This is a genomic window from Paenibacillus sp. J22R3 (assembly GCF_056269305.1).
This window is the reverse complement of record NZ_JBWDNS010000003.1, coordinates 117,844-175,514: the sequence shown is the minus strand read 5'-3', so window position 1 is coordinate 175,514 and position 57,671 is coordinate 117,844. Positions and strand designations below refer to the sequence as shown.

Below are 57,671 nucleotides of genomic sequence, written 5' to 3'. Positions count from 1 at the left end.
GTGTTGGCGGTTTGCGGGCATCGACATACAATGCTGTACCGCTTGAGAGCTGCAAGGCACTTGCAGATTTCATGGGCGATTTCCAGAAGCGCAATGGCTAGTAGTCGAAATCATGATAAATAGGCAAAGCAACAAGACCGCCGATTCTTCCATTCGTGGAAGGTCGGCGGTCTTGTTGAGTGCATATAGGTGTGCATGCGTTACGCTAATGACGAATCAGCAGTAGATGTGCTGCTTCCCGGTCCGGAGAGTTTATAGCCAACGTTTCGGACCGTCATGATATATTCAGGCGTTCGCGCATTTTTTTCGATTTTATCACGTAGATGGCTGATATGCACATCAACGATGCGTGTGTCGCCGAGAAAATGATAGTCCCACACACCGTGCAACAGCTGCTGACGGCTAAGTACTTTCCCGCGGTGACGGCATAAGTAAAGTAAAAGTTCAAATTCTTTAGGGGTCAATTCCACAGACTTGCCTTCGAGCTGAACTTCACGTTGCTCGGACAGAACGGTTAGTGGACCAATCGTATGCGTTGTTGATTCGCCTGATCCCGGCAGCGCCTGTGTTCTGCGCAATATGGCTTGAATGCGGGACAGCAGCTCTTGCGGCGAGAATGGTTTGGTCATATAGTCGTCAGCGCCATGATCAAGTCCTGCAATCTTGTCGCTTACATCGTGGAGCGCAGTTAACATGATAATGGGAACGACGTTATTTTGTTTGCGAAGCTCGCGGCATACTTGCAGTCCGTCCATCTTGGGGAGCATAAGATCCAACACGATGAGATCAGGACGAAACGGTTTAAGGAAGTCGAACACAGCTTCTCCGTCTGAAGCGCAACGCACTTCATATCCGGCAAGTTTTAAGTTAAACTCAAGCAATGTGGAGATTGATGGCTCGTCATCGACGATTAATATTTTCTTTTTCAAGCGCTTATGTTCCCCTTTCGTGCAACATTATAGTGGTATTATGACATACAAGTTTTCTCAATAGATTAAGCAAGCGTAAAAGCTGTGTAAAATGTGAAGGAGATTTGATAACAAATGGCATTTCATATCGTTCTCGTTGAACCGGAAATACCGGCAAATACCGGCAATATTGCACGTACTTGTGCAGCAACAGGTACAATTCTTCATCTGGTTCGGCCTCTGGGTTTTAACACAGACGATAAGACATTGAAACGGGCGGGGTTGGATTATTGGCATGCAGTAGAGGTTCACTATCATGATTCGTTCCAGGAGCTAAAGGAATTGTATCCGGAGGGGCGCTTCTTCTGCGCAAGCACGAGAAGTTCGAAGGTGTATTCGGAGCATCAATATAAAGACGGAGATTTCTTCGTGTTTGGGAAAGAAACCAAGGGGCTTCCGCAAGATGTGCTTGATGCGCATCCTGATACCTGTATTCGAGTGCCGATGACCGACAAAGTAAGATCGCTAAATTTATCGAATTCTGCGGCAATTGTGGTGTTCGAGGCATTTCGACAAAACGGTTTTGTGGGGTTAAGTTAAGATTAATTTATATTTAGGCGTTTATTATTGCAGAATACTAAGAAAATCGAAATAATTGCAGGAAATCACCGGTCATTATCGAACCTAGTAGGGAGCAACTGTCATATGACGTTTACTTGCAAAATGCGACTACAGGAGATGTGAATTTGTGAAACCGGCTGGTGTTGTGCGTAAAGTGGATCAATTAGGGCGTATCGTATTGCCAAAATCGCTACGTAAAAGATACCAAATGAATGAAGGGGACCCCGTTGAGATTCTTGTTCAGGGTGATCATATCATTTTGGAACGTTATCGTCCCCGTTGTGTGTTCTGTGGCACACTTGAGGGTGTACGCGAGTTTAAAGAGCGTTACCTGTGCGGAGGATGTATGACAGAGATGGCAGGACTGCGCCGGAGTTAACTCAGTGTGGAACTCCATTTGCATCAAAAAAGAAGCTTCCGACGATTGTCAACAATCGTTGAAAGCTTCTTTTTGTTGAACCTCTTGGTCCTATTGCATTACAAACCTTTAGTCTTGTCGTCATTGTAAGACGCCGTACACATGGCGATCAGAAACAAGGCCGAGACAGTGAGGACGATAAGAAAATTAATGGTCATTCGTATTCCCTCCTAAGCTGCCAGTACATATCATACATACTCCACTTTATTATACCCAACGACATGCAAAAAGAAAACGAACAAAGTTGTGAACAAGATGTTGCAGTAATTCTGACTCAGACATAAAATACAACACATTGGTGAACGCTGTAACAAATTGAAGAAAACCGAATAAATCCGTATGTTGTAAAGCGTTCTTCTAGTTGCTCCCATCACCAATTGCGCGTAAAATGTGTGATAAAGGAAATGGGGAGGGAATGAACGTGGAATACCGGTTTTCGAATCATGTCGAACGGCTGCAATCATCTGCTGTTCGCGACATATTGAAGCTAACGCAAGGCAAAGAGATTATTTCGTTCGCAGGCGGTTTGCCTGCCGAAGAATTGTTTCCGATTGACGCGGTAAGAGAGGCGTCCGAGCGGGTATTCCGTTCCGGTAAGAATACGTTGCAGTACGCTCTTACGGAGGGATTCTTGCCGCTTCGTGAGCAGCTTTGTGTGCGGATGGCACAGAAGGGCATGCCCGTCCAGCCGGATGAAATGATCATGACCACCGGCTCGCAGCAAGCTATTGATCTGATTACTCGAGTCCTGATGGAGCCGGGCGATATTGTCTTGGTGGAGAACCCAACCTATTTGGCAAGCTTGCAGGTATTTAATCTAAGCGGTTTGGATGTTGTTCCCGTTGCCAGCGATAAAGACGGCATGATCATTGCGGAAGCGGAGCGTCTCATCAAGCAGCATAAACCTAGATTGATCTATGTGGTGCCGACATTCGGTAATCCAACGGGGCGTGTTTGGAGCATGGAGCGCCGCAAAGGACTGCTTGAACTAAGCCATCGTTATGGTGTTCCCATTCTGGAGGATGATCCATACGGGGATATTAAATTTGATGTCAATGCCGACTATCCGACCTTGTTCTCGCTTGATGGTAAAGCAGATGGCGGCAATGTCCTTTATACAAGTACCTTCTCCAAAACAGTAGCACCGGCGCTTCGTACAGGCTGGGCAATCGGCAATCGCAACGTGATCTCGATGATGGCGAAAGCGAAACAAGCGGCTGATCTGCACTCCAGTTCACTCGATCAGCAGACGCTGGATCAGCTGCTCCGGCATTTCTCGCTGGATGATCACATTCAAGTGATCAGACAGGCGTATGGCGACCGTATGCAGCAAATGCAGAAGCTGCTGACGCAGCAGGGCTGGAGCGATGTGAAGTGGATCGAGCCTAAAGGCGGTATGTTCCTTTGGCTGGAGCTGCCTGAAGGACTGGATGCCGAAGCACTGCTTCGCGCAGCTGTGAAGAAGAATGTGGCCTTCGTTCCCGGCTCATCCTTCTATGCGGCTGAGCCTGCACGTAATACGGCTCGTCTGAACTTTACGTATACACAAGGGGAGCGCATGGCGACCGGTATTTCACGCTTCGCAGAAGCGTTGAATGAGTTTCTGGCGCGTCGCTAATTCATGAACATAGATGTCTAAGGCTAAGAGAAGAAGCCCAGAGTCCTTATTATGAGGAGTCTGGGCTTCTTCTGTTTGGTTATGTTCGAATTAGGCCTGAAGCAGAAATTGTCCGTCCCGAACCTCCAGCGGCGAGCAATCCAGCTGCTCTCCCGGAATGTTGGTGGATTCACCTGTCGCTTTATCGAAGCACCAGTAGTGCAGCGGGCAGATAAGCTCATTGAGATGCGGTCTGACAATACCGCCTGCATGCGGACAGATCGCCGAGATGAGATTATAACGCTGTTCTTCATCGGCCTTGCGCGGTGCTTCAACAATGTAATACGGCTGGTTGTTCAATTTCACATGTGCAGGAAATTCCGGGAAATCCTCAACATTGCCAATGATCTTAAAGCTATTCGTTTCGCTCATCTGTATCCGGTCTCCTTTGATCAGTTGTTTCTAGGAATGATTGCGGTGTTTAACGCTTGTGCAGGCTGCTGCTGCAGCCAAGCTTCAATAATATGGTTGTACTGCTTCAGCGCTGCAGCTCCGTCCGGTTTCAAGCTATAATGCCCTCGCCGTATTCGTTCAAACCAGCCGTAGTAATCTTTCTGGAGAAAATGGTTGGCTCGCGGAATTCCTGTCAGCTCCGCTGCTGCGCGTGGGGAAAGCTCGCCGTGCCGGCTAAGCGCCCATGCCACACGAAGTGCCTTCTCCCGATACGCGGTGACGAGCTTGCGGTTGTTGCTGCCACCGGTATTATAGTCGCCGCTGCGTTCACGAAACTCGGTGAGCAGCCGTGCTTGACGGACGCGCCGCTGTCCTCTCACCGGCGGATCACCTGGTTGACAAAGCATCTCCAGCACAGGTGATTTGGTCTTGAAGAAGGTTACCGTCATCAAGCCGATACCAAGCATGCGGCACAGCTCGGTCAGGTCGCCAAAACGCTGATTGTGTGCACCGACCTTCTTGCGATTGCGTTCGACGGCGAGGATAACATGGCTGTTTAATCGCAGCCTCTCGATACCTTGGAGCAGCAGCGCGAGATTGAAGGTTTTCTTCATTTCCACCAATATGGTTTCATTCGTATCCGGATGGATCGCAACGAGATCGCAATGCATGACCTCGCTCTTTACCTCAAATCCCTGTTTCTCAAAATAAGACTTGATTGGCGGATACAGCTCGGTTTCGTGTTTGACAGCCAATTCATCGCCTCGATTCCGTTGGAGGGTAGTCTGTTCACGATTATAGCACATTATGGACATCCCCTTAAGCCATTAATTCGTGGTTACATCCGGTGTCACAACTTTATTCGTGTCGGCCACGCCAGAAATTTGTCGCAAACGCCGCCATTCGACATGGGATTATAGGAGCGCGAAGGAAGGAGTCAAGTCTTCATACATATAGCTTCGAGCGCAATAGAGACGGGCAGATGCTCGTTTTAACAGAATTAACATTTTGTAAAATTAGTGTCTGCAGAGTGCGAATTATGGCGGAATCTTGTTTAAAAAATAGGGCAACTTCCCTTGCGAAAGCGCATAGGAATGTAATACTTCAATAAAAAATGCCGGGCAGCTTTAGATGGCTGGATAAATATTACCCGCATGCATGAGGCGTTCTAGTAAGTGGCATCAGGCTGGTCGGAGTATAGGCTTACGAAGTGAGTTTTGCAATCGCAAAACTTATAGGAGGTTACGGCATGGATATTTTGAAACGGATATCGGCGTACAGAGCGGAAGGCGAAAAACTTGCTTGGAGCGGATCTTTCAAGGACTACATCGACCTGCTGAAGCGAGATCCTACTCCGGCCATGACCGCGCATTCTCGTGTTTATGAGATGATCGAGTCGTTCGGGGTTGTGGATGATGGTGGCACAGCGAAGAAATACAAGTTTTTCGAACAAGAAATATTCGGCTTGGATCGTGCCGTTGAGAAGCTTGTAGAGGAATACTTCCATTCATCAGCCCGGCGGCTTGATGTGAGGAAACGGATATTGCTGCTTATGGGACCTGTCAGCGGCGGCAAATCCACCATTGTTACGATGCTCAAGCGAGGCCTCGAACAGTTCTCCAGAACAGAACGAGGAGCTGTATACGCAATTAAAGGCTGCCCGATGCATGAGGATCCGCTGCATCTTATCCCGCATGAACTGCGGCCTGAAGCAGAGCGGGAGCTTGGTGTCCGAATCGAAGGCAATCTGTGCCCATCCTGTCAGATGCGAGTAAGAACGGAATACAGCGGCGATATTGAGAATGTCCAAGTCGAACGTGTATTGATTTCCGAGGAGAACCGTATCGGGATTGGAACGTTCAGCCCATCTGATCCGAAGTCTCAGGATATTGCCGATTTGACAGGAAGCATCGATTTCTCCACCATAACGGAGTTCGGTTCAGAATCCGATCCGCGTGCCTATCGATTCGATGGCGAGCTGAACAAAGCGAACCGCGGTCTGATGGAGTTCCAAGAGATGCTCAAATGCGATGAGAAGTTTCTCTGGAATTTGCTTTCTCTGACCCAAGAGGGCAATTTCAAAGCCGGCCGATTTGCCTTGATCTCAGCGGATGAGCTTATCATCGCGCATACGAATGAAACCGAGTATAAGTCCTTTATCGCCAATAAGAAGAACGAGGCGCTGCAATCCCGGATGATCGTTATGCCGATCCCTTACAACCTGAAGGTGTCGGAGGAAGAGAAGATTTACAACAAGCTAATCGGTCAAAGCGATATGAAACACATTCATATCGCGCCGCACTCGCTGCGCTCTGCGGCAATCTTCTCCATCTTGACTCGACTGAAAGAGACGAAGAAGCAAGGGATGGACCTCGTTAAGAAAATGCGCATGTATGACGGCGAGGAGATTGAAGGCTACAAGGAAGCGGATCTGAAGGAAATGCAGTCGGAATACATCGAAGAAGGCATGTCGGGTATTGACCCGCGCTATGTCATCAATCGGATTTCGAGCGCGCTCATAAAGCAGGACCTGCAATGTATCAATGCCCTTGATGTGCTGCGTGCATTGAAAGACGGACTTGATCAGCATCCTTCGATTACGAAGGAAGAGCGGGAGCGATACTTAAATTTTATTTCCACAGCCAGGAAAGAATATGACGGACTCGCCAAGAAAGAAATTCAGAAGGCGTTCGTCTACTCCTTCGAAGAGTCCGCAAGAACGCTATTCGAGAATTATCTCGATAACATTGAATCGTACTGCAACTGGGCGAAGATCAAAGACCCGCTTACGGGCGAAGAGATGGATCCGGATGAGCGGCTCATGCGTTCGATCGAGGAACAAATCGGAGTATCGGAGAATGCGAAGAAAGCGTTCCGAGAAGAGATATTGATTCGGATTTCCTCGTACTCTCGTAAAGGTAAGAAATTCGATTACTACAGCCATGAACGGCTGCGCGAAGCGATCGAGAAGAAGCTGTTTACGGATCTAAAGGATATCGTAAAAATCACGACTTCGACCAAAACGCCGGATGAGAAACAACTCAAGCGTATTAATGAAGTAACAAAGCGGCTGATTGATGAGCATGGATACTGCCCGGTCTGTTCCAACGAGCTGCTGCGTTACGTAGGAAGCTTGCTTAACCGATAGTAGAGTGAGAGTGCCGCAGTACGCGCAAGTTGCGTACTGCGGCCTTCATTCGATTAGAGAGGTACAAGCATGTAGGCGGTGTACAGGCAAACCAATCATCTGTTAGAATAAGAACATAAGTTCTTATTTTGTTGCAGAAGGGGTGTTGGACATGCAGTTGTTGCTGCTGAACAAGAACGGAGAAAGCGAGTGGGTTCCAATGGATAAGATATGCTTCGTGTCACATTCTTCGAATGGGCCCAAGTTTGTGACCAAGAGTGGAGCGAGCTATCAGTATCCTCAGACGATGGAGCAAGTGACGCTCGTATTTGGACCATTCGGCTATGAGCGACTTGATCGCAACGTTGTTGTTAATATGGCGGCAGCTGTATGCTACAATCCGGTTGAACGAAATGTGTACTTCGATGATTCAGCCGAAAGCGGAGGCGGCTTATATGCCACGGTATCGGGAGCGAACGTCGACAAAGTAAAGCACCTGATTATTCGAGAAAATGAAGGGGTAACCTACGCGACTTCCGCTGCGTAATGTGGTAGGAAGGCGTGTAAGCGTAACCTAACAATAATATTCCTTAAATTACTGTAAAGGCTGCCTATATCGGGCTTTTTATGTGTTATATAAGTTGACATAGGTGACCTCATTGAGTATGATCTTAGTAATATAATCCAAATTGAGTACGATGAAACAGACAAGATAGTGCAAAAACTGACATGATAGTGACACTGATGGCTTTGGAGGCGGTTGACATGTCGATGGCGATGAAATCACAATTCGATCCTTACGATTCACAATCTTTCTACGACGAAATGTTCGATAAAGATCTTAATGTACGACCACATTATGAAAGTGTTCATCGAACGTTCGCCCGTATGAAGCCGCCGGAGCTGACAGCGCGCCACACAACCATTCAACAGCGGATGCTGGAGGAAGGAATCACGTTTACACTCTACACCCAGAATCAGAACGAGCCGCTCGAGCGTACAATCCCGTTTGACTACATTCCGCGCATCATTCCAAAGCATGAATGGGAAAGCATTGAACGCGGTATGAAGCAGCGGGTTAAAGCGTTGAATGCCTTTATCCGTGACGTCTATCATGAACAGCGTATCGTCAATGACGGCATCATCCCAAGACAAATGATCATCGGTAATAAATATTTTCGACCGGAGATGGCAGGTCTGCAAGTCCCGCAGAACGTCTATATGACCGCATCCGGCATAGATTTAATTAAGGACGAGAAGGGCCGCTATTTTGTGCTGGAGGATAATCTTCGTACACCGTCAGGGTTTTCTTACTTATATAAAGGGAGAAGCTTGATGAGTGAGCTGTTCTCCGATTTGTACTTGAACAGTTCGGTTGCGGATATCGAGCGCAGCTTGAATGTGTTTCTCAGCTCGCTGCGCAGCTTGGCGCCATCGGGGAAGCCGAACCCGCTTATTGTACTGCTGACTCCGGGTGCTTACAATTCCGCCTACTTCGAGCATGCATTTCTGGCTCAGCAAATGGGAATCCATCTGGTGGAAGGCCGCGATCTGGTCTACAAGGATCACAAAATCTATTTGCGCGATCTTCGAGGCTTGCGTCAGGTAGATGTCATCTACAGAAGACTTGATGATGAATATTTGGATCCATTAGCATTCCAAGCGGATTCGCTGCTCGGAGTTCCGGGTCTCATGAATGCTTATCGGGCAGGCAACGTTGCCATCGCCAATGCCCCGGGCACAGGCGTGGCAGACGACAAAGCGATCTATGCGTATGTACCGGATATGGTCCGTTATTACTTAGGTGAGGAACCCATTCTGCATAATGTACCTACTTACATTTTGTCACGCAAGGAAGAACGGGAGTATGTACTGGATAATCTGGATCAGCTTGTAGTCAAGGAAACCTCTCTCTCCGGCGGTTACGGGATGCTTATTGGCCCTGCTGCTTCCTCCAAGGAGATACATGCATTCGCAGACGCCATCCGCCGTGATCCTGGGCGTTACATCGCTCAAACGACGATGAAGCTGTCACGGGCGCCGGTGATGCTCGGAGGGGCTATGCAGCCGCGCCATATTGATTTACGCGTATTTGTGCTCATGGGCGCTCAAACCCATGTTATTCCGGGCGGATTGACTCGTGTAGCGCTTCAGGAAGGCTCTTTAGTCGTGAACTCTTCGCAGGGCGGCGGCGTAAAAGATACGTGGGTGCTTAGTCGTTAACGATTATAGGAAGCGGAGGGATGGACGATGCTGAACCGGAATGCAGAGGCTTTGTTTTGGATCGGGCGGTACATGGAACGGGCGGAGAACCATGCTCGGCTAATCGATGTTCACTATCACCTTCAGTCAGATGACTCGCATACGATACCGAAAGGCGAACCAGGCGAGAAGGCCCAATCGCTGTGCAAATGGGGGCGGATCGTCGATGCACTCGGCAGCAGAGCCGCATACGAGTCGCAGTACGGCACTTACACGGAACAGGATGTTGTGCTGTATATCACCCTTGATCGCGACAATGCGAATTCCCTCGTTACATGCGTTAATCATGCTCGGGATAACGTAAGGACGCTTCGGGAGAAGCTGCCGAGTGAGCTGTGGGATGTGACGAACGGTTTCTATCTGTGGCTGCGTGAGAAGCAGGCAGGGGATTGGACCCGGGAGTCGCCTCATCAATTTTTTGGCAAAATTAAAGAATGGACGGCTCTCTTTCAAGGGATCACACAGTCGGTAATGCCGCGCGAGAACGAGTTCCATTTCATTGAATGCGGCCGTTATCTGGAACGAACAGAGAATACGCTTCGCATTATGCAATCTGCGATTACGTCCAGAACCTTGCTCCCTTCGGATATGGATAGCGGTAATGATGTGTATCCATTCCTGCAAGCGGTGCTGCGTTCCGTTAGTGGCTACCAAACTTTCCGACGTTATTACGCGGATGGTTTCTCGCAGGAAGCGATTATGGAGTTCCTTATTCTGAATGAAGTGTTCCCACGCTCCGTTCATTACTCTCTGCATGCTCTCGATGAGCATTTGCGCGGTATTCAGCTGCAGGAGAAGCAGCTTCGTACGGCACATGATCGGATCATCCGGCAAGTGGTGAAGCTGAAGGCGGAGCTGGCTTGTTTGGAGCGGGAGGATTTGCAGCGGGATGAGGAAGGGCGAGTTACAGGACATTTACTCCAAGCTGCGGGGCAGCTGGGGGTGTCGTTTGCTCATACCTTTTTTCGTATGGGGGAGGTCAGCGCATGAAGCTTTGCATCTCGCACACAACGCAATACTCGTACAAGGATCCGGTTATGGACAGTGTCAATGAAATCCGGCTGACGCCATTTACGAATGAGCAGCAATCGTGTTATCAGCATTCCATCTCGGTGGAGCCGAATGCACCGCTCTTTAGTTATGACGATTATTTCGGCAATCGCGTGCACGCGTTCTCTGTCAATGACCAGCATCGCAGGTTGATCATTCGCACGCAGATGACGGTCGTCACGAAGGAAGCCGTTAAACCGATTGAAGGTCAGGAAGGCATGACGCCTAAGCAAGCATGGGATTGGCTGGCGACGGACGGAGCGATGAACCGGTTTGCCGAATATTTGCTGCCTACGGAGTATACAGGCATTACGCCTGAGGTTGCGGCATTTGCGGAAACGCCTCTGCTAAGTGATCCCAATGAGAAAGAGCAGGGCGTATACAGCTGGCTGGCCTATGTTTCCAATCGGATACGCAACGAGTTCGTATACGATCCGGAAGCGACCAATGTGCACACCATCGCAGGAGACATGATGCGCAGACGTCGCGGTGTCTGTCAGGATTTTGCCCATCTGATGATCGCGGCATGTCGCTCGAAAGGTGTGCCGGCTCGTTATGTGAGCGGTTATCACTTTGTCGGTGACTTGCGCGGGGGCAACGCGGATTTCGAGCAGGCTTCACATGCTTGGGTGGAGGCCTATGCGCCGGGTCTTGGCTGGTGCGGGTTCGATCCTACGAATGATGCGCTGGTCGGCGAACGTTACGTGAAGCTGGGCCATGGCCGGGATTATAAAGATATCGTCCCTGTCAAAGGTGTCTACCGGGGAACGAGCGAAGCGAATTTGGAAGTGAAGGTTGATGTGAGAAGGGTCGAGGCCTAGCAGATCGTATCCCCGGAGTGTTTGGGGATGCGGTCTTTTTTCGTGCTGTGATGGAGATACGCATAGATCAACAAAAAGATCGCATGCCCGCAGTCACCTAGGTGGCTGCATGGGAATGCGATCTTTTCTCGTTAAATGAATTTCCGGCTCGTTTTCTTGCCGTCGCAGCTGAATACGATTCGTTTGTCCTCGACGACCGTCTCAAGGTGCACGGATTTGCCCCACAGCTGAACGACGTGAGGGAGCGTGCGCTCCACGTATTTCAAATCCAGCTCGACCCCTTCATATTGATGGAAGAGGAACAGCTCGCCGACGCGGTTAAAGTCGCCATCCGTTACGACTAAGCTTGGGAAGCCGCCGTTGACCCTTGAAGTCACGAGCTGGTCGCGGACGGACTCCCATGCTTTATCGGTGATTTTCCATTCCGCGCCTTTCTTCTCGAAGACGTAGAGATCTAGATCGCCCACAAGCTTCTTCGTCAAATAATTACGCAGGAATGAAATATCGGAGTCGAACTCACGCACTTCGAAGATTTTTTCCCGCCCAAGACCCGGTTTGCGTCCGAAGCGATCCTGCTCCTCCTTGGTCGGGTTATCCCAGCGGCGCTCAATATCTTCAAAGATCTTGAGCCCTAAGTAATAGGGATTCAGTGAATGTCTCGACGGCTGCACAACGGCAGAATTGAGCGAGGCAAATTCGATCGTTTCCGCGCTCGTTAAATCTAGCTCGCGTAGGATCCGCTGATGCCAGTAGGAAGCCCAGCCTTCGTTCATGATTTTCGTCTCGATTTGCGGCCAGAAATAGAGCATCTCATCCCGCAGCATGGACATGATGTCGCGCTGCCAATCCTGCAAATTCGGGGAGTATTCCTCAATGAACCAGATCAGATCCTTCTCCGGCTGAGGAGGGAATTTCTTCGGTTCATTATTGGCAGCTTTGAGGCTCGCTTGCTCCGCTTGTACTTCTGCATCAAGCGTCCATAGATCGTCATATTGTGATTGGCGCGCTACTTTGTCGACTTGATTGGCTTTATTGAGCAGCTCGATGTAATGGGCTTTATCCAGCTTATATGGCCGGATAATAGTGGAGTCGACATGCTCTTGAATAGCGAGGACAGCGTCGATGAATTTCTCAACGGCATCGGTTCCATACTCCATCTCGTATTGACTCACACGCTCGGCCGTGGCGGACATGCTTTCCACCATATTACGGTTCGTAGCGCTGAAGCGCGCATTGTTCTTGAAGAAGTCACAGTGTGCCAATACGTGCGCGACAATCAGCTTATTCTGTATGAGTGAGTTGCCATCCAGCAGAAAGGCATAGCAAGGGTTGGAGTTAATGACAAGCTCATAGATTTTACTGAGGCCAAAATCATACTGCATCTTCATTTTATTAAATGTTTTGCCAAAGCTCCAATGGCTGAACCGGGTAGGCATGCCGTAAGCGCCGAATGTATAAATGATATCGGCCGGGCATATTTCATACCGCATCGGGTAGAAATCGAGGCCAAATCCTTGTGCAATCTCAGTGATCTCGTCAATAGCTCGCTCTAATGCTTTGATCTCATCCTGGTGCAATTTCGCTTCCCCCTTGTAATGCGAGTGTGCTTCATAGCTATATGTATGGGAGGGCGGACAGTGATATGAGCTTTTTTTACGGCGATAGCCCGTTTCTTCATGGCCTTCTTGCGGCACGGTTGTAATCTGTGTTATTGTTAAATAAATATTAGGAAGGAGGTGTGGGTAGGATGAATTCAGAAATGGTGAACAACCGTATTAGCCAGCTGCCGATTGCTATGGCTGGCATCGTGCATACATTTGGACCTAACGGGAGCAGTCTGTCCAAATTTGCCAATACGGCACCATCACTCAAGCGAAGACGCCTACCTTAGACCTCGATCGGTAAAGACCGAAGAGTCGCAGGGCATTTTCCTGCGGCTCTTTTTTGTTGGTTTCAATAGAGGGGCGATCTTCCGAAACAACTGGGAGGATTCCATGATGATTATCGTTAATGGTCAACATATAAAGAAATATTACGGCGCGACGCTAGTGCTTGAAGACGTTACATTTGAAATTCACGAAGGGGAGCGGGTAGGGTTGGTTGGCCGCAATGGAAGCGGTAAATCCACCTTGATCTCGCTCATCGCAAGGCTATCTAAACCGGATGAAGGGCAGCTCACGATTCGCAAGGATACGAAAATCGGATATTTGGCACAAATCCCGGCGGCTTGGGACGATAGTACGGTATACGATGTGCTGGCATCCGGGTATGCGGAGCTCTTAGCATGCAAAGCGCAAATGACGAAGCTGGAGCTGGAAATGTCCGATCCGGGAACGAGCGAGAAGCGGCTGGAGCAGCTGCTTCGTGAATACTCCGTGCTGCAGGAGCGATTTCAGAATGAAGGCGGCTACGAGCTCGATGCGAAGATTGATACGGTTGCGACGGGGCTGCTAATTCCGCGTGAGATGTACGGAAGACGGTATGGCACCTTATCCGGCGGGGAGAAGACGAAGATTGGACTTGCGGCGCAGCTTATCAGCAAGCCTGAGCTGCTGCTGCTGGATGAACCGACCAATCATTTGGATTTGCAAGGCGTGCAGTGGCTAGAGTCGTATCTGAACGGATATGACGGTACTTGCTTGATTGTTTCGCATGACAGGATGTTTCTGGACCATGTCGTTAAGAAAATAATCGATATCGAAGACGGCGAAGCCGTTACTTACCATAGCAATTACAGCGGTTATGTGAAGGAGAAGGAATCGCAGCTGCTGCAGCAGTTTGCCGAGTACCAAGAGCAGCAGAAGGTTATCAAGAAGATGAAAGAGACAATTAAGCAGCTGCATGAGTGGGGCAGAATCGGCGGCAGCGAGAAGTTCTTCCGCAGGGCGGCTTCGATGCAGAAGGCACTGGATCGGATGGAGAGGCTGAAGCGTCCGGTGCTTGATCCGAAAGGAGCGGAGTTTCAGCTCCAGCTGGCAGATCGCTCCGGGAAACGGGTCGTTGAATTTCAGGGATTAACCAAGAGCTACGGTGAGCGCAAGCTGTTGCACGAGGTCAACGGGATGCTGCTATACGGCGAGAGGATTATGCTGCTTGGCCCTAACGGAACGGGCAAAACGACCCTGATCAAGCTGATTCTCGGAACGGAAGCGCCGGACAGTGGATCGGTCGATATCGGGGCACGCGTGGATATCGGTTATTTGGCTCAGCAGCAATATCCTGCGGATTATAAGAAGAATGTGCTCGCATATTTCCGTGAGGCTGCGGGGATGGTGGAGGGCGAAGCTCGCTCGCATTTGGCGCGGTATCTATTCACCCAAGGAGATGTGTTCAAGAGCGTAAGCCAGTTATCGGGAGGGGAGTGGACGCGGCTGCGGCTCGCGCTGCTCATCCTGAAGAAGCCGAATTTGCTGCTGCTGGATGAACCGACTAATCATATGGACATCGCCTCCAGAGAAGCGCTTGAGGATGCGCTGGAAGACTTCCCCGGTTCGATTCTTGCGATATCGCATGATCGTTATTTTATTAATCGACTGGCGAATAAAGTGTGGGAGCTCGATCGAGCTGCGCTCACGGTGTACCTCGGCGCTTACGATGAATATGCCGAGAAGCGCAAGCAGCTTCGTACGGATGAGAGTCTGCCGCCCGTCATGAAGAAGGATGTATCTCCGGTTAAGCGAAATCAAGCAGTGGACCTTCATGCCCAATCCTCCTCGAAGCAGCCCAACTTGGAGAAGCTGGAGCAGCAAATCAGCCAGTTCGAAGCCCGGTTGGCAGAGATGGATACGGAGCTGAACGAGAAGTCAGAGCTGCTCGGAGTGGATGAGCTCGCTCAGCGTTGGCGCGAAAGGGAGCAAGTACAAGAACAGTTGAATGAAATTTACACAAAATGGATGGAACCATAATTGAACATCTTTCCCAATAATGGAGATATAACATATAACTCTATGTTATAGTTAGATGAGAAAAATAGTTATTTTTTACTATTCTATTGTCGAACCTACTAGAGGGAGTCGTGTTCCACACCCATGTCCGCCATCCTAATTTATCAATTTCATGGTTTGCTCTATATATTAGCGTCTTGTACATTTGTATTTATAAGCCCAAGGATCATGCTGTCGGCTCGGCGAAGGAAGCAGGTAATCGCGATCATCATGGTAGCGTTATCTACCTGTTACCAAATCATCGAGCCCATTGATCCGCTTGTTTTCTCGCTGCATCTCATGCCGATCGGCATTATGATGGCGGCGGTGTTTGAAGGGGCGGTTCCCGGAATAATGATTTGTGCGGCGGTTACGCTTTGCGGATATTTCCTTGTGGGTACGGATATCGAGGCAAATCTGGCAAGCAATCTCGTATTATTGCTGCTGGGACTATGGTTTCATTACCGGATGTTATGGAAGAGTGAGCTTTCACGGACAATGGGATATGCATTGTTGTTCATGCTAATACATTTTGTTGTGTTCCTCGTGGTGTATCCTGACAGTGATGGACTGAGTGCGGCTCAAGTGCTGGCCTTATCTCTTGGAACGATGTTCTCCGCTGTTGTTGTCGTCATAACCTGCAATAAGGTTAGAAGTCAGGAGAATATGCAGGAAGAGCTTTATAAAGCCGAGAAGTTCCATATGATTGGCGAGCTGGCGGCCTCGATTTCCCATGAAATCCGCAATCCGCTTACAACGACACAGGGATTTCTCCAAATGATGGCGAAGCCCGGCGTCAACAGCGAATCCATGGAACGATATCGATTGCATGCCATAGAAGGAGTGGAGCATGCGAATGCGGTCATAACGGATTTCTTGAACTATGCCAAACCGACGATTGATGAAGCGAGACCGATCAATGTGATCGCGGAGATCGAAGGGCTCATTCCGTGGATAGCGCCGCTGTCTGTTATGTCCAGCATCGAAATCCAAATTATGCATCAGCAGAAGAACGCCGTCTACATTATGGGGGAACCGAAGAAGTTTCAGCAATGTCTGTTGAACCTAATGAAGAATGCTGTTGAAGCGATGCCGGCAGGCGGTTTGTTAACGGTTTCGACTCGGATTGAGAAGGGGCAGGTATGCATTCAGATTTCCGATACCGGAGTGGGCATGAGCAAGTTGCAGCTAAGACGAATCGGAATGCCGTTCTTCACAACGAAGGAGAAGGGCACGGGACTTGGGTTGATGGTCGTCGTCAGTCTCGTCAAGGTCATGGGCGGGGAAATCTTATTCACAAGCGAGTCGGGGCAAGGCACAGTTTGTGAAATCAAATACGGGTTGTACGGATAAAATGTATCCACATGCACCCAAATAAAGCACTCTCCTCATTAGCGGCATCATGACCGGCTAGCGAGAAGAGTGCTTTTATTAATGGCATAGGATGTTGTAGTTAAGGCTTCAACGGCGGCAGTTGACTCACGTAGCTGTCTGATAGATGAAGCAGCTTTAGTGCGCGATTGTATTGATCCTCGGATACCGTTGATCCATTCTGAACAGTGCCACGCAGCGGGTAATGGGTGCCGTCACTATAGGCAGTACCCGGAATAAACAATTCTTGATCGTTAATCATCGATCCGGTAGGCAGGTAGTAACGTTCCGGCAGAATGTTCGACGTTTGATTGAGCAGATCTTGCCCGAAGTGAATGTGATCCGCTAAAGAAATGCCAAGCAAATTCGCGATCGTTGGCATAATATCCGATTGACCGCCAATTTGCGGAAGCTTCGCCGGTGCCGTAATACCGGGAGCCGAGATAATTAACGGAATGTTGATCATGTCGGTAAACCCGTATTCATGACCGTAGATTTCACGCATCAGCTTCTTGTCGTCGTTGTCTAACGAGTAGACCGGCAGACCAAGGTGGTCGCCATACGTTACGAATACGCTGTTATCCCAAATTCCGCGAGCCTTCAGATCGTCAATGAACAAGCCAAGCGCATAGTCGGCGTAATTCTGAGCGCGAATATAATCACCTACAAAAGTACCTTCATAACGCTCAGGCAGTTTCATTTTGTATTTCGCCTCGGGAATTGTGAAGGGGTGATGGGACGACATGGATATAATTTGCGCATAGAACGGTTTGCCGGATTGCTGCATGTTATCTAGCTGTTCGGCTGTTTTCTTGTACAACACCTCGTCGGAAGGGCCGAAGAATACCATATCTTCTTTGCCGAAGAAGGATTGATCATAGTATTTGTCAAATCCAAGCGCTTTATAAAGCCCGATTCGGTTCCAGAATTCCACGACATTCGTATGGAACGTAGCGCTCTGGTAGCCGTTTTGATCCATAATTCGAGGGAGGCTCGGCAGTTCTCTGTCACTGTAAGCCATCGTTGCTGCGCCTCGCGGCGGAATATAGAACGACGTATTCACGACGAATTCAGCATCGGAGGTGTTGCCTTGGCCGACCTGCTGATAGAAATTAGGGAAATACATATGCTCGCGAGCTAATTTGTTCATATTCGGCGTAATTTCTTGTCCGTCGATTTGGAGTCCGATCAAGAAATTCTGCAGCGATTCCATTTGCAAAATAATAAGGTTCTTGCCTGCTGCCACGCTCGCGTAATTAGGTGCTGCGGGCTCCGTGATTCCTTTTGTTTCATCGATGAGCTCACGGGTAATCTCCTTCATCGGTGTTTTCGGTGTATTGTCATCCGCGAAGATCGTATAGATTTCGTAATTGAGTATACCCATCTCTTCTGCTTTGACAATTTCATTCATGCTGGCACGATTGGGCAATATATTGAAGAGGCACAGTGCAAGCGAAATGATGAAAACAAGCGAGATCACGGTTCGGCTAAGCGGGATCTGACTGAAGGTTTTCCAGCCTTGAAATTTCGATCGTCTGACGAGCAGGAAAGTAAACACGATAATATCGAGAAAAATAAACAAATAATAAGGATCCAGGAGTGAGAACACGCTGCTCTTCACGGCCGTTACTTGATTGACCTGCTCCAGTGCATGATAGGTCACGATGATTCCAAAATATTTGTAATACATAATGACGGCGAACAAGATCGCGGTGACAAGTAAATTAACCGTCACATACAGCGCCAGCTTACGTTTGGTGGCGAACCATTCAATTAAGCAGAATAGGATCCAAAAGAATGGAAGCTCCGTGACGAGCAGCGTCCAAGATGGACCTCCGTCAAAGATAACGAGCCACGCTAATGTCGATTTAATGACTAATATAAGGGTGAAAAAAATAAACGGCCTCATCTGAAACAGCCGTTTAAGGCGCCAAAGCGGCATGGTGAAATCCTCCTATACACAAGCTTGATCTGGTAATCTCTTAACGAACTCTTTACGTTCTCTTAACGTTCATTATGCCCCCATGCAAGACGGTTTGTCAAAATGGAAAATAGACGCCAAAAGACGTAAGGAGTGTTATACTATACTCTGAAAAATGATCTAATATGAAGGGTAACGATAGAATATGAATGCCATAAAATCGCTAGTCTCGACGCTGCGGCTGCAGCTCGGTCCAAGAGCCTGGCATAATTTCTGCTTTGATGCCACGGCCTCGGTATTATTCAGCTTCTTTAATGTTGTGTTCAACCAGTTTTACATCCCGATGGCGATTCAGCAGGGAGCTTCCAATATCCAGGTCGGACTGCTGTCAGCGGCTCCGGCAATTGGTTTGCTGCTTTCTCCGTTATGGGCAAGCTGGATTGAACGCTCAGGCGACCCGAAACCGTTTATCGTGATTCCCAACTTGATCGCAAGGGCACTTATCATACTGCCTGCATTTTTTGGCGTTCCCTTGATGTATGTCGTTGCAGCGTTAGCATTCCATACGTTGATGGGGGTGCAGGCGCCGGCCTATGCTTCGATGGTCGTCCGAATGTATCCGCCTGAGCATCGCGGGAAGCTTATGGGCAATACAAGAGTAGCCATGGGAATCATTATGATTCCGACCGCATTCATGATTGGCAAGTGGATCGATGTCAGCGGGCCCTCCGGGCCGCTGCTGTTTGCTTCCATCACCGGGGTGATCTCCATTCTCGTTTTCGCAAAGGTGAAAGCGCGTAAGGAAGCGCCGTCCAAGCTGCAGACTGCGAAGCGAGCTTCACTTAAAGAGCAGCTGCAGCTCATCAAGCAGAATCGCGAGCTGGCGATCTTCTTCCTGGCTTGCACATTTACGGGTTTCGGCAACATTATCGCTCAGCCGCTGTATCAAATTATTCAAGTAAATTGGCTGGAGCTTACGAATACGGAAATTGGCTATGCGCGAGCGACTTATTTTACCTGTCTGCTTGTTTCTTATTTTGTTGTCGGCAGTGTAATTGATAAGTTGTCGGCCAAACAAACCGTAGCTTATGGTTTAGCTGCGTTCGCGATCGTCCCCATATTGTATGCCATCTTCAGCAATTTGCCGGCTGTTATGATTGGCAGCGGCATTCAAGGCTTAGGGGACGCGATCTGGGATATCGGCTTCCTAGCTTACGTATTCCGACTCGCTCCGGGGCGTGAAGCGGTTGTGTTCGGGCTTCATCTAATGCTGTTCGGCATCCGCGGCAGTATCGGGCCCCTGCTCAGCACATCTTTGTCGGAGACGATGCCGATTTCTTGGCTGCTCTACGCTGCTGGATTGTTCGGTCTGATTGGTTTGATGGCATTCGTTCTCTACCATCGAAGTACAGGTGGACTGCAGAAGCTGGAGCTGGACAGGTAGTATGCGATTGGGGGGAAGCCTCTGTGGCCACTTATGAAGTGGAAACAGAGGTTTTTTTGTGCGTAACGAAGGCTGCAGAGCGCAGACTGCTGCCCGCTAACCGCCAACTGCTAATTAATAAACTCTAACGGCACAATTAGAAGAAATAAAGAGAGGTAGCAGGTGCCGCACATGGTGTGTAGTAGCCTGGTTATTAGCTGCCGTATTCAGTAATCGACCCAGATTGATAATTTACAAGACCTCTTTATCGATGTATACTTTGAAATGACATAATTCCACCTACAGTATACTTATCATTCATAATAATGAATTGGAGTGAGCCAGGATGAGAATTACGAATATCGAGACGTTTACAGTTCGATTAGCTCCGCCCCCGACTCAGCCGGATGATCTTCGCGTAACGAGCGTAGGTCTAACCCGGATTCAAACCGACCAAGGCGTTACCGGCTACGGCTTTCGGTTAACCGATGCGAGTAAGCTGGAGCAGCAGGTGAAGCCGCGCCTGCTTGGCAAGAGCCCGCTCGACATTGAAGCGCATCTGCAAAGCGGCGCACTTGCAGGCTGTCCGTCGGTCGAGCATGCCTTGTGGGATATTGCCGGCAAGGCGGCAGGGCTGCCGGTACGCTCCTTGCTTGGCAGCGCCAGAGAATCGATGCCTTATTATTTGACGTGCGTATGGCCGGGAGAGTCGGATCAATCGCATATTGCCATCGAGGATCAAGCGGAGCAGCTCGTCCGATATTATGAAATGGGTCATAAACGGTTCAAAATCCGCGCATGGCGTCCGGATCCAATGGATGATGTGCGCGTGCTGGAGCTTGTTCGCAAACGGATCGGGGGCCGCGATAAAGTAGAGCTAATGCTGGATCGTACCGCGCATCTGCCGGGCTGGATCTGGACCTACGAGCAAGCGCTTCAGGTTGCGCGCGGCTTGGAGGCAGTCGATGCGAATTGGCTTGAGGAGCCGTTCGCCCGTGATGATCTGGCATCCTATCGACGTCTCGCCGAGGAAGTCGATCTTCCGATTACCGGCGGGGAATTCGCGCAGGAGCTGCCTATATTCAGAGACTACTTGGTCCAACAAGCCGTCGATATCCTGCAGCCGGATGCGGCGATCAGCGGTGGGATCTGGCCATGTCGCAAGGCTGGTACGCTCGCCGAAGCTTTCGGCGTTCCATGCATACTACATGGAACCAGCGGTCCGGACTGGACGACGACGATGCAGGTCGGAGCCTCCATCGCTTCTTGCTCGATGCTGGAGTATGCACTGATTTTCCCGCCGCTTACACCGGAAGAGTCGGTTAAGAATATAGATCGAATCCTGAAGAAACCGGGCTTGTTTACGTTCAAGGACGGCGAAGTGCTGCTGCCTAAGGCGCCGGGACTCGGCATTGAGCTTGATGAAGAAGCCATCGAGGCGCTGCGCGAACGATAAGGTATCCTATTTCATATCATGAAATGCGAAAAAGCCGTACTTAATCATCAATAGATGATTAGTAGGGCTCTTTTTTATACATTAAAAAATATAATGTATACGTATTGATAATAATACAATTGCATAATATACTTAACTCATCTAAGGTTGTCAGATTAAGCAAATTGGACATAGAGGAGATCGGCTATGAGATGGGATGCGAACTGGATATGGCTGGAGCAGCGCGGTGATTGCAAAAACCAATATGTTGATTTCCGTAAAGTAATTCATCTTGAGCCATCGGAGCTTGCGCAACAACCGGTACTTCATCTGTCGGCAAGGCTGGAGTACAATCTCTGGATTAACGGACAATGGGTCGGCCGCGGGCCTTCGCCATGTACGCCGGATTATCAGTACTATGATTCGTATGAAGTAGGTCGTTACTTGCAAGCAGGCGATAATGTCATTTCAGTGCTGGGCTACCAATTCGGCGAGTCCAACATCATTACGAACCAAATGCAAGGCGAAGCGGGCATCATCGCCCAACTCGTGGTCGAGGAAGCTAACGTTGCAACCGTCATCTCAGCAACTGACCACACATGGAAATCAAGGCTGTCCCCTCGCTTCCGCACGACCAATGAACGGCTTAGTTTATGGGGCGGCTTTAAAGAGATCTATCTGGCGCAGCAAGATGACGAATGGCGGCAGCTTCACTATAAAGAATCAAACTCAGCATGGGCGGATTCGCAGGAGCTTGCACAAGCGTGCGATCCGAACAGCCCGTGGCCGCGCCTCATTGCACGTGAAATTCCCTTTCTTGCAACCGAGGAGTGCCAAGCCTCCGCCATTATACGTACAGAATTGAACCTAGGCAGCGTAACGGGGCCGGAATCTCTACTGGCAGCTTCAGCAGACACTCAAGAGACAACAGACCCACACTTAGCTACCGTCCTAAAGGCAGATGCTTCCAGACCAGGCTCTATGCCTGCAGTCGTATATGACTTCGGCCGAATTGTTGTCGGCAGGCCGATTCTCGAGATTGACGCTGCGGAAGGCGGGGTCATCCGAATCGCTTATGGAGAATCGCTGGAGCTGCAGGAAGTAGACACCTTCGTGCTCAAACGGGGCTACCAACGTCTACAGCCATTCGGCCGGCGCGTGTTTCAATATTTGAAGCTCACGTTCATGGCGACTCCGGTTCCCGTCACAGTCACCTCGCTCAGCTGCGAGAAAGTCGGATATCCGTTTACCAGGCAGACGCAGTTCGGCAGCTCGGATGATCTGTTGAACCGCATCCATGAGGTGAGCTTGTATACGACGCGAATGAACTCTCATGATCATACGGAGGATTGCCCTTGGCGCGAGAAGGCGCTGTGGGTGGTGGATTCCATGGTTATGGGCAAAATCATCTACGCCAACTTTGCGGACACGGCTCTGCTGCGCAAATGTCTGCTTCAAGGCGCTCGCATTCAGCTGGCAGATGGCTCGATTCCGGGAACCGGTCCGGAGCATAACGGTATGCTGTTGCCGGATTTCTGCGCCTATTGGCTAATCGGCTTACATGATTATTGGCGGTACTCCGGCGATTCGGCGCTGCTCGCGGAGCTCCAGCCGGTTACCGATCGCTTGATCGACTGGTTCAGACAGCAAAGCGATGATACGGGACTGTTCGCGCGGGCAGATCGGACAGGGTATTGGTGCTTTATCGATTGGACGGACGATATAGACCGCCGCGACAAGGTTGCCGCGATCTCCTTCCTGCGATACAAGGCGCTGAAGGTATACTCCGATATGCTGCGTGCGTTGGATCCTGCGGATAGCAAGGCAGAACAAGCCGATGCGGAAGCGCTGAGCCTTGCGGAAGCCATTCGTACACATCTGTGGGTAGAAGAGAAGGGACTGTTCGTAGATTGCTTGGACGGCGATTCGTTATCCAACAACTATTCGCTGCAAACAAATTTCATGGCAGCCTGGTGCGGCATAATGACGGAAAAAGAGACGAACCGTTTCTTGGACGACTACTATTTCGCCAAAAAACTCCCGCCGGTTAGAGGACCCTTCTTCCAACATATCGTGCTCGAAGTATTGCGCAATGTCGGACGCCGAGAACAAGCATTGTCGCTCATCCGCAGCTATTGGGGCGAGATGTTGAGTCGCGGAGCGACGACCTGGTGGGAAACCTTCGATGCGGAGATGCCTGCCTGCACCATTCCGAGCACCTATCAAGGCCATACACCGACTTATCTGCAAGAGGGCATTCCTGTCAGCGCTTGTCATGGCTGGGGGGCATCGCCGGCGTATCTGCTCAATGAGCTCGTGTTTGGTGCAGATCTATCCGATTTGGGGAGCGGGATCATTCATCTGAAGTCCCCTTATGATGGAGTCGAGTCGGCGGAAGCGGTTCTGCCTTTGCCCGGCGATCAAACGATGACCATCAAGTGGAAGACGGGTCCGGATGGGCTCACCGGTACCGCCGAAGTACCTTCAAACTATCGGATTGATGCAGATGCCAATTATCCGCTTCGCATTGTCCCGCAGGAGGAAACCGAGCACTCCATGGCATGAATATGGGTCAGGTAGGGAGGAATGTTCGTGCGTGGAAGAAGAAAACATGTCTATCAGCATATCATCGAGGATCTAAAGCGGCAGATTGCAGAGGGCAAAATACGCCACAATGAGCCGCTGCCGACCCAGATCGAGCTTGCCCGCATGTACAACACCTCGGAAATTACTTCGCGCAGAGCATTGGCAGAGCTGGCCAACGAAGGGATTATTAGCCGTACGCGCGGGAAAGGCAGTTTTCTGAAGACGGAGACGGAACGTACGGGCTATAACGGATTGCAGCAGCAGCAACGGGCGGAGCTTAGTCAAATTTATTTTGTCTATAACAATGAAATTGCCTCTGCCTATCATCACCGCTTCTTCGCGGATTTATTGACCGGAATCAAGGAAGAGTGCGAGCAGCACGGCATTCCCTTCTATATTTGGGGGATGGATGATGAATTTCAAATGCCCGAGGGCGATGATATCGGCATCATTCTGCATCCCCACTTGAAGAATGGAAACGAAATGCCGCTTGATCTGCTTAGACGCTGGAAGGATGAAGGCAAACGACTCGTCACCGTTCATTTCTACTACCCGCATCTTCAAATTCCTTACGTAATCGTAGACAATTTCATAGGCGGATATCTGGCTACGGAGCATCTGCTGTCGCTCGGTCATGAACGCATTGGCATTGTTTTGACGGGAAAATCACCGGTTGAGATGAATCAGGAGTTTGCGCTTCGTCTGCAGGGCTACAAATTGGCGCTAACCCAGCACCGCGTAGCCTTTGATTTGGACCTGGTTTGCGTGGTTGATGGGGAGCGCGAGTCGGAGCAGATGGGGGCGGAAGGGCTGAACAGGCTGATGTCGCTTGAGCAGCGGCCAACGGCCATATTTGCAACAAGCGACAGCAAGGCTATCGGAGCGATTAAAGCAGCTGGCAAAAGAGGCCTTCTAGTGCCGGACGATATTAGCATTATCGGCTACGATGACATTCTGGTTAGTCAATTTACAGTCCCCAGCTTGACGACGATCAATCAGAACACGCTGCTGCTTGGCAGGCGTGCGGCACAAATTTTGCTGTTCGAAAGGAAGAGCGAGCAGATGCGGGATGAAATTGTGCCGCAATTGATCGTTCGGAGCAGCACGGGAGAAGCAAAGACGGCTTCACCTGAATTTTCGACATAAAAGTATACTTTAATTGTTGAAATAACATATTGTATAATGGAAAAGTATGTTGTAGTATTGGGTATAAGATGATCTAACTTAAGTATACTTTTACAAGAGGTGATGTAGTAATAAGCTGACTTGAGCACGTGAAAAGTGAATAGCGCGGCTTCTCGAAAGATGAATGGCAGGGTAAGGTCATGATTTTATTTCGATCAAGGGGGAATTCCTTTGTTTAAACGAAGCGCATTTAAGCCCATTTCTTTTGTAATCGCTTTCACCTTAGTCATGCTTGTCGCAGCTTGTTCTTCCGGCAATAATAACAACGCTAAGAACGCCTCTGCCAATACGAAAGAAAACACCACGAACACGGCAACAACCTCGAATGACACCGCAGCAGCGAGCAATGAAGCAGACAACGGAGCCGCTGAGCCGGTCCAAGAAGTAGATAAGACACCGGTTGAGATTACGATCTCCACTTGGGTACCGGCAGACAGCCCGGAATGGCATAAAATCTCCGATGCTTTCACGAAGAAATATCCATGGATTACGGTTAAGTGGCTTTTTAACGATCCGGGTCCGAACACGATTAAAGCGGTAACGCAAAGCATCGCGGCCGGCGAGCCGATCGATATTTTCTGGAATCCAACGTTCGTCGATGTGGTACAACAAGGCTTGGCTGAAGATTTGACCCCTTACTTAGAAGATCCGGAGTACAAAGAGTATCAATTCAGCAAAGGCATCCTAGAGCCATTCCAATATCAAGGCAAGCAATACGGTCTATCCCGCGGTAACGACACCTTCATCTTCTTCTACAATAAAGACATCCTCGATAAATACGGCATTGACGCTCCTAAGAATGACTGGTCCTGGACGGATCTGGTCGACATGTCGAAGAAAGCAACTCACCCGGAAGACAAAGTATGGGGCATTGCGAATGATGCCATCCTCACCATCTTTGCTGGCGCTAACATAGCTGCCTCAAACGGACATTCCGATCACATCATGGATTTGAACGGCGACCTTCAGAACACGATTACTTATGTCGGCAACGATCAGAACGTCATGGATGATCATCAATTCATGATGGACTGGGTTTCCAAAGACGGCATCATGCTGAATGACAAACGCGTGAAGGAAGCAGGACTTGAAGGAGATATCTTCGCAACGGGTCATGCAGCGTTCTACTACCACGTATCGCCGACGATTCCGGGCTTTAAATCGTCATGGAAATTCAAATGGGACATTGCGCCAACGCCTAAAGGAACGGCGAAGCAAGTAGGTACCTCCTTCAACAACCCGATGTTCCTGACTAAAGCAGGCAAACACAAGGATCAAGCGTTCCAATTCATGAAGTTCTGGGCTGCAACGGTAGAAGGCCAGAAGATTCTGATGGATATCGGCGGCTCGCTCCCGAACTCCACAACGCCTGAAATCACCGATCACTTCAAGCAAATGGAAACGTACAAAGGGCTGAACGTGGATGCGCTTCTGTATGCGGCATCAATCGGTGAAGTCGATCCTACCATCTTTATTCCGGGTGGTGCTGAAATATCGGCGACCAACAGCACTTGGGGTACAGATGCCTTCCAGAAAGAAACGTCCGCGTACGACTACTTCCCGACAGTAGCAGATAAAGCCAACAAAGCGATTGCAGATGCGATGGCCAAAATGAAATAGGCAAGCGAGTACAAGTCGAAATCGATCGTCTAAGCCGAGGGCATTCGCCTGAGGCTTAGGCGATTATGGTTTGCAGGCTAACTGTTGTGATCAGAGGGGGCTAGTGCGCATGGCACAGGTGTTATTCAACCATATCTCCAAACGGTATCCGGGCGAGGGACGCAAATCGGTGGATGACTTCCATCTGGAGGTTGCCGATGGCGAGTTTCTGGTGCTCGTCGGGCCGTCCGGCTGCGGAAAGTCGACGCTGCTGCGTATGCTTGCGGGCCTTGAGGAAATTACCGAAGGCGAGATGTACATCGGCGACCGGATGATCAATTATGTGTCGTCCAAGGATCGCGATATCGCGATGGTATTCCAGAATTACGCGCTTTATCCCCATATGACGGTTTTCGAGAACATCGCCTTTGGTCTGCGTCTGCGTAAGCTTCCTCATCATGTCATTGAGGAGCGGGTAGCGAGAGCGGCCAAAGTATTGGAAATTGAAGCGCATCTCCATAAACAGCCCAGACAAATGTCGGGCGGTCAGAGACAACGCGTGGCGCTCGGCCGTGCCATGGTTCGGGAACCGGAAGTATTCTTGATGGATGAACCGTTGTCGAATTTGGATGCGAAGCTCCGTGTTCAGATGCGGGAAGAATTGACGAAGCTGCACAGGCAGCTGAAGAAAACGACGATTTATGTCACGCATGACCAGATCGAAGCGATGACGATGGGAACCAGGATCGTTGTCATGAAGCAAGGCCTCATTCAACAGGTTGCTACCCCTGAGGACATCTACAGTCATCCCGCCAATATGTTCGTTGCCAGTTTTATCGGGACGCCGCCTATGAATTTCATTCACGGGCATATCCGCAAGTGGGATTCGAAGACGTATTTCGATACGAAACGGTATTCGCTCGAAATTCAGGCAGAGAAGGCGGCGCAAATCCGCGCGGAGCAATACGTGGACAAAAAAATCATCATGGGCGTAAGAGCCGAAACGATGACCGTCCCGCGTGATGGAGCGGATATGGAGTCTTATAAAGGCAGATCCTTGAGCGCTGCCATTGAAATCCGAGAATTACTGGGCTCCGACGCCTATTTACATCTGAATAATGAAGATCACAAGCTTGTTGTGCGAGTGGAACCGCGCAGACGTTTTGCGGAAGGAGACGCGGTGACGGTCGCATTCGATATGGAGCAGATCCATTTCTTCGATCCACAGACGGAGGAAGCGTTATGCTGAGCCCAAATCCGAGTCCAAGCCTAAGCCCAAGTCAGAGCTCGAGCGTGCCGATTGTCTCTCGCAGTTTATTGTGGAAACGATTGGCCTGTCTGACGATCCTATCCTCCTTGCTGCTGTTTGGCGGCATTCCGCCATATACCATGGCAGATGGTCCTGCCGGTCCCGCGCCGGTCTTGACAGAGAAGGATTACATTAATGGCAAGCTGCCTACCTACTTGGAGTGGCAGGCGACCAGAGGGAAATCCTTCAACGATGCCGCGGCGCTGAAGGAGCGAATATCAGTCGATGCTTCAGCTTATGCGGAGGTGTCCGACGAGACGCATTTCTCGAAGACGGATAACGGACTGCTCTGGAAGGACGGCGAAAGCTGGGTTGATTATCAGCTAACGATTCCGGAGGACGGGCTGTACAATCTAGGCGTTGTCTATGAATCGGCTGATGACGCGGTGACGGACATTATCCGCGGCGTGTATATCGACGGCGAGCTGCCCTTCCTGGAAGCGGACAATATCCGCTTGAAGCATAAGTTCGTGTATCAAGGCTATCCGCTCAAGCGAGATGAGTTTGGGAATGATATTTTGCCGCAATCGACGATCATAAAGGAGCAGCAGGATGTTCGGCTTGCTGACTATACAGCAGATATAACGCCGCTCAAATGGTATTTCACGAAAGGCGTGCATACGGTGCGCCTCGTGAACCAGCAGAGCGCGATGCTGCTGAAGTCGCTCTACGCGGATTCGCCTCTGAAGATTCCCGCGTACGCCGAGGTGGCAAGCGACTACCAGGCGTCGGCACAGAACGGGGAGTTCGTGCAGTTGGTCGAGGCGGAGCAGATTAGTGCCAAGTCCAACACGTCGATCCAGCTGCAATCGGTCAGCGATGCGCTCATCTCACCTGACCCGGAGGGGTTGATCCATTACAATACGATGGGCGGCGAGCAGTTCCGCATCTCCGGCCAATGGGCAGAGTGGGAAATTGAGGTGCCGGAGACAGGCTTGTATGAGCTTGGCTTCAAATTCAAACAGGCGTTTCTGAACAATTCCTATACGAATGAGTCGATCATGATTGACGGACAAACTCCGTTCAAGGAAATGCTGGATGTGCAATTTGCATACAGCAAGTCTTGGGGTTGGGCGGGGAAATCGCTGGCCGATAAACAAGGCAAGCCGTTCCTGTTCGAACTGAGCAAAGGCAAGCACACCGTGCGCATCAGTCCAACTGCTGCGCCGATGAAGCCCATCTACGAGGGACTTCTTCGCAACCTGAATCGCATCTCAGCGCTGGAGCAGCGGATTCGCAAGGTGACGGGCAATTACGAGCGTTCCTACACGAGCGGCGGTAACGTCGATCTAAACCGCGATTGGCAGCTGGAGAAATATATCCCGGATATCGATGAACGTCTGACGGAGATCGAATCGGATCTGACGGGACTGGCCGATCGCTTGTCGGGGCTGACAATTGGGGAATCTGATGTGGAATCCTCGTTCCGCGCTGCCGCCTATGAATTCAACAACATGAAGAGCCGCATCCGGCAAATCCCTAGCGAGCTGCAGCTGTTTGCGACGACGCAGCAGAAACTGAGCAGCTGGGCGTTTCGGATGCTGGATCAGCCGCTTATGCTGGATTACTTATGGGTGTCGCAGCCGGGGGCGGAGCTGCCTCAGGTCGCACCGAATATGTGGCAGAAGCTGGGCAACACGGCCGTCAATTTCTACCGTTCCTTCGTCATCGATTACAACTTTACGCGCGATGATCCGAAGGCCATCGATGTGTGGGTGAATAGAGGCCGGAACTATGTGCGGCTTATTCAGCAGTTGGCTGATGAAACGTTCACGCCGGTAACCGGCATTCATGTCAACGTAAATATCGTGCCTGACCCGAATATGCTCATTCTGGGCAATCTCGCCGGCGAACAGCCGGACGCCGCCCTTGGCGTTGACGGTGGCGTAGTCGGTGATTTCGCCATGCGCGGCGCGTTAGCTGACTTGACCAAGATGCCGGGCTACAACGATGCCATCCAAGCGTTCAATCCAGGCGCGATGCGCGTGTTCCACTATGATGGGGGCAATTACGCGCTGCCGGAAACGCAAAACTTCAAAATCATGATGTACCGAACCGACATCCTTGATGAGTTGGGGCTGAAGCCGCCGCAAACCTGGGAGGATGTCTATACGATGCTGCCGACCTTGCAGCAGAGCGGACATGAATTCTTCTATACCCCTGCGGACTACTTATCCTTCCTCTATCAGAACGGTGCAGAGCTCTATAGTAAGGACGGGTTAGTATCGGGGCTCGATACGGATGAGGCGTTTAAAGGGTTCAAGCAATGGACGCAGCTATTCACCTTATTCCAGCTCCCGAAGGAAGTACCGAGCTTCTTCAACCACTTCCGTCTAGGGGATATGCCAATCGGGATTACCGACTTTAATACGTATTTGCTTACGCAGGTGGCTGCACCGGAAATCGCGGGCAAATGGCAGATCGCGCCGATCCCGGGCAACCTGGACGAGAAGAGCGGCACCATTCTTCGCTGGGCAGGAGGGCCGCTGCAGGCCGGAATCATCTATGAGAAGTCAGAGAAACAGGAGCTGGCATGGAAGTTCCTCCAGTGGTGGACTTCGGAGAAGACGCAGGTTCGGTTCGGCAACGATATTGAAGCCATCTATGGACCGGAATATCGCTGGAATTCCGCGAACATGAACGCTTTTGCGAAGCTGCCTTGGCCGCGCTCCCAATTGTCAGCCATTCTGGAACAATGGAAATGGTACAAGGAAGCACCGAATGTGCCAGGCGGTTATTTTACGGCAAGGCAGCTCGTATTTGCTTGGCAGAATGTCGTGGCAGCGAACACGGTACCGAGGGAAGAGCTCGATAAAGCGATCATTGCCATTAACCAGGAAATGGCGCGCAAGCAGGTGGAGTTCAACATGCGGGATTCTGTAGGGAAGGTTCTTCATCCGATCGATATTCCGGATGTGCCGAGCCCGGGTAAAGGGGAGGAGCCATGAGTTACGAGGTGGAGTTATCCAAAGCAACGCCGCTTGTGGTTCCGGAGAAGAAGACAAGGCGATGGCTGCGCAGGGAGACGGTTGCCGGTTATATCTTCGTTGCACCGTTCATGATCACGTTCATCATCTTCATCGTCGTGCCGATCGTGGCCGCGATCGCGCTTTCCTTCTATACGTTTGATGCGTTCTCTAGGCCGGAGTTTGTGGGCTGGCATAATTTCTTAGCGATTCTGACGCAGGATCGGATCTTCTTCCAATATGCGATACCGAATACGATTCAGTTTGCGCTAATCGTGGGTCCCGGCGGCTATCTTCTGTGTTTCCTGCTCGCTTGGCTCATTAATCAGCTGCCGAAGACGGCTCGCGACTTGCTTGCACTTGCGATCTATACGCCCTCTATCTTCCAAGGCGTTGCGATGACCGTCGTCTGGACCGTCGTGTTCAGCGGGGATCGGGTCGGTTACTTGAACCAGCTGATGCTCAACTGGGGCTTGTCCGACGTTCCGATCCTTTGGCTGCAGAAGCCGGCGTACTTCATGCCGATCATGATTGCCATATCGTTATGGGCGAGCATGGGCGTTGGATTCTTGGCCATGCTGGCAGGTCTGCAGACGGTCAATCAAGAGATGTATGAAGCGGGCAAAATCGATGGGATCTCCAACAGGCTGCAGGAGATCATCTACATTACGATTCCGGCAATTCGGCCGCAAATGCTCTTCGGCGCTGTCATGGCTGTCGTCGGCACATTGAAGGCGGGAGCAATAGGCACGCTGCTCGCTACGGCAACCGGACAGTTAATTACACCAAGCTATTCGGGGCATCTCATGACGAATCATATTGACGATTTTGCTTTTGTCAGGTACGAGTTCGGTTATGCGTCGGCATTGTCCGTGATCTTGCTGCTGCTGATTTACGGCTCTTCGAAGTTTTCCTTCCTGCTCTTCGGAACGAAGGAGGATGAACGATGAACACGCATTCGATTCGCCGCTTCATTCGCCGTACCTTCAAGTGGGATCTGTTCCAGACGATTACAACGATCTTCCTTACGTTGCTCGGCTTGTTCATGCTGCTGCCTGTGGTGTTCGTATTCAGCCAAGCGTTCAAACCGATCGGGGAGCTGTTCGCCTACCCGCCGAAATTTTATGTCGTCAATCCGACCTTATTCAACTATCAGCAGTTGTTTCAGCAGTCTGTCACGGCTGTCGTTCCGTTCACCCGATACTTGTTCAACAGCATTCTGACTACCGGCGCAACGGTAGCGGGGATTGTGCTCATCAGTACGATGGCGGCCTACGCTTTCTCCAAAATCACCTTTCCGGGCAGCAAAGCGCTTAATGCACTAATCATCGTATCGCTCATGTTCGCACCTGAATCGGTCGGGATTCCGCGCTACTTGGTCATTACGCATATCGGCATTATGAACACGTACTTGGCTCATATTTTACCGCTGGTCGCTATGCCCGTAGGGGTATTCTTGCTGAAGCAGTTCGTTGACCAGGTTCCCAATGAGCTGATCGAAGCAACGAAGATTGACGGGGGCCGGGAATATACGATCTTCGTGCGCATTATTATGCCGATGTGTCTGCCTGCTACCGCAACAGTAGCGATCTTGGCGTTTCAGGCTTCGTGGGCACAGACGGAAACGTCGAATTTGTTCGTGACAATCGAATCGATGAAGACGCTCCCTTACTACGTTACGACGCTGACGAACGGCGCGGCGAACAACGTGGTCGGGCAGGGGATTGCGGCTGCGGCAAGCTTGATTATTTTCGTACCCAACATTGTATTCTTCATGCTCTCGCAGCGCCGTGTTATGGCGACGATGGCACATTCGGGCATCAAATAGAGAAAGGGGGACCAGAGTGTGAAAGCCGGGAAACGTTCCATGTACGCCTTACTTCTTGGATTCTGTCTCTTCCTTCTTGTGCTTCCATCGGTGGCAAATGCCGCGCTTCCTTACTGGACACTTTCGAGCGATGCTAACGGTCGGTGGATTTGGACGCCTGACGCCTTTGTTCCGGTTCAGGCTTGGACCGGCTTTAAAGACCCGGAGGATCTGTTTATTGCCGAGGATGATGCGATCTTCGTAGCAGACACAGGCAATGATCGCATTGTGGAGCTGTCGCCTACAGGTGAGCAGGTGCGGACATTTCCGGATGTATCGAAGTCTGAGGATGGGAAAGTAACGAATCCCAAGGAGCAGCTTCGCAAGCCGGAAGGTGTGTTTATCAGCAAGGAAGGCGAAGTGTATATTGCCGATACGGGAAGCCGGCGAATTGCGGTATTCGATCGCAATGCGAAGTTTCTGCGTGAATACGTCGAGCCGAAAGACCCTGCGATGTCCAAGTCGTATTCCTTCATACCGGCAAAGCTGGTGCTTGATCGGCGGGGGTATATCTATGTGGCCAATAAAGGCGGCTATCAAGGGCTGCTGCAATTAACGCCGACCGGTCAGTTTGCGGGCTTCTTCGGCTCGAACAAAGTACCGATGGACTGGATCCAAACGTTGAAGCGCAAGTTCTATACCGACGAACAGCTGAAGAGTGAACAGCTGCTGCTGCCGGGTGCGATTACCGATATGACGGTGGACAAGAATGGATTTATTTATACGGTTAACCGCGACATGAAGGAAGGTCAGCTGCGGCAGCTCAATTCCGGCGGCGTCGATTTGTTAGGCAACTTGAATTTTGCGCCTTGGCTCGTGCCTCCGAACAAACTGTCTTTTACAAGCGTGGCTGTGGATGCGAACGGAATTATTACGGTGCTTGAGGCGGCTCGCGGACGGATCTTCCAATATGATTCCAAGGGCAGGTTGATCTTCCGGTTCGGCAATGCGTCAACAGGCGAAGCAAGGCTTGGGTTGTTCAAGCGAGCGACTGCCGTCGGACTGCAGTCCAATGGCAACATTCTCGTCGCGGATGGAGAGCTTGGCGATATTCAGGTGTTCAAACGGACCGAATTCGGCACGAAGGTGCATGAGGCGGTTACGTTATTCGCGGATGGTCAGTATCAGAAGGGAGAGCCGCTTTGGCGGGAAATCCTGCTACGTAACGCCAATTACGAGCGGTCTTACCAGGGCATTGCGAAGGCCGACTTCTATGACAACGACTATAAAGGCGCGATGAACTATTTCTCCAAGGCATTTGATCAGAAGGGCTATTCGGAAGCGTTCTGGCAAGTGCGCATGAATTGGCTGATGAAGTATTTTGCACTCTGCATGAGTATTCTGGTGGGGCTGCTCATTGTCGTATTTGGCGGCAAACGATTGGCCGTGAAGCTTGGTTGGTATACACCTAAGCGGAAGAAAACAGCCCGTGTGGACCGGTCGACATTGTCAGGCTGGCGCGAGTCCGTCCTGCAAGCGTTCCGTATTCTTCGTCATCCCGTGAATGGCATGACGGAAATCGGTGAAGGGATGAAGATTAAGCTCACGGTAGCGTTTATTATCGTCATCTTAAGCTTCGGCTTCACGCTGATTGGGAAAGCGATCGCCAATTTTATTTTCGTCGAAACGCGGTTTCAGGAACTGAATCTATGGACGGAAGTGCAGAACTTTATCCTTCCTTGGTTCATCTGGGTCATTGGGAGTTACTTAACAGGCTCTGTCTTGAAGGGGCAGGGGACATTCCGGAACGTGTTTATCGTTAATAGCTTTGCCTTAATGCCGATCGTGGTCATCACGCTTCCGGCCCAGCTCATCTCCCGCGTGCTGACGCTTCAGGAATCGGTTATTTACAACTTAATCGTGAACGGCATGTATGCGTGGATGTTCATTCTGCTCTTTATCGGCACCATGTGCGTGCATAACTACAACCTGAAGGAAGCGTTAAAGATGGCGACGGTCTCGCTCTTCACGATGGCCTGTTTATGGATATTCGGCTTCGTGCTGTTCGGTCTTGTGTACCAGTCGGTTGACTTCTTCCTAACCCTGGGAGAGGAGCTGATGGAACGTGTGGCTTAAGAAACCTTGGGTTCGCAAGCTAAGAAATCGTCTTATCGTGCTGGCTGTCATCGCGCTTGCACTGCTCTGGATGTATCGGCATGAGGCGCCTGCGGTCACATCGATCTCCAACTATTCCGTGGCAGATGCAGCCGCTTATATGACGAAGCTATCGATGTCAGGTGAAGCACCGACAACGGAGCAGATGAGCTATGGCGGAGCGACATGGTACCGAATGAGCGAGCAGCAAGCAGGCAGCCTGTGGCTCGATCCGGTTTCGGGTCAAATTGCCGTGAAGACTGCTTCAGGCGATATATGGCTTAGCAATCCTTCTAAGGAAGAGCAAGAGCTGGATCCGACTAAAGGGCAATGGAAGAAGAATGCGGCTTCGCCGATTCTGGTCAATTACTATAATCTGGATACGAAAGCAGAGGAAACCGCCAATACGATTGATACCGAGGCTGCTATCACGTGGAAGCCGATTCAGAACGGAGTCGGCGTTCGTTATGAGATGAAGACGCTCGGAATCTCGGTCTATCTCGAATATGTCATGGAGCAGGATGGCTTGGTCGTTCATTTGCCGCAGGAAGGAATCACCGAAGGAGCGCAGTTTCAGGTGGTCAGCTTATCTGTACTTCCGTTCTTCGGTGCGGCGCTTGATGATGGGCAGGGCTATTTGTTCGTGCCGGATGGACCGGGCGGTCTCATCACGTTCGGCAAGAAGAGGGCGGCACTGACCTTACCGTATGATTACCCGGTCTATGGCCGCGATTGGTCGATTCCATCGGTGGACAATTCCTATTTCAGGGAGAGCATCAACTATCCGGTATTCGGAATGAAGCGCGGTGATCAAGGGTTTATCTCCGTCATCGAGCAAGGGGAAGCTGCTGCCAACATTGTCGCGATGCCGTCCCAGCTCAAAACAAGCTTCAACAACGTCTATGCCAAGTTCAAGTACCGCAACAATTATTTTCTGCAAAAAGGGCTCGATCCGAATAACGTTAACAGCGTATACGAGAAAGCGCTCAATGTGTCCTCGTTTACGATGCGTTATCTGTTCTTGGAGAAGGATGCATCCGATTACGTAGGGATGGCGAAGCGGTACCGTACTTACTTAGCAGATACGCATGAACTGACCGCCGGCAACGCCGCCGGCGCTCCACCGCTTACGTTGGATTTCATAATGGCGGCAAGCGAACAGCCGACGCCGCTTGGGGCAAGTGTCGTTGTCGTCAGTACGTTCGACGAGGTAAAGGAGATTGTCGATGACTTGTATGCGGAAGGCATTCACAGCCTACGGGTGAATCTGCGGGGATGGCAGAAAGGCGGCTTTGCCGGCTCCATTCCGGATCGGTTCCCGATCGGCGGCAAGCTGGGAGGCAAATCCGGCTTCCTCGCCTTGCAGCAACATCTGAAGGAGAAGGGGATTCCGCTCGTGCTAAATGACGATCTGAAGATCGGCATCGATTCCTTCGGCAGCGGCTTCTCGCCGAAGAAGGATGGCGTGCGGCAAATCACGGGCAAGGTCGTTAAATTTTATCAGAATGGCGATTTCTATAATCAAGCGCTTTATTATTACACGATTAATCCTTGGAAGGTGTTTGAGGACTATTTGCCCGGCATGATCAAGGATTGGCAAGCGCTATCAGTTGGCGGCGTCGCATTAATGGATGAATACGGAGACGGTTTGTTCAGCGACTACACGCCCGGACATACCTCGAACCGCTCGGAGACGGCGGCGCTTACGAATCAAACGCTGGATCTGCTGCGAAGCAAGCTGGGCTGGGCTGGTACCTCGAACCCGTATGCATTCTCGATTGGCCACGCGGATATGTTCTATAACTTGCCGCTCGATTACAACTACGATCTGGCGATCGATGAGCGTGTGCCCTTCTATCCGATGGCGCTGCACGGACTCGTAGCGTATACGTCAGGTTCAGGCACGCTGCGAACGGACCCTGGAACGGAGTTTCTGCGCGAGCTGGAATATGGGGCGCTGCCATATTACGTAGTTACCTCCGGCGATATTCGCGATCTCAGCCGCACGACTTATTCCGGTTATGTGAGCGGGCAATATCAGCTGGTGAAATCGCAGATTATCTCGGAATATAAAGCTTTTGCAGCAACCGGCGGAGGCGTTTGGAATTCTTATATGGACAGTCATGTCAAGCTGGCGGATGGCGTGTTCGAGACATCGTATGAGAATGGGACGCGGGTCATCGTGAACTACAACGATAAAGCCTATTCGTCGACGGATGGGGTAGCGGTCAAAGCGAACAATTATGCGGTTGTTAGAGGGGAGGTGGGCAAGTGAACGGTAACGTCTCAAGAGAAGCCGTATTACCGGTTGAATCGCTCCATCGCAAGGAGCATGCCCGCCATAACCGAATTCGGAAGCTGAAGCTGGCGCTGGAAGGGTATTTGTTTCTGCTGCCTTGGCTGATCGGCACCGCGGTCTTCATGCTTTATCCGCTGGGGAATTCTCTGTATATGAGCTTTACGAAAGTAAGCGTGGCAACGGACGGAAGCGGGCTGCAGTACGATTTTATCGGCTGGGATAACTTCAAATATGCTTTTATTTACGACAATGAGTTTCCCGTTGATATGTTTCTGTTCGTGCGAGAAATGTTTCTGACCGTTCCCATTACGGTTATCTTCGCGCTATTGATCGCGATTATGCTCAATCAGCGGTTTCGAGGACGCATGTTCTTTCGGACGTTGTTCTTCCTGCCGGTCATCTTCGCAACTGGTCAGGTGCTCACGGCGCTGTTCGATCAAGGACAGGCGAAGCTCCCATTCGCGGATCAATATCATATCGCGGATATGCTGTACGAGGTGCTGCCGGTTAATATTGCGGAGGTGCTGGTCGAGCTGATTGGGAAGTTCGTTATTATTTTATGGTTTTCGGGTATTCAAATTATTTTGTTTCTGGCGGCGTTTCAGACGATTCCGGCTTCGGTCTATGAAGCAGCCCGCATTGATGGTGTTACACCATGGGAATCGTTCTGGAAAATCACCTTTCCCTCCACGGTGCCGTTCGTGTTTCTCAATTTGGTCTATACGCTGGTGGATCAGACGGCGAGTCCATTTAATCCGATTCTGAAGTTTATCTCGACGAATATGGCGGACCCGGAAACCGGCTTCGGGTATGCCAGTGCGCTAGGCTGGTTGTATAGCGCCATTATCTTGATTCCGATTATCTTGGTGCTGCTCGCTGCGAAACTTCAGAATAAAGGAAGAAGGTGACGACGAAGATGCCGAATCCGAAGGGCACTACAGCCGGACTGGAGAAGCTGCAAGGCCGGCTCTCGGATCTGTTCGCGCCATTGGCGGGACGAGGGTTCCGTTACTTGAAGCGCGAGCACAAGCTGGAGAGGCTGCGCGTCTTTATCCTCGGGAGACAATTGACCGATGGGGTCATATTCAAGAGTTTGCTGTATATCATCTTAACGAGCGTCGCGGTCATTTATTTGCAGCCCGTGTTCTACATGATATCGACCTCGCTTAAGACGCAATCGGATCTGCTTGACCCTACGGTGAACTTCTTCCCGCGTGTGCTGGACTGGGATAATTATGAGGTTGCTATGCGAGGGCTCAAATATGTGCAGGCGCTGTGGCAAACTGCTCTTATTGCTATATTGGCGGCGCTGTTCCAGACCGTGTCCTGCGCGCTGACGGGGTATGCTTTTGCCAGATTGTACATTCCGTTCAAGAACTTCTGGTTTGGCATCGTCCTGCTCACATTCCTCATCCCGATCCAGACGATGTTTATCCCGATCTATGTTCTGTACGCGAAGCTCGGCTGGCTGAACACGCCTCTGCCATTCTTGATCCCGGCTTTGTTCGGGCAAGGACTGAAAGGCGCGCTGTTCATCATGATCTTCCGGCAGTTCTTCGCTACGTTTCCGAAGGAATTGGAAGAGAGTGCACGTATGGACGGTTCAGGTGCATTTCGGACCTTCTACCGAATCATGCTGCCGCTCTCGCGTCCTGCCATGCTCGTAGTCGGATTGTTCTCCTTCGTGTGGCATTGGAACGACACGTTTGAGCCATCGATGTACTTGAAGGATGTCAGCTTCATCATGATGGGCAATCAGATGGCGCAGATGCCGACGAACCTGCAGACGATTGCCGGGAATGCGTTGGTGCCGTTTGATCTCATTGAGACGCAGATGATGGCAGCGGCGTTTCTCGTCATCCTGCCGCCTCTGCTGCTGTACGCCTTAGCACAGCGCTATTTTGTCGAGGGGATTGAGCGAACGGGGATCGTGGAGTGAATTTGTGTTTTAAGGAAGCTGACCTTGCGGGGTCAGCTTTTTTTGTGTGCGGATGCTGCTAACGAATCGTAAGGTCTCTGCGATTCGTTAGCACGCAACTTTTCTCCATTGCACTCGTCATAGGAGGATAGAAATCATTGTGCGTTAGGAAGCGGGAGGCCGAATATGAAACAGTTCGAGCAAATCATACGAAATAAGACGCAGCAGAGGAGAACGGTTAGGCTGTTTGCCGGATGGCGTGCCGCTATGCTTGGCGCTGCGCTGTTTGCGTTGTTGGCGCTTCCTGTGCTAGTGGCCGGAGACGCCGTAGTTCAGGCAGAGGCAAGCGTGCAAGCGGAGAAACCGGACAGCAACAGCTTGACAGCGAAGGCTGCTGATTGTAAGCCGCAAACAGTAAAGCAAATTTATCCGAGCTTAGGAGATAACAGCTATATTCCATTGTTCGGAGCACGCAAAGAGGATCAGAAGTCCATATCCGTGGTTTGCAGCATTTTGCAGCAACTAGCGACTAAGGGGAAAGCCGAAGCGATTCCGGCACCTGAAGGCGGACGTAATTTCCGGAATCAGATGGATATCCAATTTACGGACGGCGGCTACATGACTGTTTATGAAGTTGGACATGGAAAATTGGCCGTCGATCAAGGGAAAGAGCGGCTGGTTCTGAATAATGCCAAGGCGTATGCTGATTTCATGCGCCTGGAAGTGTTACCGGATTATTCCGGTGGTGTACCCCAATCGGTGCACTTCGGAGAACCGCTGCATGTCACGGGCAACAACGTTGCGTTTGAATCGTTCGAGATCCAAATTTTCTGGACGACTACGCTTAATAACCGCAGCTCGGTTCTGTCTGCTAAAGGCATTCACTTTCCGTCCAAATCGTCTTTGTTGATCTATTCGGGAGCGCATAAGTTTGGTCGCTACGACGTTACGTTTACGATGCCGGCTTACGGTGAGGCTTTCGATGGCTCTTTGCAGCCGCTTCTCCCGGGAGCAGGTGAACTTACGGTTGAAGCTGCAGTTGGAATGGGCTCAATTACAGGAGGATCGAATTCCGGGATAAAGCTGCTTCCTGCGAATAACATCTTTATCTCCGTCAACGGTGTTCCTGCTGCCGATCCGTCGCTTACTCCGCTGCTAGCCGGTGGTCATGCACTAGTGCCTGTACGCGCAATTGCCTCATTGTCGAAAGAGAACGTCGTATGGGACGCGTCAACTAAAAGTGTTCTCATTCGTACGAAGCAGGCGGCGGTGAGCGAAATCTCAGGCGGCAATCCGCAGCTGTGGATCGACGGGAAGCAGCAGGCTGCTGGCGACATGCAACCAATCATCCATAATGGAAGAGCCTACGTGCCGATTCGCGCGGTAACGGCCGCTTTCGGCTTGCCAGTCGTGTGGGATGGCGGCACGCGGAGCGTTAATGTGACCGTGGCGGCTCTCATGTACGGAAAAAATATGGGAACTATCGCGGTTGGAGCTTCGAGAAACTCTTCTAACCTGTAACGGTTGCGAGAGTGGTTAAATGGCCTAAATAGCCACGCTGACAACCGTTATTTTTAGTTCTGCGGAGAGCATGAAGAAGATGGCCCTAGACAAAACGAAAATAAAGAAACCCAACGTTATAAACGTTGGGTTTCTTTCCAATCCGGGAAAGCTGCTCATGCTGCCCGAGACTTTCTCGGTCGAACTACTACATCCCATTGTTCTTCATGATCCAGATGGAGCCGATGACGATCGTAATGACGACGACTAAGCCGAGAAGGAGCGTCATCAGATTATATCGAGGTCCATTTTCATCACGCAGATGCATGAAGAAGAGAAGCTGGAGGACAAATTGCAATACCGCTGTGCCGATTAGGACGGCGACCAGCGCTTTTCCATGCATCCAGTGGTTCATTACAATTAACAGTGGAATGATCGTCAGAATAATGGAAAGAACGAAGCCTGTGACATATTCTTTCAGCGAGCCGTGGCCGCCTCCTGTATGGCCGCCATGTTCGCCATGCAACTCATTGCCGTGCTGCGCCATCTTACATCACCCCCATCAAGTAGACGATTGTGAATACGAAGATCCATACCACGTCGAGAAAATGCCAGTACAGGCTTGTAATCGTCACTTTACGCTTAGTGACCGGTGTAATACCGTGACGTGTAAGCTGAATAATGATGCCTGTAATCCAGAAGATACCTACCGTTACATGCAGCCCGTGCGTGCCGACGAGCGTGAAGAAAGCGGATAGAAACGCGCTGGTGCTAATGGTATGACCCTCATGAACAAGCTTCACAAACTCGCTCACTTCAAGCCCGATAAAGCAGGCGCCGAGCAGAACAGTAACAACCAGCCAGCCGATCAAGCCTTTACGGTTGCCTACATTCATAGCCAGAACCGCGAGACCGCTGGTGAAGCTGCTCGTTAACAGAATGAAGGTCTCGACGATAACGCCGGGCATCTCGAAAATCTCTTTCGCATCCGGGCCGCCCGCAGTGCTATGGTGCAGGACTAGATAGGTAGCGAATAAGACAGAGAACAGAATACAGTCGGTAATGAGGAAAATCCAGAAACCGAATTTGCGAAGCTCCTCCAGATCATGATGTCCATCATGACCTGCCTCGTGGGCAAGAGCCTGCGAATGCGGATGGTTAGCGTGATTCGACATTACACAGTCCCCCTTGCCGCAGCTTCCGTGCGTTTGATTTCATCCACAGGGATGTAGTAATCCGTCTTGTAATTAAACGAGTGCGCAAACATGGTTATCGCGACACCGGCGAAGCCTGGGATAGCGATCCAGAGCCAGTGGAAAACTAGACCGAACCCGATCATAAACCAGAAGATCGATTGAATGAATGGGATTGCCGAATTGCGCGGCATATGAATCGGCGCAAGCGGCGGTGTTTCCTTCGGTGCGTGACCAGCGGCGATGCGCTCTTTCTCTTCCCACCATTCGTCTCTATCCGAAACCGTAGGTGCAATTGCAAAGTTATACAGCGGTGCCGGTGAAGGAATCGACCACTCCAGCGTACGTGCGTTCCACGGATCACCGGTTGTATCCTTCTCCATGAACTTAATGCTGTGTGCGATTTGCCATACTTGGAACAGGAAGCCTAAGCCCATTAAGAAACCGCCGATTGTCGACGTGAAGTTGAGCGGCCACCAGCCGCTGTCCCAGGTGTAAGTGTTGACTCGGCGAGTCATACCGTCAAGTCCCAGGAAGTACTGCGGCATGAAGCAGACATAGAAACCGATGTTCCAAATCCAGAACGCCCATTTCCCGATTTTCTCATTCAGCTTGAAGCCGAACATCTTAGGCCACCAGTAGTACAGACCTGCGAAGTATCCGAATGCAACTCCGCCGATAAAGACTTGGTGGAAGTGAGCGATCAGGAAGTAGCTGTTATGAAATTGGAAATCTGCCGGAGCTACCGAAAGCATGACCCCCGTCATCCCGCCTGCAACGAAGCAAGGGATAAACGCGATCGTCCACAGCATTGGCGTACTGAATTTAATTCGGCCGCGGAACATCGTAAACAGCCAATTGAAGATTTTGACACCTGTTGGGATCGCGATGATCATGGTGGTTATGGCAAAGAAGATATTTACGTTCGCTCCCGAGCCCATCGTGAAGAAGTGATGGAGCCAGGTGAAGAACGACATGAGACTGATGCTCATCATGGCAAATACCATTGAAGCGTAACCGAATAACCGTTTCTTCGAGAACGTGGCTACAATTTCGGAGAAGATCCCGAATGCAGGCAGGATGACGATATACACCTCCGGATGGCCCCACATCCAGATTAAGTTAATGTACATCATGGCGTTTCCGCCGCCGTCCATCGTGAAGAAATGAGCGCCTAAATAGCGGTCCAAGAACAGAAGAGCAAGCGTTACAGTCAATACAGGGAATGCAAGAATAATCGTGATGCAGCTTGATAGCACGGACCAAGTGAAGATCGGTAGTTTCGACCAAGTCATGCCCGGAGCGCGCATTTTGACAATCGTGACGATGAAGTTGATCCCCGTCATCAATGAACCGATACCGGAAATCTGAATGCCCCAGATGTAGAAATCCTGACCTACGCCGGGACTGCCGGTCATCTCCGATAGAGGAGGATAGGACAGCCATCCTGCATTTGGAGAGCCGCCGATCACAAAAGACATATTGAACAGCATGGCGCCCATGAAGAACAACCAGAAGCTGAGTGAATTCAAGAATGGAAATGCGACGTCGCGAGCACCTAACTGTAAGGGGACTGCGATGTTGAATAAGCCGAACATGAGCGGCATCGCCATGAAGAGAACCATAATAACGCCGTGCGTCGTGAACACCTCGTTATAATGTTCCGGCGTTAGAAATTTCATCTCCGGAAAAGCAAGCTGGGTCCGCATCATTAAGGCATCGACGCCGCCGCGGAACAGCATGAGCAATGAAGCGATGATATACATAATACCTACTTTTTTATGATCGACAGTAGTCAGCCACTCGCGCCAGAGCCAGGTCCACTTCTTGAAATACGTTAATACGAATATAATCGAAAGCGCAGTTAATGTAATTGCGATATCCGCTCCATAAATCAGCGGGTCGCCGGTAACGAAGAACCATGAAACGAATGATTTGATTTTTTCAAACATGGTACTGCCTCCTTTCATTATTTGGTCATGTCCATGCCAGACATGTCGTGGCCGGAATGGTTATCTTGCGGAGTCTCGTTGGTAGAAGACTTCGTATCGTCCTTTGATGGCTGCTCCTCGGTTGACGGTTCCTCGTCAGTGCCCAGTGCATGCTCATCACTTAACGTTGTCGCTTTCTGACCTATGCCTGCCGGTGCGCCGCGATTCATCGAATAATCGTGTACGATCCGGTGGAAGAGGCCTTCGGGAATCGAGGCATACGTGACCTGACCGGATGTTCCGGGCTTCGCGAGCTTCTGATAACCTTCCTCTGTCAGCGCATCGCCGCTTGCTGCGGCTTGTTTTTCCCATTTATCGAATTCATCCTGCGATACGGATTTAACGGTAAAGGACATTTTGGCAAATTCACGTCCTGAGAAATTAGCGCCGCTTCCCATAAATTCACCTAGTTCGTCTGCCTGTAAGTGCAGCGTCGTCGACATACCGGACATGGTGTAAATCATCCCGCCGAGCTGAGGGACCCAGAAGGAGTTCATCGGACCGTCAGATGTGAGCTCGAACTTGATCGGTGTGTCTTCCGGAATGACCAAATAATTAACTGTCGCAATGCCTTGCTCCGGATATTGGAACAACCATTTCCAGTCCAGCGATGTTACTTGTATGGTAATCGGCTTTACCTCGGATTGGAGCGGCTTAGCCGGATCCAAGTCGTAGGTGTAGCGAGCCGTTACGATGCCGAGCACGATAATAACAACAATCGGAATGCCCCACCAAATGGTCTCCAGCTTGGTGCTGTGTTCCCACTTCGGATGATAAGCGGCTTTGTTATCCTTCTTGTCGCGGTAGCGCCATACGATCCATGCCGCCAGCAGCAGCACAGGCACCATTACGATCAGGCATATCAGCATGGTGAAGTAAATCAAGTCCCGCTGCTGGGCTCCGATCGGGCCTTTAGGATCAAAAACGGCGATCGATTGACAGCCCGAGGTCATAACAGCGATGCCCGCCATGGTAGCGAGCCCTGCAAACCTCCGTATGATCTTTGCAATTTTCATTTCTCTCATCTCCTAACTTACCTTTAAGCTCACCGAGATTCTCATTAGCGAATAAGTTTGTGATTTCATTCACTACCTTTGCAAAAAGATAGTATCACGTTCTGCGCGCCGTGTGTGTGCTGTTAACAAAGGCGTCAAGATAACGACTTATTTCTGTAATAATCTGTTCAACGGTTTGACTTAATTGGACAAAAAAGAAGAGGACTGCCCCCAGTTATCTGGAAACAGTCCTCTTATTTGGGGTTGCTGAACGATACTTCCATTCGGCAACTAGATGTTATTCTTCTTACGTTACTCCGATAGAGATTCGGAGCTGCGTTTGTGCACCAGGCTCATCGCCGTGCCGATCATATAGATAAATACGCTGCCTACCATGAAGCCCACACCGGACATTAATGTAGCATTGCTGTCGCTAAAGTCATTAATATTGAACAAACACAGAATCAGCCCAACACAAAGCGCTGTCCATGCAGCGATCTTCATTACGAAAAACAATGATTTCCCGTCCCGCTCTGTCTGCTGTTTAACTGCTACATTAGCCATCGTAATATTCACTTCCTCGTAGAGAATGATCTGCTCGAATTTAATTATGTCTAATTATAACACAATCTTCACCTTTTGTTCATACTTTGTTCAATTATTTTTCAAGAATCGGACACTTTTATTGAAAAATAGACAGACAAGGGAATGATCAACAATACCGCGAATACATAATGCAGGATACTTCTGCCAAAATGATGATGAGAGGATAGGATGAACGGTATGAAAATGAGCGGGAACACAATTCTGATTACAGGAGGCACCTCGGGTATAGGCTTCGAATTCGCAGCCCAGCTGCTTAAGTTAGGGAATACCGTCATCATAACGGGAAGGGATCAAGCGAGGTTGGATGAGGCGAAGAAGAAGCTTCCGACCGTACATACGATGCAAAGCGATGCGGGGGATTCACAAGCGATTGCAGCTTTGTTTGATAAAGTGGTGAAGCAATTCCCTAAACTCAACGTTCTTATCAATAATGCAGGATTGATGCGCAGAATTAATCTGCATGATCCGGAGGTTGATTTGGAAGATCTCAATCGCGAGATCGCAACGAATTTAAGCGGACCCATCCAGATGGTGAAACAATTCCTGTCCCATCTCAAATCGCAAGAGTCAGCCGCGATCATGAATGTCTCCTCCGGACTGGCCTTTGTGCCGCTGCCGATCTCACCCGTGTATTGTGCGGCGAAAGCTGGACTCCATTCCTATACCCAATCGCTGAGGGTGCAGCTCAAGAATACGGGAGTAAAGGTATTTGAACTGGCGCCTCCGCTAACCGAGACTCCGCTGTTAGATTCATTCGAGTCGGTAGATATGGCAGGTGCCAAAGCGATGAGCGTATCCCAATTGGTTGGGACTGCGATTCGTGGGATGGAGCAGAATAAACTCGAAATTCGGCCCGGGCAAAGTAATGCGTTGAAGCTCATGAGCCGGATCGCGCCGAATTTTATTTTCAGCCAGCTCAGCAAGTCTGTGGACAACATGCTTAGAGCTTCAAAGTGAAACAAAACTAAAAAAAACCCGCCGTGTTCAAAAACGGCGGGTTTCTCTATTTGATGGAGTCGTTATTCGTTGAGTTTGTAAGTCGAAAAAAGGCATGGTTGTATAATAGTATATATAAATTTTGGATATCAGTCTATTGTTTTATGGGGTTCCCCTGTATGTTTAATGAAGCGACCGCGGCGCTAATAAGGCTAAGGAGAATTGCGATGGAGCATTATTATTGGGATGAACAAATCGCGTATTTAAAGAGAGCGGCAAACTTGTTCTACAACGATGATTATATTCAGTTTCTTATCGAGCGAGTATGGAAGATTGACTCTCCCGTCAACATCATCGATTATGGCTGTGGATTCGGGCATCTTGGATTGCGACTAATGCCATTGTTACCCATTGGTTCAACGTACTCGGGCATTGATGCCGGCAGCAAGCTTATTCATCATGCCCGCGAGTTATTTAATGAAGCTCCATACGAAACAGAGTTTATAAACGGCGATTTCCTTACGTTCAAGGTGGAGAAGAAATATGACATCGCGTTATGTCACGCCGTATTGCTCCATATGACGGATCCGATGCAGCTGCTGCAGAAAATGATCGACTGCGTGAAGAAGGATGGGAAAATCATTACGTTTGAGCCTCATTGGAACGGGAATCATGCTGGATTTTATTTAGAAGGTGTTGATCAATCCCGTATCATGCCGCTTGGACTACTGCAAGAGTTATTCGAAAGAGATGTCAAACGTACGGGCAAGGACGGCAATATCGGCGTGAAGCTTCCCTTGTACTTCAATCGGTTGGGATTACGCCATGTAGAGTGCCGCGTCAGCGATAAAGTGATTGTACTGGATCCTGCGGTTGAAGATAAGAATAGGGCTGATCGGTATGAAGCCATGCGCTTCAGCGATCCCGGGGAACGTGATCCTTACATTCGTAGCCTGTTGGAGCGTGGAATGCAACTAGAAGAGGCAGCGCGGCAGTACGAGGCGGAGAAGGGAATTGCATCGGCGTTTACTTCAACGAGTGCAGCTACTTATGCAGCTGGGATGAGGATTACATTCGGAACGGTCGAATAATGGAGAAGGCTGCCACCAAAGCGACAAACGCGCTTTAGTGACAGCCTTTTAATTAAACGACTAATTCCCGCTTACGGAAGAACGACTTCAACGCGTTATACACTTCGCCTTTCTCGCGGATAACATAGTGCATGAAGTTCGGCAAATTGATATGCTTATACGCCGACATGAGCGTGCTGGAGCGATTATACTGATTAACCTCGCCATAGCCGAACAAATTTGCCCGCTTGAGCAGCTCGCCGATCAATTTCACGCAGCGCTCGTTGTCGCTTGTCAGATTGTCACCGTCGGAGAAGTGGAACGGATAAATATTATAGAGCGTCGGAGGGAAGCGGCTGTCGATGATATCGATAGCTTTGATATATGCGGAAGAGCAGATCGTACCGCCGCTCTCGCCGCGGGTGAAGAACTCTTCCTCCGTGACTTCCTTCGCTTCCGTGTGATGCGCGATAAACACGATCTCCACATTCTCATATTGATGCCGCAGGAAGCGGGTCATCCAGAAGAAGAAGCTGCGGGCAACGTACTTCTCGAAGGAACCCATCGATCCGCTCGTGTCCATCATGGCCAAGATGACCGCATTGGACTGCGGCTTAATGATTTCTTCCCACGTCTTGTAGCGCAGATCATCCGGCGAGATACCGTGAATACCCGGCACACCGCTCGTTGCATTCCGTTTCAGGTTCTCAAGGATCGTCCGTTTCTTGTCGATGTTGGACATGATCCCTTTCTTACGTATATCGTTGAAGCGGATTTCTTTGGTTTCCAGCTGATCGCGATCCTTCTGCTTCAGGAACGGCAGCTCCAGCTCCTCGAAGAGCATCGTTTCGAGTTCAGCGAGGCTGATCTCAGCCTCCACGATGTCATCTCCCGGCTGATCGCCGGCATTCTCGCCTTTGCCGCCTTTCTGGGCGGAAGCAGGGTCAACGCCGAGCACGTCGCCGACTTGGCTGTCGCCGTCGCCTTGGCCGACATGCTTGTTTTTGTTGAAGTTATAGACGAAGCGATATTCATCAAGGCTGCGGATCGGAACTTTGATGACATGCTTCCCGTCGGACATGACAATGTTTTCTTCCGAGACGAGGTCGGGTAAATTTTGCTTTATCGCTTCGCGCACTTTCTGCTGGTGACGTGCTTGATCCTGATGTCCTTTGCGATGCAGTGACCAGTCCTCACGAGACACGGTGTAAAGCGTACCTTCATTTTCTGCCATGCCTGGGCACCTCCCCATACCGATTGAGCTTGAAAAATTCTTATTGTTATTCATTCTATTCAAGTCTCGAACGGTTATGTGAGGCAAAATTGGCCCAATTCTAGCAATCTGGCAGTCTAAGGCTGAATTCTTTCAATTATAGCGCTGCCCCAAGGGGCTACTTTGACATGTACGATAAGCTTGTCGGCGCGCTGCTCCAGTTCTTTGCCTGTATTCTCTTCCACGTAGTATTGCTCCAGTCCGTAGGTGATTCGAAGCGTGTCATCCGTGGTATACTGCACGCGGCCTTTCAGTGCAACCTCGCCTGTGCCGCGAGCGGGTTTACTGTCATATACACCTTTAATTTCGTACGTAGACGTGTCCCCATCTTGTGCAAGCAACACATAAACGGTATCGCCTTGCTTAGCTTTGTCGCCATCTTTCCAATCCGACCAAGTGGCGTTATTAATCGCATAATTGAGCTGCACATAATCGCCATACAGCTGATCGCGAGGATCTACGGGAACGGTGCGAAGCGTGATTTCTTTGCCTACCCACAGCGCTGAATAATGAAAGCACGCGATGCCGCCAAGGAAGAGCAGTTGAACCGCAATGAGCAGGATCAGCCAGACATTGCGGCCTCGTTTGAACATCGTTTGTTCATTCATGCGGCTTCTCCTCCTCTTCATGGAGCTCGACCAGAAATTGTTTCTTACGGCGATTCAAGAACCAGCTCAGAGCAAGCAGGATGACACCGCCAAGGATGAAAAAGATGGATTTGTCCATAAAATCCCATGCGAGCTTCCCGTAAGCAGCCATCGTGCTCGTAAGAAACAGCAGCGTGCCCAGGTTGATTTTGACAGCCCATTCTTCCGCATAACCTCTCCACAGCAAGTATAGGGAGAAAGCGAACAATACGATCAAGTATGCAGCATCCGCACCGTGAGCCAGGTAGAAGAACGGGAGGGCCAGCAGCCAATCCGGGCTCGACATGAGGCGGTGATTCCGATATTTTCCCGCAATCGAAAGTGCAAACAAAGCTACAAGTGCGAGGCCGAACCATAAAGGCTGTGCAGACAGATCCTTTAAGAAGGATGAATCGTTGCTATCGTTCCAGAACAGGACGATAAACAGATTGTGGATAAACGCCGCCACGAGCGGGATCGCTTGAAACGGATAGACGGATTTACGTTCCCGGGCCCAATCCATCAAGCTGTACAGCAGCCAAATCGGGATGAAGAACCAAGAGAAGGCCCAGTCGTTGACGGTTACAAGCAGGATGCTCTGAATCGTAAAGCTGGCAGCCAGACACCAAGCAAGCAGTGTATTGGGACGTTTCAGCCAGTAATAACCCAGGCCAAGCATCATAATCGCAAGTGCGACGTAGCTAAAATGACTGAATTCCGTCGAATTGTACCATTGTAGTCCTGTGAAGATCAGTAAGGTTAACAGGAATAGGTAGCGGCTCTTAATGAGATAAGTGAGCAGTACGCCAATTGTTCCCCATACAATAAATGAAGTGACATCATAGGCTTGCAGATGAAACATTTGACCCGTCAGTACGATGCCGGCTCCGAAAGTGAGAAGTCCAAGCCCGATGAGAGCTGTACCCAGCTTCTCATGATCTCTACGGCGGAACAGTTCTCCTGCCCCATAGAATCCAACCATAATAACCGCGATAATGATGAGCCGCATCAGCTGCGGAATTTGTCCCCAGTTCGCCGCAACGAAGCTGAGGATGCCAAGGCCGACCAAGATGCTTCCCAATATAGGGATAATCCCGATGGCGCGCTTCTTCTCCGGATATTGGGCGAGAATGCGTTGTAATTGTTCGGGGGTGATGATCCCTTGCCGAGTCCAGGAAGGACCCTCTTGCTGCAGCCATTTTCTGCTCATCTGCCGCACCTCTTTCTCTCTTCTTACTTTCAGTATAGTCAACAATATTTCAAAACATAGTACTAACTTCACCTGGTACCGGCGATAAGCCTTGTTTACGACAGGAGCCCCAAGTCATGGATTGAAATCCTATTGCATAATATGTCATATTGGTTATAATACAACTATACAAGTTACGGGTTGTTTCATTCGATCAGATTGGAGGTTTTCATATGCAAGACGGAAGGATTCCGATCTATCAAGTCATTCAAGATTTTATAAAGAACCAGATTCAGACAGGCGTTTGGAGTCCGGGCGATAAAATCTTCACGGAGAAGGAGCTCATGGAGAAGTTCGAGGTGAGCCGAATTACGGTATCCAATGCGTTGACCGGATTGACCAAGGAAGGCTGGCTGAACCGGATTCAAGGGAAGGGCAGCTATGTCCACGATATGGCGCTATCGCTGCGCAGCGCGACGCAACCTGGGTCAAGCGTTGGCATGATCACACCTGCAGAACAAGAAGAGAGCCGAAACGTGATTGGATTGATTTTGCCCAATATAAGCGATTTCTTCTCCATGAGAATGAATAAAGGCATTTCCAAGGCGTTGAAACAATCCGGCTATAATTTCGTGCTCATGCTGTCGGAGAACTCCAAGGACCGTGAAGCCGCAGCTATCCGCGAACTGCTGTACATGGGCGCTTCCGGCTTGATTATCTTCCCGGTCGATGCGGAAACCTATAACGAGGAGATCTTAAGGCTGAAGCTCGAGCGGTTTCCGCTAGTCATTATCGATCGGTATTTGACCGGGATCGAGACACACTTCATCGGCTCTGACGGGGTAGAGGCATCGAGGCAGGCTGTCAATCATCTCTACGAGCTCGGCCACCGGGATATCGCTATTTGTTCAGATGTTCCATTGTCTACGACGACGATTGAGCAGCGGTTGTCCGGCTATATGAAGGCGCTCAAAGAGCTGGGGGAGATGATTAATCCGGCGATGATGCTGACCGATTTCTACGTCGATTACGAGCGGGAGGAGCTAGATGAGCAGCATCCGCTCTTCCGTTACGTTAAGAATGGTCTTGCGACAGCGTACATTACGCTGAACGGTACGATGGCACTGCATTTGTACCGGATCGTCCGCCATCTCGGATTCGAGGTGCCGAAGGATATTTCCATTGTGACCTTCGATAATTTATCGCCGAGCCGCGAGTTCGATTTCTTCACCTATATCGACCAGCACGAGGAAACCGTAGGAAGGTTGGCGGCAGAGCAGCTGCTTGAACTATTGGATGACTCGGGGAAAATGAACCAGCAGGAGAACAAATATCGGAAACTGCTTATTGAACCTCACCTCGTTTCGAGCGTTTCAACGGCAGCTTGCCCGGTTCGCACCAAACCATAAACGACCTCAGGGCTCTTCCTATCGAAGAGTTCTTTTTTATGGAAGTTTTCGACAAAAGAAGTCGTTGACAATAAAGTTTCTTTGGGAGTAATATATCGACATATCATATAATACATATGTAAGGAGGTGCAGCCGACAGTCCGCTGACATCATGATTTGATATTGATTTGGTTCACAAGCAATTTAAGAGGCGAGAGGAGCTTGGGTCAATGAAGGGGAGCAAATGGGTTTCTTCGATCTTGTCCATCTTCGTGGTGTTAACACTCGTTTTAACAGCTTGTTCCGACAATTCAGGCAATAAAAATGAAAGCGGTAACAAAAATAACGCAGCAGCAACAACGGACAACAAAGCAGCAACAACTACGGACAACACAACCAGTTCCGATACGAATTCGACGGCGACGGAAGCGACGGATGACGGCAGCGATGATGCTGCTGCAGCTCCGGCAGCCGAACCGTTTGAGTTGACGGTTTGGAGCCATAACGTGGCCAACGCGATGCCGGAAGCCAACGATCCGACAGCGACGAAGATTTATGATTATATTCAGAAGAAGATGGAAGAGAAATTCCCGGGTGTTACGATTAAATATATCGATAAAGGCTGGGCGGATACACTTCGTCAAGCCATCATGGTTGCAGTCATGGGTGGTAATCCGCCGGATGTAGCAGACGGTGAAGACTTCATTCCGGAGTTTGCGCGGATCGGTGCACTTCTGGAGGTTCCGCAGGATGTGGCCGCTCAGCTTGCTCCGGGGCCAATGAAAGCGGCTATGCATGACGGCAAGCCGTACGCGGTTGCACAGATGACAGGCGTATTCAGCCTTGTCTATAACAAGGATGTTATGGCGAAGGTCGGACTTGATCCGAATACACCGCCGAAAACATGGGATGAATGGCTTGATATGTCCAAGAAAGCAACTGCTGCAGGCAAAGGTAAATACTACGGCTCCATCGTTCAGAACATGGGTCTTGGCGGAGCGTTCCGTCTTGCGCCGTTCATGCGCCAAGCAGGCGGGGACTTCACGAATGAGGATTGGTCGCAAGTGACCTTCAATTCGCCGGAGAACGTCAAAGCACTCACATTCTTGCGTGAGCTTTCCAAAACAGCGCCTCCGGGCTCCACGTCCATGACGGATGAAGGCCAATTCTTCAACCTGCTGAACAGCGGGAAGGTCGCATTTGCCGTCAACGGTCCATGGCATATTGCATGGGGCAAGCAAATGGGCTGCACAAACTGCGGCTTTGCACCGCTGCCGGTACCTGAGGCAGGCCATACGGGCAACGTCATCGTAGGGAACACGCTGTTCTATGCGCTCAAGCAATCGAAACACCCTGAGGCCGCGATTGAGTTCTTGACGATTCTGGCGAGCAAAGAGTACCAAGAGCTTGAAGCGAATGCGACGGGCCGACTTCCGGCAAACATGGAAGCAGGCAAAAACACGGATCTGCTCAAAGCTTATCCGGAGCTTCAAGTGTTCAACGATATCGTAGCGAACGAGCAAAGCGCTCCGCTTCCGGTCTATCCGAAGAACGGTCCACAAATCTGGGAAGCGTGGTATAAAGCGCAGGATATTACGCTGACAACAGATAAACCGATCGAGGATGCACTGAAGGATGCACAGAAAACAGCTGAGGAACAGCTGAAGTGAGAACGGTCCAGATGAAGAATGAAGCTCCCCGGGCGGTGCCCGGGGAGAATTCCTCGTCCATCCTGCAGCGGCTGAGACCGTTCTATAATCGGCACCGTGACGGTGTAATCGGTTATTCCTTACTTGCGCCTATGTTTGTTTTTTTCGCTGTTTTTTCTTTATTTCCGGTTCTATTCGTTATCTATTTGTCCTTTACGGAATGGAATGGCGTGCTCGGACTGCCGAAGTGGGTCGCTTTAGATAACTTTCATCGCTTCTTTACGACGGGCGATTATTTAGTCACTTTACTGCATGCAGGCTTGTATGGGTTGCTTATCCTAGTTGGATGCATGTCGATCGGCTTCTTCATTGCGCTGCTGCTGAACCAGAAGGTGAAGGCCGTCGGCCTCTATCGAACACTGTGGTATTTGCCCGTTCTCGTATCCTTCGCGGTCGTTGCGCAGATCGCGAATGCGGTTCTTGATCCGGTTACCGGCTTAGCGCGCAAGGTGATGGAGCGTTTCGACATGGAGCCGATTATTTTTCAGCAAAGCGTCTTCTGGATGACCTTCTGGCTCATACTCATCTCCATTTGGAAGGGCATCGGAGGTACGGTCATTATCTATTTGGCCGGATTACAAGGGATTGATACAACGTTATATGAGGCGGCAAAGGTTGACGGGGCGTCGAGGTTCAAGATCATGCTCTACGTTACGCTGCCATCGCTCCGTCCGATCACGATGTACATTGCCATCATGGGTATCATCGCCAGCTTTCAGATCTTCGAGCCGGTGCAGCTCCTGACTCGCGGTGGCCCTCAGGGCCATACCAACATCATTCTGCATCGCATCTATCAGGATGCCTTCCAGTCCTTCAATATGGGGATGGCCAGCGCCTCCTCCGTCATGGTGCTGCTGTTCACGTTCACGCTTACGATGATTCAATACCGCATTTCGCAGCGAAACCAAACCTAAGGGGAGGAACGCTAAGACATGGTTAATGAACGAAGCAAGCTTGAAAGTTTCGCCATCTACTTGCTGCTCATTGTCGGAAGTGCCGTCATGTTCTATCCGTTCCTCTTTCAGGTGATGGCTTCCATCGGCTCGAACAAGGATTATTACGACTCGATTCTGCTCCCAATACCGACTGAAATTAATTTGGACCGTTACGTCAATCTGTTTCAAAACAATCTTATTTACCGCTATTTCATCAATACGGCGCTTAGAAGCATCTACTACATTGCGGTTACTTGTTTCGTGTCCCTCATCGCCTCGTATGTGTTTACCAAGCTTCGGTTCAAAGGTCGCGACACGGTGTTTGTCATCTTCCTCACTTCGATGATGATTCCGGGTCAGGTGACGCTCATCCCGACGTATTTGCTGTTCGCTCGTTTTCCTATGCTCGGCGGCAATGATTGGCTCGGGCAAGGCGGTCACGGCATGATCGATACGTGGGGAGCGCTGCTGCTCGGAAGCGGGATTGTGAACATCGCTGCCATCTTTCTGGTGAAGCAAACGATGGAGTCTATTCCGTTCGAATATGAGGAGGCCGCCCGAATTGACGGTGCCGGCGTATTCTGGACGATATTCGGCATTTATTTTCCAATGGTTCGCGCGGTGCTTGCGGTTATCGTCATTACGACGTTCATCACGATTTGGAACGATTATTTGTGGCCTCTTGTGGCCATCAACAATCCAAATATTCAGGTCATCAATACAGGCGTCACGAGCTTGCTTACGACGATGATGCAAAGCGGCCAAGTGCCGGAATATCCTGATTTCTTTGCTCTGACCGCCATCGTGGTGCTGCCTCCGATTCTGGTGTATTTGCTGCTCCAACGCAATTTCATTCAAGGCTATGCGATGGCAGGGATAAAAGGGTAGGAGCTCTCTGCGGAATAACGCCTATTTGGTCTGTTAGGAGGAACTCATGACGAAGCGATCTTCCATTAAAACGGTTTATGTCGTATCCCATACACACTGGGACCGGGAATGGTATCAGGATTATCAAGGGTTTCGCACAAGACTTGTTTATATGATCGATGAGCTGCTGGATACGATGGAGGCCAATCCGGATTATCGCTATTTTCTGATGGATGGTCAGACGATCGTCATTGATGATTATTTGGAAATCCGTCCGGAGCGGCGGGAGCAGCTAACGCGCTTTATTCGGGAGTCGCGAATCGGCGTTGGGCCATGGTATGTCATGCCGGATGAATTCCTGGTCAGCGGGGAATCGCTCATTCGTAATTTGCAGACAGGCTTCCGCGAATCGCGCAAGCTTGGCACGGAACCGGTCAAATCGGGGTACGTCACCGATATTTTCGGCCATAACAGTCAGTTTCCGCAGCTGCTGCGTGGATTTGGCATTGATAATGCGGTGCTGTTCCGCGGCTTCCACGGTGATGGAGACCCGGCAGAGATGGAATGGGAAGGAGCAGACGGCAGCCGTGTGCTTGGACTAAAGCTGGATGAAGATCGAGCCTACGGCGACTTCTACTTCTTCCTTCGGTGGCCGTTCGTTGACCGGGAGTTTCGCTATGAGGAACCGGAGCTGATCGATCGAGCCAAGTCGATGCTGGCTTATAAGAACAAACGGGCTACGACGGATATCATGATGGGCATGGACGGCGTGGATCATATCGAAATCGAGCCTCGTCTGCCATGGATGCTGCAAACGCTGAATGAAGCGGAGGAACTTGAGGGCGTGACATTTATGCATGCCACGTTGGAGCAATACTTGGAGGCGCTGCGCGGCAAAGTCAGCGACTTGAAATTGTACCAAGGGGAGCAGCGAACGAATGGCTTTAACGGGATCAACAACTGGGTGCTGGTGAACGTGCTGTCCTCTCGAATCCACTTGAAGCAGCGGAATCAGCAGTGTGAGCTTCTGCTTGAGAAATGGGCCGAGCCATGGGCTGTCTATGCCATGCTGGAGGGAAGAGCTTACCCGCGAGTCTTTCTGGAGAAGGCTTGGCAGTTTCTGCTGCAGAACCATCCGCATGATTCGATCTGCGGCTGTTCCATCGATCAGGTCCATCGGGACATGATCTATCGGTTCGATCAAAGCCGACTCATTGCGCAGCAGATGAACCACGAGCAGCTGCACTATTTTGCTAATCATATTGATCCAAGCGGACTTGTCGGTTCCGATATTCTCGTCGTGTACAATCCGCTTCAGGATGCCGGGGACGGCGTCATCATTGTGGACGCAGAGCTCCCTCATGACGGCTCGGGCGGACTGAAATCCATCGTGCTTGGGGGCAGCTTCCTCCAGCTGAGGAATGCGAACGGACAATTGCTGGATTGCCAAGTTGTGGAGATCGCACGTAATAAAGTAAGACGTGTTCGCAAATATCGTGATATACCAAGCGCGGAAACGGTGGATCGCCTGAAGCTGGCATTCGTAGGAAGCATTCCTCCCTGCGGCTATGCGGCATTTACGATTGAGAAAACGGTCATTCCGGTGCCGGCTTTCGGGGAGTACGGCATGTCTGCGCTCGTGCAGCCCCGTCGACTGCTCGGGACGATGAAGGTTAACGAGACAACGTGGAATAACGGCCTTCTCGAAATGCGTGTGAATGAGAACGGCACGATTCGAGTGACGAATCTGCAGACCGGCAAGGTTCATGACGGGCTGCTGTTGTTTGAAGATGCGGCTGATATCGGCGAAGGCTGGAATTATGTAGCGCCCGCTAATAATTCGATCTTTCATTCCGCAGGCTGCCGCGCAGTGATCTCAACGGTTACAGATGGACCGCTGGTCAGTATCGCATGTGTCGAAATCAACTTCATCGTGCCGGCCGGCATCACGCATGACGATACAAGCCGACGTGATGACAAGGTCGGATTAGGGATTCGCACTTATCTGGAGCTTCGCAAAGATGATCCGGTGCTGCGCTGCCAAACGATCGTGAACAACACGGCACGTAATCACCGGCTGAAGCTTCTGTTCCCTTCAGGGATTCAGACGGATCATCATTATGCGAGCACGGCGTTTGATCTTGTTAAGCGCCCTAATAAGCAGAGCGATGCTGCAGCTCACTTGGAGACAGCGCGAGGGGATGCGCCATATAACGGCATTGTTGCCTTGCGAGATGCTG

Annotated in this window: 46 protein-coding genes (2 of these 46 only partly in view); 33 read left to right on the top strand and 13 right to left on the bottom strand. The window is 50.4% G+C overall.

All coding sequences use genetic code 11. The features are described from left to right. Window positions 1-101, top strand: partial view of a 3-phosphoserine/phosphohydroxythreonine transaminase gene (serC, locus tag AC0YN4_RS15565; protein ID WP_475782030.1) — the final stretch only. It extends 988 nt beyond the left edge of the window; only the last 101 of its 1,089 coding nucleotides appear in the window; its start codon lies off the left edge, out of view; its stop codon occupies window positions 99-101. Window positions 102-200: 99 nt separating this feature from the next. On the opposite strand, the gene AC0YN4_RS15560 is transcribed toward serC, so the two are convergent. Beyond that, window positions 201-929: a response regulator transcription factor gene (locus AC0YN4_RS15560; RefSeq protein WP_090981930.1), complete on the bottom strand. Its 729-nt coding sequence runs from the start codon at window positions 927-929 to the stop codon at window positions 201-203. A 114-nt stretch (window positions 930-1,043) separates the two neighbouring features. Between AC0YN4_RS15560 and trmL the strand changes: the two genes are divergently transcribed. From trmL to AC0YN4_RS15545, 3 genes are all read left to right on the top strand, one after another. Next, window positions 1,044-1,508 (top strand): tRNA (uridine(34)/cytosine(34)/5-carboxymethylaminomethyluridine(34)-2'-O)-methyltransferase TrmL, encoded by a 465-nt coding sequence (trmL, locus tag AC0YN4_RS15555; RefSeq protein ID WP_475782029.1) that lies wholly within the window; start codon window positions 1,044-1,046, stop codon window positions 1,506-1,508. Window positions 1,509-1,656: 148 nt separating this feature from the next. Beyond that, a complete protein-coding gene (locus AC0YN4_RS15550) occupies window positions 1,657-1,908 on the top strand; it encodes an AbrB/MazE/SpoVT family DNA-binding domain-containing protein (protein ID WP_475836156.1) in 252 nt (83 codons plus the stop codon). Window positions 1,909-2,368: 460 nt separating this feature from the next. Further along, a complete protein-coding gene (locus tag AC0YN4_RS15545) occupies window positions 2,369-3,565 on the top strand; it encodes an aminotransferase-like domain-containing protein (protein WP_475782027.1) in 1,197 nt (398 codons plus the stop codon). A gap of 90 nt (window positions 3,566-3,655) precedes the next feature. On the opposite strand, the gene AC0YN4_RS15540 is transcribed toward AC0YN4_RS15545, so the two are convergent. Together AC0YN4_RS15540 and AC0YN4_RS15535 are read right to left on the bottom strand one after the other, a co-directional pair. Then, entirely contained in the window at window positions 3,656-3,976 is a 321-nt protein-coding gene (locus AC0YN4_RS15540) for a Rieske (2Fe-2S) protein (RefSeq protein ID WP_475782026.1), read from the bottom strand. A 20-nt stretch (window positions 3,977-3,996) separates the two neighbouring features. Further along, complete coding sequence (locus tag AC0YN4_RS15535; protein ID WP_475782025.1) at window positions 3,997-4,803, bottom strand: DUF2161 domain-containing phosphodiesterase; 807 nt, start codon at window positions 4,801-4,803, stop codon at window positions 3,997-3,999. A gap of 443 nt (window positions 4,804-5,246) precedes the next feature. On the opposite strand from AC0YN4_RS15535, the gene AC0YN4_RS15530 reads away from it, so the two are divergent. The 5 genes from AC0YN4_RS15530 (at window position 5,247) to AC0YN4_RS15510 (ending at window position 11,257) form a co-directional block, all read left to right on the top strand. After that, window positions 5,247-7,145 (top strand): PrkA family serine protein kinase, encoded by a 1,899-nt coding sequence (locus tag AC0YN4_RS15530; protein ID WP_475782024.1) that lies wholly within the window; start codon window positions 5,247-5,249, stop codon window positions 7,143-7,145. A 151-nt stretch (window positions 7,146-7,296) separates the two neighbouring features. Next, complete coding sequence (locus AC0YN4_RS15525; protein ID WP_475782023.1) at window positions 7,297-7,671, top strand: hypothetical protein; 375 nt, start codon at window positions 7,297-7,299, stop codon at window positions 7,669-7,671. A gap of 218 nt (window positions 7,672-7,889) precedes the next feature. Next, window positions 7,890-9,347 carry a circularly permuted type 2 ATP-grasp protein gene (locus AC0YN4_RS15520; RefSeq protein ID WP_475782022.1) on the top strand — a complete coding sequence of 486 codons (1,458 nt, stop codon included), beginning with the start codon at window positions 7,890-7,892 and terminating at the stop codon, window positions 9,345-9,347. Between the two features lie 27 nt (window positions 9,348-9,374). Then, on the top strand, window positions 9,375-10,376 hold the full coding sequence (locus AC0YN4_RS15515) for an alpha-E domain-containing protein (protein WP_475782021.1): 1,002 nt from the start codon (window positions 9,375-9,377) through the stop codon (window positions 10,374-10,376). Further along, window positions 10,373-11,257 (top strand): transglutaminase family protein, encoded by an 885-nt coding sequence (locus tag AC0YN4_RS15510; RefSeq protein WP_475782020.1) that lies wholly within the window; start codon window positions 10,373-10,375, stop codon window positions 11,255-11,257. Before AC0YN4_RS15515 ends, AC0YN4_RS15510 begins: the two co-directional genes overlap by 4 nt. Window positions 11,258-11,388: 131 nt before the next feature. On the opposite strand, the gene AC0YN4_RS15505 is transcribed toward AC0YN4_RS15510, so the two are convergent. After that, complete coding sequence (locus tag AC0YN4_RS15505; protein ID WP_475782019.1) at window positions 11,389-12,834, bottom strand: SpoVR family protein; 1,446 nt, start codon at window positions 12,832-12,834, stop codon at window positions 11,389-11,391. Window positions 12,835-13,004: 170 nt separating this feature from the next. On the opposite strand from AC0YN4_RS15505, the gene AC0YN4_RS15500 reads away from it, so the two are divergent. From AC0YN4_RS15500 to AC0YN4_RS15490, 3 genes are all read left to right on the top strand, one after another. Next, window positions 13,005-13,148 (top strand): RAxF-45 family protein, encoded by a 144-nt coding sequence (locus tag AC0YN4_RS15500; RefSeq protein WP_475782018.1) that lies wholly within the window; start codon window positions 13,005-13,007, stop codon window positions 13,146-13,148. A 106-nt stretch (window positions 13,149-13,254) separates the two neighbouring features. After that, the gene (abc-f, locus tag AC0YN4_RS15495) at window positions 13,255-15,162 is read left to right on the top strand and encodes a ribosomal protection-like ABC-F family protein (RefSeq protein ID WP_475836473.1); all 1,908 of its coding nucleotides are present in this window, start codon (window positions 13,255-13,257) and stop codon (window positions 15,160-15,162) included. Window positions 15,163-15,411: 249 nt separating this feature from the next. Next, window positions 15,412-16,533 (top strand): ATP-binding protein, encoded by a 1,122-nt coding sequence (locus tag AC0YN4_RS15490; protein ID WP_475836155.1) that lies wholly within the window; start codon window positions 15,412-15,414, stop codon window positions 16,531-16,533. 100 nt (window positions 16,534-16,633) lie between these two features. Here the strand turns inward: AC0YN4_RS15490 and AC0YN4_RS15485 are convergent, their stop codons facing one another. Further along, window positions 16,634-18,493, bottom strand: coding sequence for an LTA synthase family protein (locus AC0YN4_RS15485; RefSeq protein ID WP_475836154.1), 1,860 nt, complete (start codon window positions 18,491-18,493; stop codon window positions 16,634-16,636). Between the two features lie 184 nt (window positions 18,494-18,677). On the opposite strand from AC0YN4_RS15485, the gene AC0YN4_RS15480 reads away from it, so the two are divergent. The 14 genes from AC0YN4_RS15480 (at window position 18,678) to AC0YN4_RS15415 (ending at window position 40,674) form a co-directional block, all read left to right on the top strand. Then, a complete protein-coding gene (locus AC0YN4_RS15480; protein WP_475782015.1) occupies window positions 18,678-19,916 on the top strand; it encodes an MFS transporter in 1,239 nt (412 codons plus the stop codon). Window positions 19,917-20,241: 325 nt separating this feature from the next. Continuing rightward, window positions 20,242-21,351: a mandelate racemase/muconate lactonizing enzyme family protein gene (locus AC0YN4_RS15475; protein WP_475836153.1), complete on the top strand. Its 1,110-nt coding sequence runs from the start codon at window positions 20,242-20,244 to the stop codon at window positions 21,349-21,351. A gap of 186 nt (window positions 21,352-21,537) precedes the next feature. Next, window positions 21,538-23,895 carry a family 78 glycoside hydrolase catalytic domain gene (locus AC0YN4_RS15470; protein WP_475836152.1) on the top strand — a complete coding sequence of 786 codons (2,358 nt, stop codon included), beginning with the start codon at window positions 21,538-21,540 and terminating at the stop codon, window positions 23,893-23,895. A 27-nt stretch (window positions 23,896-23,922) separates the two neighbouring features. Then, window positions 23,923-25,062: a LacI family DNA-binding transcriptional regulator gene (locus AC0YN4_RS15465; RefSeq protein ID WP_475782012.1), complete on the top strand. Its 1,140-nt coding sequence runs from the start codon at window positions 23,923-23,925 to the stop codon at window positions 25,060-25,062. A 210-nt stretch (window positions 25,063-25,272) separates the two neighbouring features. Continuing rightward, window positions 25,273-26,721: an ABC transporter substrate-binding protein gene (locus AC0YN4_RS15460; RefSeq protein WP_475782011.1), complete on the top strand. Its 1,449-nt coding sequence runs from the start codon at window positions 25,273-25,275 to the stop codon at window positions 26,719-26,721. 109 nt (window positions 26,722-26,830) lie between these two features. Continuing rightward, on the top strand, window positions 26,831-27,949 hold the full coding sequence (locus tag AC0YN4_RS15455; RefSeq protein WP_475782010.1) for an ABC transporter ATP-binding protein: 1,119 nt from the start codon (window positions 26,831-26,833) through the stop codon (window positions 27,947-27,949). After that, complete coding sequence (locus AC0YN4_RS15450; protein WP_475836151.1) at window positions 27,943-30,957, top strand: extracellular solute-binding protein; 3,015 nt, start codon at window positions 27,943-27,945, stop codon at window positions 30,955-30,957. Before AC0YN4_RS15455 ends, AC0YN4_RS15450 begins: the two co-directional genes overlap by 7 nt. Beyond that, on the top strand, window positions 30,954-31,925 hold the full coding sequence (locus tag AC0YN4_RS15445; RefSeq protein WP_475782008.1) for a carbohydrate ABC transporter permease: 972 nt from the start codon (window positions 30,954-30,956) through the stop codon (window positions 31,923-31,925). Before AC0YN4_RS15450 ends, AC0YN4_RS15445 begins: the two co-directional genes overlap by 4 nt. Then, complete coding sequence (locus tag AC0YN4_RS15440) at window positions 31,922-32,803, top strand: carbohydrate ABC transporter permease (protein WP_475782007.1); 882 nt, start codon at window positions 31,922-31,924, stop codon at window positions 32,801-32,803. The genes AC0YN4_RS15445 and AC0YN4_RS15440 overlap by 4 nt, the downstream gene beginning before the upstream one ends. Window positions 32,804-32,821: 18 nt before the next feature. Further along, on the top strand, window positions 32,822-34,918 hold the full coding sequence (locus tag AC0YN4_RS15435) for a YIP1 family protein (protein ID WP_475836150.1): 2,097 nt from the start codon (window positions 32,822-32,824) through the stop codon (window positions 34,916-34,918). Further along, window positions 34,908-37,211 (top strand): DUF5696 domain-containing protein, encoded by a 2,304-nt coding sequence (locus tag AC0YN4_RS15430; protein WP_475836149.1) that lies wholly within the window; start codon window positions 34,908-34,910, stop codon window positions 37,209-37,211. Before AC0YN4_RS15435 ends, AC0YN4_RS15430 begins: the two co-directional genes overlap by 11 nt. Next, window positions 37,208-38,143 carry a carbohydrate ABC transporter permease gene (locus AC0YN4_RS15425; RefSeq protein ID WP_475782004.1) on the top strand — a complete coding sequence of 312 codons (936 nt, stop codon included), beginning with the start codon at window positions 37,208-37,210 and terminating at the stop codon, window positions 38,141-38,143. Before AC0YN4_RS15430 ends, AC0YN4_RS15425 begins: the two co-directional genes overlap by 4 nt. Window positions 38,144-38,151: 8 nt before the next feature. Beyond that, complete coding sequence (locus AC0YN4_RS15420; RefSeq protein WP_475836148.1) at window positions 38,152-39,174, top strand: carbohydrate ABC transporter permease; 1,023 nt, start codon at window positions 38,152-38,154, stop codon at window positions 39,172-39,174. A 165-nt stretch (window positions 39,175-39,339) separates the two neighbouring features. After that, complete coding sequence (locus AC0YN4_RS15415) at window positions 39,340-40,674, top strand: copper amine oxidase N-terminal domain-containing protein (RefSeq protein ID WP_475836147.1); 1,335 nt, start codon at window positions 39,340-39,342, stop codon at window positions 40,672-40,674. Window positions 40,675-40,861: 187 nt separating this feature from the next. On the opposite strand, the gene cyoD is transcribed toward AC0YN4_RS15415, so the two are convergent. The 5 genes from cyoD to AC0YN4_RS15390 all read right to left on the bottom strand — a co-directional run bounded on the left by cyoD (window position 40,862) and on the right by AC0YN4_RS15390 (window position 45,396). After that, window positions 40,862-41,200 carry a cytochrome o ubiquinol oxidase subunit IV gene (gene cyoD / locus AC0YN4_RS15410; protein ID WP_475836146.1) on the bottom strand — a complete coding sequence of 113 codons (339 nt, stop codon included), beginning with the start codon at window positions 41,198-41,200 and terminating at the stop codon, window positions 40,862-40,864. 1 nt (window position 41,201) lies between these two features. Then, complete coding sequence (cyoC, locus tag AC0YN4_RS15405) at window positions 41,202-41,828, bottom strand: cytochrome o ubiquinol oxidase subunit III (RefSeq protein ID WP_475782000.1); 627 nt, start codon at window positions 41,826-41,828, stop codon at window positions 41,202-41,204. Beyond that, window positions 41,828-43,798 carry a cbb3-type cytochrome c oxidase subunit I gene (locus tag AC0YN4_RS15400; protein ID WP_475781999.1) on the bottom strand — a complete coding sequence of 657 codons (1,971 nt, stop codon included), beginning with the start codon at window positions 43,796-43,798 and terminating at the stop codon, window positions 41,828-41,830. The genes cyoC and AC0YN4_RS15400 overlap by 1 nt, the downstream gene beginning before the upstream one ends. Before the next feature lie 17 nt (window positions 43,799-43,815). Continuing rightward, a complete protein-coding gene (gene cyoA, locus AC0YN4_RS15395) occupies window positions 43,816-44,853 on the bottom strand; it encodes a ubiquinol oxidase subunit II (RefSeq protein ID WP_475781998.1) in 1,038 nt (345 codons plus the stop codon). 291 nt (window positions 44,854-45,144) lie between these two features. Next, on the bottom strand, window positions 45,145-45,396 hold the full coding sequence (locus AC0YN4_RS15390) for a hypothetical protein (RefSeq protein ID WP_475781997.1): 252 nt from the start codon (window positions 45,394-45,396) through the stop codon (window positions 45,145-45,147). Between the two features lie 225 nt (window positions 45,397-45,621). On the opposite strand from AC0YN4_RS15390, the gene AC0YN4_RS15385 reads away from it, so the two are divergent. Beyond that, the gene (locus tag AC0YN4_RS15385) at window positions 45,622-46,395 is read left to right on the top strand and encodes an SDR family oxidoreductase (RefSeq protein ID WP_475836145.1); all 774 of its coding nucleotides are present in this window, start codon (window positions 45,622-45,624) and stop codon (window positions 46,393-46,395) included. Window positions 46,396-46,601: 206 nt separating this feature from the next. Continuing rightward, window positions 46,602-47,465, top strand: coding sequence for a class I SAM-dependent methyltransferase (locus AC0YN4_RS15380; RefSeq protein WP_475781995.1), 864 nt, complete (start codon window positions 46,602-46,604; stop codon window positions 47,463-47,465). Window positions 47,466-47,517: 52 nt separating this feature from the next. Here AC0YN4_RS15380 and yhbH read toward each other — a convergent pair whose 3' ends face one another. From yhbH to AC0YN4_RS15365, 3 genes are all read right to left on the bottom strand, one after another. Next, the gene (gene yhbH, locus AC0YN4_RS15375; protein ID WP_090981871.1) at window positions 47,518-48,678 is read right to left on the bottom strand and encodes a sporulation protein YhbH; all 1,161 of its coding nucleotides are present in this window, start codon (window positions 48,676-48,678) and stop codon (window positions 47,518-47,520) included. A gap of 116 nt (window positions 48,679-48,794) precedes the next feature. Beyond that, the gene (locus AC0YN4_RS15370) at window positions 48,795-49,325 is read right to left on the bottom strand and encodes a GDYXXLXY domain-containing protein (RefSeq protein ID WP_475836144.1); all 531 of its coding nucleotides are present in this window, start codon (window positions 49,323-49,325) and stop codon (window positions 48,795-48,797) included. Next, window positions 49,318-50,553: a DUF2157 domain-containing protein gene (locus AC0YN4_RS15365; protein WP_475836143.1), complete on the bottom strand. Its 1,236-nt coding sequence runs from the start codon at window positions 50,551-50,553 to the stop codon at window positions 49,318-49,320. Before AC0YN4_RS15365 ends, AC0YN4_RS15370 begins: the two co-directional genes overlap by 8 nt. A gap of 212 nt (window positions 50,554-50,765) precedes the next feature. Here AC0YN4_RS15365 and AC0YN4_RS15360 point away from each other — a divergent pair, with 212 nt between their 5' ends. The 5 genes from AC0YN4_RS15360 to AC0YN4_RS15340 all read left to right on the top strand — a co-directional run. Further along, on the top strand, window positions 50,766-51,941 hold the full coding sequence (locus AC0YN4_RS15360; RefSeq protein WP_475836142.1) for a GntR family transcriptional regulator: 1,176 nt from the start codon (window positions 50,766-50,768) through the stop codon (window positions 51,939-51,941). Window positions 51,942-52,150: 209 nt separating this feature from the next. Continuing rightward, the gene (locus AC0YN4_RS15355) at window positions 52,151-53,590 is read left to right on the top strand and encodes an ABC transporter substrate-binding protein (RefSeq protein ID WP_475781991.1); all 1,440 of its coding nucleotides are present in this window, start codon (window positions 52,151-52,153) and stop codon (window positions 53,588-53,590) included. Beyond that, the gene (locus AC0YN4_RS15350) at window positions 53,587-54,543 is read left to right on the top strand and encodes a carbohydrate ABC transporter permease (RefSeq protein ID WP_475781990.1); all 957 of its coding nucleotides are present in this window, start codon (window positions 53,587-53,589) and stop codon (window positions 54,541-54,543) included. The genes AC0YN4_RS15355 and AC0YN4_RS15350 overlap by 4 nt, the downstream gene beginning before the upstream one ends. A gap of 18 nt (window positions 54,544-54,561) precedes the next feature. Further along, on the top strand, window positions 54,562-55,452 hold the full coding sequence (locus AC0YN4_RS15345; RefSeq protein WP_475781989.1) for a carbohydrate ABC transporter permease: 891 nt from the start codon (window positions 54,562-54,564) through the stop codon (window positions 55,450-55,452). Window positions 55,453-55,498: 46 nt separating this feature from the next. Further along, a protein-coding gene (locus AC0YN4_RS15340) for an alpha-mannosidase (RefSeq protein ID WP_475836141.1) crosses the window boundary here: on the top strand, window positions 55,499-57,671 show its 5' portion. 593 nt of this gene lie beyond the right edge of the window; 2,173 of the gene's 2,766 nt are visible here — the first part of the coding sequence; the start codon lies at window positions 55,499-55,501; the stop codon falls past the right edge of the window.

What these genes read in the sequence shown, in the direction of transcription:
- trmL (WP_475782029.1), top strand. Translation starts at nt 1,044, where the DNA reads ATGGCATTTCATATCGTTCTCGTTGAACCGGAAATACCGGCAAATACC.
- AC0YN4_RS15540 (WP_475782026.1), bottom strand. Translation starts at nt 3,976, where the DNA reads ATGAGCGAAACGAATAGCTTTAAGATCATTGGCAATGTTGAGGATTTC.
- AC0YN4_RS15535 (WP_475782025.1), bottom strand. Translation starts at nt 4,803, where the DNA reads ATGTGCTATAATCGTGAACAGACTACCCTCCAACGGAATCGAGGCGAT.
- AC0YN4_RS15530 (WP_475782024.1), top strand. Translation starts at nt 5,247, where the DNA reads ATGGATATTTTGAAACGGATATCGGCGTACAGAGCGGAAGGCGAAAAA.
- AC0YN4_RS15525 (WP_475782023.1), top strand. Translation starts at nt 7,297, where the DNA reads ATGCAGTTGTTGCTGCTGAACAAGAACGGAGAAAGCGAGTGGGTTCCA.
- AC0YN4_RS15520 (WP_475782022.1), top strand. Translation starts at nt 7,890, where the DNA reads ATGTCGATGGCGATGAAATCACAATTCGATCCTTACGATTCACAATCT.
- AC0YN4_RS15515 (WP_475782021.1), top strand. Translation starts at nt 9,375, where the DNA reads ATGCTGAACCGGAATGCAGAGGCTTTGTTTTGGATCGGGCGGTACATG.
- AC0YN4_RS15510 (WP_475782020.1), top strand. Translation starts at nt 10,373, where the DNA reads ATGAAGCTTTGCATCTCGCACACAACGCAATACTCGTACAAGGATCCG.
- AC0YN4_RS15500 (WP_475782018.1), top strand. Translation starts at nt 13,005, where the DNA reads ATGAATTCAGAAATGGTGAACAACCGTATTAGCCAGCTGCCGATTGCT.
- abc-f (WP_475836473.1), top strand. Translation starts at nt 13,255, where the DNA reads ATGATTATCGTTAATGGTCAACATATAAAGAAATATTACGGCGCGACG.
- AC0YN4_RS15490 (WP_475836155.1), top strand. Translation starts at nt 15,412, where the DNA reads ATGGTAGCGTTATCTACCTGTTACCAAATCATCGAGCCCATTGATCCG.
- AC0YN4_RS15485 (WP_475836154.1), bottom strand. Translation starts at nt 18,493, where the DNA reads ATGCCGCTTTGGCGCCTTAAACGGCTGTTTCAGATGAGGCCGTTTATT.
- AC0YN4_RS15480 (WP_475782015.1), top strand. Translation starts at nt 18,678, where the DNA reads ATGAATGCCATAAAATCGCTAGTCTCGACGCTGCGGCTGCAGCTCGGT.
- AC0YN4_RS15475 (WP_475836153.1), top strand. Translation starts at nt 20,242, where the DNA reads ATGAGAATTACGAATATCGAGACGTTTACAGTTCGATTAGCTCCGCCC.
- AC0YN4_RS15470 (WP_475836152.1), top strand. Translation starts at nt 21,538, where the DNA reads ATGAGATGGGATGCGAACTGGATATGGCTGGAGCAGCGCGGTGATTGC.
- AC0YN4_RS15455 (WP_475782010.1), top strand. Translation starts at nt 26,831, where the DNA reads ATGGCACAGGTGTTATTCAACCATATCTCCAAACGGTATCCGGGCGAG.
- AC0YN4_RS15450 (WP_475836151.1), top strand. Translation starts at nt 27,943, where the DNA reads ATGCTGAGCCCAAATCCGAGTCCAAGCCTAAGCCCAAGTCAGAGCTCG.
- AC0YN4_RS15445 (WP_475782008.1), top strand. Translation starts at nt 30,954, where the DNA reads ATGAGTTACGAGGTGGAGTTATCCAAAGCAACGCCGCTTGTGGTTCCG.
- AC0YN4_RS15440 (WP_475782007.1), top strand. Translation starts at nt 31,922, where the DNA reads ATGAACACGCATTCGATTCGCCGCTTCATTCGCCGTACCTTCAAGTGG.
- AC0YN4_RS15420 (WP_475836148.1), top strand. Translation starts at nt 38,152, where the DNA reads ATGCCGAATCCGAAGGGCACTACAGCCGGACTGGAGAAGCTGCAAGGC.
- AC0YN4_RS15415 (WP_475836147.1), top strand. Translation starts at nt 39,340, where the DNA reads ATGAAACAGTTCGAGCAAATCATACGAAATAAGACGCAGCAGAGGAGA.
- cyoD (WP_475836146.1), bottom strand. Translation starts at nt 41,200, where the DNA reads ATGGCGCAGCACGGCAATGAGTTGCATGGCGAACATGGCGGCCATACA.
- cyoC (WP_475782000.1), bottom strand. Translation starts at nt 41,828, where the DNA reads ATGTCGAATCACGCTAACCATCCGCATTCGCAGGCTCTTGCCCACGAG.
- AC0YN4_RS15400 (WP_475781999.1), bottom strand. Translation starts at nt 43,798, where the DNA reads ATGTTTGAAAAAATCAAATCATTCGTTTCATGGTTCTTCGTTACCGGC.
- cyoA (WP_475781998.1), bottom strand. Translation starts at nt 44,853, where the DNA reads ATGAAAATTGCAAAGATCATACGGAGGTTTGCAGGGCTCGCTACCATG.
- AC0YN4_RS15390 (WP_475781997.1), bottom strand. Translation starts at nt 45,396, where the DNA reads ATGGCTAATGTAGCAGTTAAACAGCAGACAGAGCGGGACGGGAAATCA.
- AC0YN4_RS15385 (WP_475836145.1), top strand. Translation starts at nt 45,622, where the DNA reads ATGAGCGGGAACACAATTCTGATTACAGGAGGCACCTCGGGTATAGGC.
- AC0YN4_RS15380 (WP_475781995.1), top strand. Translation starts at nt 46,602, where the DNA reads ATGGAGCATTATTATTGGGATGAACAAATCGCGTATTTAAAGAGAGCG.
- yhbH (WP_090981871.1), bottom strand. Translation starts at nt 48,678, where the DNA reads ATGGCAGAAAATGAAGGTACGCTTTACACCGTGTCTCGTGAGGACTGG.
- AC0YN4_RS15370 (WP_475836144.1), bottom strand. Translation starts at nt 49,325, where the DNA reads ATGAATGAACAAACGATGTTCAAACGAGGCCGCAATGTCTGGCTGATC.
- AC0YN4_RS15365 (WP_475836143.1), bottom strand. Translation starts at nt 50,553, where the DNA reads ATGAGCAGAAAATGGCTGCAGCAAGAGGGTCCTTCCTGGACTCGGCAA.
- AC0YN4_RS15360 (WP_475836142.1), top strand. Translation starts at nt 50,766, where the DNA reads ATGCAAGACGGAAGGATTCCGATCTATCAAGTCATTCAAGATTTTATA.
- AC0YN4_RS15355 (WP_475781991.1), top strand. Translation starts at nt 52,151, where the DNA reads ATGAAGGGGAGCAAATGGGTTTCTTCGATCTTGTCCATCTTCGTGGTG.
- AC0YN4_RS15345 (WP_475781989.1), top strand. Translation starts at nt 54,562, where the DNA reads ATGGTTAATGAACGAAGCAAGCTTGAAAGTTTCGCCATCTACTTGCTG.